Origin of the sequence: Chryseobacterium sp. KBW03 (assembly GCF_003852415.1) — a bacterium.
Taxonomy (GTDB): Bacteria; Bacteroidota; Bacteroidia; order Flavobacteriales; family Weeksellaceae; genus Chryseobacterium; species Chryseobacterium viscerum.
Map to the genome: position 1 here is coordinate 288358 of NZ_QAJO01000002.1, position 57671 is coordinate 346028.

Here is a 57671-nt window from a genome sequence, read left to right on the forward strand (position 1 = left end):
CATGGAAGCTTCGGGCATCATTCCTTCTGTATTGGTGAGAAGCTCTCCTTCTTTCAGTTTTCTGATATCAAAAGGTCCGAATATCTCGTTCGGTTCTGTAAAACGGGTTAATAAATATTCGAAATTTTTGCCGTCTTTTACTGTTTTTGCCAGCGTTCTTACAATTGCGGATTTTGCAGTCCCCGGAGGTCCGTACAAAAAGGCATTTTCTCTTGCCAAAAGGCAGATCCCCAACAGATCTACAACATCATTTTTACCTACAAAAGTATCCTTTACGTAGTTAAGAACTGTATTGAGTTGATTTATATTCTGATTCATTGATTTAAAAAATTAAAATTTCCACCACTTTATTTTGAGGCTTCTCCTCTTCTATACGTACTTCCCTTTCATTTCTTTTGCTGAATGAAAATGCCAGTCTCTGATAAGGATATTTGATTACCACATCACGGCATTTCAGGAATGTTTCTTTTGTTGGGTCAGATAAAAATTCAAATACTTTCTCATCCATTTTCATTGTTGTTTTCGGTTATCGTTTTTAGTTCCCGCCAGAATGCATCTTTGTGTATTCCGAATTCGGCTATTATTAGTTTATTGATAAACGGAATTTCCGCCAGTTTATAATCTCTTTTTTCAACAATTCTTTCCAGGTATAGTTTCCGGTAAGTTTTGTCTTTTAATTCTTCCTTCCAGTTCACATTTTTCAGATCAAGATCATACCCAATTCCCGAATAGTGAAACTGCATCAGAATATCTTCCAGCATGGCAATCAAAGGATCTTCAGAATCGACAGCGTTTAAAGCCACAATGACCTGCGGTAAAAACCTGAGTGATAAATCTGCGGATAAAATAGAAGAAATATCCCGGACTCCTTTAAATCCGGGAATAAGATTTTCAATATTTTTTTCAGTATTTTCTCTGATCAGATAAAGCTGTGCACTATGATAGAGAATTTTTGCAGCCCATACGGCTGTTTCTTTGTTACAAGTCAGTTGATCGGATAGAAACTCCAGTCTTTCTTTTTCAAATTCTGTTTCAAAATAATCTCCTGCTTCCAACTCTTCCTGAGGGGAAATTTTCTGTAAGCTTGAAAAAAGAGTAATACATTCTTCTTTACGAAGTAAAAAGATCGTGTCTAAAAACGGTGACTTGGTTTCCATGATCTAACAAAAATAAAATTATTTCGTTGAGAATAAAATTTTTGTGGAGAAGATTCATGTTAAATATGGAATTAAAGTGTTGGAAAACGCAAAGACGCAAAAGTTATAAGCATTATGATGCTTTAAAGTGCAAGAAAATCTAAGATTTTCAGCAAGGTTACCATTTAAAATTTAAACCTTATAGGTTTTAAAAACCTATAAGGTTTGAGATTGCGTATTCATTACTATAAAGATTGCTTCGTCGCCATGGCTTACTGTGATACGATTTCAATGATATTATTTTCCGGATCAAGAATTACGCTTTCGTAATAGCCGTCTCCTGTTGTACGAGGTTCTCCGGCAATGGTATATCCGTCTTTCCTCAATATCTCTGTAAGTTCATTTACTTTCTTTTTACTGTCTACTGAAAATGCAAGATGAATAATTCCATAGTGCTGGGATTCGTAAGAATTTTCGGTTTCTTTGATGTTTGATCTGGTCATTATTTCAAGACGGCACCCATTATCAAAACTTAGAAAGTAAGACTGAAAGTTTTTGACAGGATTGTGGTATTTTTCATTGGAAATAGCTCCGAAATATTTCTGATAAAATGCTCTGGATTTTTCAAGGTCTTTAACCCAAATGGCAATATGCTCAATTTTCATTTTTAATATTTTTAATATTTCACTTCTGCAAAAGTAGCCTGACTGTCTTCATGATACCTGCTCCACACTATTCTTTTATTGTTCTGTATTTACCAGATTTAATTTTTGATTTATACAAAAGACAGTACCTGAAATTTTATTTAAAACATTTATTAGTAATATCTTATATATTCTGTTGATCAGAGATGGCTTCATTGTTTCCATTTTCGTAATGACAGAAACAAACTAAAAGTTATTATCTTTGTGCCATTCAAAAAAACATTATGAGTATTCACATCAGTGCAAAAAAAGGAGAAATTGCTAAAGTAGTATTGCAGCCGGGGGATCCGCTTCGTGCACAGTATATTGCTGAGAATTATTTAGAAAATGCTAAACTGGTAAGCAAAACCAGAGGTATTCTTTATTATACAGGTCTTTATAAAGGAAAAGAGATCACAGTAGGTGCTAGTGGAATGGGCTTCCCAAGCATTGGGATCTATTCTTTTGAGTTGTTTACAGAGTATGAAGTAGATACGATCATCAGAATCGGGACTTGTGGTGCTTACAATACTGATCTTAAACTTTTTGATATTTTAAATATTGAAAAAGCTGCCAGCGAAAGTACTTACGCCAAATATGCATGGGGAATTGAAGAGGAAATTCTTCCTCATCAGGGGAATATCTTTACTACCATCAATGAAACGGCTAAAGATTTATCATTAAACGCTAAGGCAATCAACATCCACAGTAGTGATATTTTCTACAGAAAAGATCCTGCTACTCCTGAAATTGCTACAAAATACAACTGTCCTGCAGTAGAAATGGAAGCATTCGGTTTATTTGCGAATGCTCAGCATTTAGGAAAAAATGCGGCTACTATCCTTACGGTAACGGATATTATCCCAACACACGAAAAAATCTCTGCTGACGAAAGAGAAAAAGCTTTGAATCCAATGATGGAACTGGCTTTGGAATCGGCAATAAAGAGTTTGTAAGAGGCAAGACACAATTTTGTTTATAAAAAAAGAGCTTTACTTCATCAGTAGAGCTCTTTTTTATAGTCTGAAAAAATTTCTGGCCGTTTCTGTGGTCTCGTCCGCGACTTCGGAAATGCTGATCTTCTTCACATGGGCAACTGTTTGTGCTACATACGGTAAAAAGGAAGGTTCATTTCGCCTGTTCTGCATCCTGGACATATTTTTCGGAAGCATAAAAGGGGCGTCTGTTTCAATCATCATTCGGTCAAGAGGGACATATTTTATAACGTCTTCGAGATGCTTAAATCTTTTCTCATCGCTGATTGCTCCGGTAAATCCCAAATACAATCCTTTATCCAGATATGTCTTTGCTTCATCCAATGTTCCGGTAAAGCAGTGTACAACAGCTTCGGATAATTGGGAAAGGTATTCATCTGTGATTTCATTAAACCTTTTAAATGCTGATCTTTCATGAAGAAAAAGCGGCTTATTGACTTCTATAGCCAGTTCCAGCTGAGCTTTATAACATTTTTCCTGTATGGGTCTTGGAGAAAAATCCCGGTCGAAGTCCAGTCCGCACTCGCCTACTGAAATCACATGATCCTGTTTCAGCAATTTCCTGAGTTCACCGATACTTTCCCCGTTAAAAGATTTGGCATCATGAGGGTGAATTCCCGCTGTTGAAAATAAAATTTCCGGATATTCTTCTGCAATCTTAGCAGATTCTTTACTTCCCTTTACACTGGTTCCTGTGAGAATCATATGTTCTACCCCCTGGTCCAAAGCGCGGTTGATAATTTCGTCGTGTTCATTATAGAACTGTTTATTGGTCAGATTAATGCCAATATCAATGTATGTATTCATTTTGTTTTTTTATTATAATTTAATTATTGTTTTTAGTTTTAAAAATAGAAACAGGCCGGGTTTGAACCAGCGACTTTCCTCTGAGTGGAATGTTTTTCCAATTAAACTACTGTTTCCAATTTATGTTTCTGCTCTCAGGAGATTAAAGTATTCTGAAGCGGTTAAAGGTCGGATTTCTCCGGCTGGAGTCATTTTTTCCTTCAATTCACAGATTAATAGATCTCCCTGTCTTTTTAGATTTTTGATATGCGGAATAAGATTACTATGTATTCTGAAAGTAGATGCAATAGCTGTCAAAGCATCATCTTTATATTCCTGCTCTATCCACAGCCAATGTTCCTTTTTTGTGGAAGGGCAACAGCATTTCACCGCATAAGAATGTTGCATTCTATCTCCCCATACAAAAATTCCGAGCTTATTGTTTTCAACTTCGTGAACTTCATAACGGTTGACTTTCTTTACTAAGTTTTCGTTTCCGTTTTCATCATATTCCACGTAAGAAACTTCTATTTCCCTTTCATTGATCTTTTTAGCTTCCAATTTTTCCATCAGATTTCCTACTCCATAATAGCTGAAGCAGAAAAGTTTGAAATTTCTATCTGTGGTATTAAAGAATTCTTCATATTTCATCGGCTTCACTTCATCCCAAAGACTTTCAATTTTATCTAAGATCTGCGTAAAAAACGGAGTATCGAAATGTTCCCACTGTCTTTCATATTCACGGGTCTCAAAATTCTGAAAACTACTATGTCTTAATTTTAGGATCGCAACCAGTTTTCTCAAAGGATAGCTCTTTTCCTGAAGAACATAAGGGAAAAACATCCGGGAAACAATGAAATGATCTTTCGTAAGATAGATGTTATTATTTATTTTAAAATAAATATTCTTTGCCAGCTGTTCAAAACCATGATTTGTACCATACAAATAATTATTAATACATTTCATAACCGGAAACTGAAACCCCTGCAACCTTGAATCTCCCCATTGTCCGAGATACTCCAATGATTTAAAATTCACATTCCGGCTCTCCTGATACATAAGCTGAACTTTTCCGTTAATTTTTTGAAGATGTTCAAAACTATCGGTTTCATGGACAATCAGATCACCCACCTCAGCAATGTTAGGAGCAAACGCATTATAAGTATTGAAAACACCTTTCACATATTGAAGAGCATTCAGGTAGCACTTTTCAGAACCATTGTATTGGAAATTTCCATTGATATCAGTCAAAACCGGAAATACGGCTCCACTCCCGCCATTGAGCATAATATTTCCAGATTTCTCAAGTGCCAGGAAATTGACATAAGAACCATTTTCCAGATGAATACTTCCGCTGGTTTCCTGAAGTTCTGGAAATAAAATACTTGTATTTTCAAATTTCAGGTTACCGATCAGCTTTTTCAACGCCGGAAAATAATGGGTAAATTTGTGCCCGATCTGGTATTCACATCTGAATTTAAGAGAACCATGAATAAATTCCAGATTCGGGAATGATATATTTTCACCTACCACACTTATTTTACCGCGGATTTCCCGGTGAGGAATTACAATATTATTTCCAAGGATCTTAATATCAAAAATACCGTCTTTCAGAAGCACATCTGCCTGAAACTGGTAATTGATAGGAATAGCGTCTCTCGTTTTCAGCAATTTACCATTCTTAGCATTGACTGTAGCATTTTTCACAGAAATATAGCCCCCGATTATTTCCAGGTTTTTAAAAGCAGCATCAACGATGCACTTGAAATGACCGCTTACTTTTTTAAGCTGATCCAGCCGGGTATAGCAATGCATTTTAAAATGACCTTCCACCGTTTCAAGTTGTGGAATTTCACAATTATCTGCATCAATAGAAAGATTTCCATTGATATGTTTCAGTTCCGGAAAGCGGCAGCCTTCACCACGCAAAAGCAAGTTTCCTTTTATTTCGGTACCGTGAAACGTCATGTTTTTGGCATACACTTCTATCTGGGTATGGTCGTCAAAAACAGCCTCCGTCCAGTCTTCTTCGGAGAATATTTTATATCGTTTTGTAGTATCAGTCGTATGCATTTTCTATTATTTGTGTTATCGGGTTATATTCCTGCTGGATATACTTTACAAAGCAACCGCTTTCTATACGGAGCATTTTATGTTCATTATGGGTGATAAAAGCATCTTTTGCAATCAGAAATGTTTCTGTAGTTCCGTTTTTAGAATAGATGTAATAGTCTTCCGCTTTCAACATGTGCTGGTTGCTTGTTTTTTCAAGACAGTATTCTTTATAATCCTTTGTATGTTCTGCCAGATTTTCAATTCTGTTCAGGTAGGTTCTGTTTGTTTTTCTTTCTCTTACTGTTGAAAAGTATTTCGGGATATCCTGTTCTTTCGTCACCATTACATTTTCAAAAGATTCCTGTTTCCATTCCGTCGAAATCATTTCCGGTTCTTTGACCAATTCTGTTTTGGAAATTCTTGGTCTCGGCGTTCTTTCCATAGGTTTTCTTTCCTGCCACTGCATGGGTACGGGAACTTTTATTTCATCAATGATGTTTAAAAAAATCAATAAATCTTTAAGCATGGTATTATAATTTTAAATGAAAGCCAAAGAGACCGGGATCGAACCGGCAACCTATCCTCCGTGGATATGCTTTTCCAGATTAAGCTACTGCTCTGACTTTCTGATTAGGGAGATAAGCACGATTCGAACGTGCATCGATTCCGGGCAGGGAATCGTTTTTCCGTTAAACTATTATCTCCATTATTTACTTTGGGAGTACAGCAGGATTTGAACCTGCAGCTCGTCCGTGTTGAGGACGTATTCTTCTCCTTTTGAACAATGTACTCCTGTGAAACGGGCGGGAATTGAACCCGCAGCCTCTGACTTGGAAGGTCAGCGCTCTTCCTGTTGAGCTACCGTTTCAATGATTGGGAGATAAGCAGGAATCGAACCTGCAACTCATTTTAGCAAAATGTATTTTTCCATTTATTACTATTATCTCCGTCTGGATATTACCAGGTGTGAACTTTATAATTTTTCAATAAAACTCCACTGAAGTAATTTCCTTTTATTCCTTCTATCACAGGATGCAGAATTCTGGCTGCTCCATCCACTGAATCCAGTGGCGGAATGTATCCCATCTCAAACTGTTTTTTTCTCAAACTTTCTTTAGCTCCGGTAGAAATCCATCCCACATCTACCGCACTCATATAGATCTGATCATTTTCAAATTCTTTTGCAGAAGTGAGTGTCATCATATTCAGAGCGGCCTTTGTCATGTTGGTATGCGGGTGAAAAGCCGTTTTATTTTCATAACTGAAAATTCCTTCTGATGAGGTTACATTGATGATAAATTTTTCTTTAAACGCTGAGTTTTTCATCAATGGCTTCAGTTCTTTGATCAGGAAATAAGGCGCTATATGATTGATGAGGTTTACCTCTACCAGTTCATACATGGAAACCTCTTCCAAAGTAGAATTCCAGCTTGTTTTTTCTCTGTTATCCACAGGTTGTCCAAAACGGGTAAGTGCCACCTGGGTTTCTTCATTGTGTGCATATTCCAATTTCGCGGTTTCGTTGGAAATTTCTGTCTGGTTCGGGATCAGGGTCGGTATATTTTTAAATTCTATTAGTTTTTCCTTTTCGCGTTTTATTATCGGTAAATAGTATTCATCAGGATATTTTATTGTCTGAGCTGCATTATTGATCAGAATATCCAGCGTATCAAAATTGAATCTATAAAAGTTGATAAAATCCTGAATCGCCTTCAGATTTCTCAGATCCAAACCATATATCCAGAGTCTGTCTTTCCAGTTTTCATAATCTTCCTCCTGCTGCATCAATTCCATCGCCAGTGCCGGGAACCGGGTTGTCAAAACCAAATTAGCCCCGTTTCTCAACATCTTCAATGCTGCGGCAAAACCTACCTTCACTCTTCCTCCTGTCAGGATTACATTTCTTCCTGTAAGATCTGCCGTTTCAAAACGTTTCTCATAGTTTTCTGCAGCGCAGACCGGGCATAATCTGGAATAGAAAGAGTGTGCATACTGATAACTCTGGTTACAGCAATAGCAGTTTTTGGGAATCTGAAGTTTTGTAAGTTGTACTTCTTCTTTTTCATTATCATAATAAACAGAAACTCCCGCCAATGCTTTCTGCATCAATACAGAATTGGAATTTACAGCCAGGTCGTGAGACTTCATTTCTGAATAATTTTCATGACGGCTTTGTCTTTTGGCGCTTTTATGAATTTTCGTAATCAGTCCTGAAAATGTTTTGTTATCAGGATTCAGGAACGGCTCTTCCTTCAAGGCATCAAGAACCTTGAGACATATTTCCCATTCTTCGGTTGAAAACTTTTGGTGTGATGTATTCATAGCTTCTGTTTTATGTCTGCAAAACTAGAAGCATAGTACGCAATCTTTTTACGTAGTGAAAAAAATTAGAAAAGAGTGAATTTGTTAACAATAAATCGGGCTATTTCTGCATGATTTATGAGAAAATATAAATTCCCGCAGATTTCACAGATGGCACAGATGTTTGTATTTTATTTATTCGTTAATAAATTTTTCCAGAAAGCCGATCAGTTTTGTTCCTCCGTGGCTCCAGCGGATGCCGTGGCCTTCTTTTTCCCGGACTTCAAAAACCAGTTCGTGTTTGTAATGAAAGAAAACATTCCACCAGGTTTTATTGTCAATGATATCATGGATTTTTGCCATTACTTTTTCTTGTTTCTGCTGATTGTTTCCTTTGATTTCTCCCCAGAAATCATCATCCATTCTTCCAATATGCTTTTCCCAGGCTCTTTGTGCAATGGTAATTTCGCTATTGAAGGGTTTCTGGCAGGCATCAATCAGCATGGTTTTCAAAGGTGGGATGGCATTTTCATCACGGATGCTTGCAGAGGTCAATCTTTGTCCTAAGATGTTCAGCCAGTGTTCAAACGGAATTGTTTCCAGCAATTTTGTTTTAACCTCAGCCGAATCGTGGCTCTCAAGGATCAGAATAAATTTTTCAAAGCTTTCCTTCCTGTCAACTTGTATTTCTTCATTAAAATAAGGTAAATCCAGTTCTAAGGAATGGGTTTTAAATCTATCTATATTTTTTTCCAGATTTATCAGATGCTCTTCTGCTAAAACAGCTTTGTACTGGTCTTTCCATGTTTGAGAAAACAGAGGAATATAGGGTTCAAACAGGTTCATATTTTACATCATTTTAATCAGATTAACAGCAAGGTCTTCTTCTCTGATCAAATAGCCGATCAGATTAAACCATTCTTTACAGTGATCCAGAATCCAGGCATCTGAGGAAACAATGAGTTCCGAACTTTCTGCCAGGAATTTATCGGGATTGTATTGCAGGTCTGCTTCCCAGTTGAGCTGATGTTGTTCGGCAAATTCAAGGATAATCTGCTTGATTCTTCCGCTGTTGGAAACCGGTTTGTCAAAGATCCATACAAGTTTCTCAATTTGGTTTTTCTGATGAAAAGAAGCGACCAATTCCATAGCTCTTAAGGTTTGATTCACTCTTTTATACGTTCCATGAACTCCGGAAAGATCACGGATACAACCGTCCAATCCCTCAAAAACATAAGCTTTGGAAAGCAGACTTTCCAGCAGGATTAAAACATTAAAACCATCGAGATAAACTGTCTTTTCCTTTAAATCAGAGGCTTTCAAATGTTTCAATTGCCTGTTTTGAATCTGAATATCAGATGCGGATGCTCCCCGTAAAGCCTGTATCTGACGGGTTTTTAGTCTGTATCTGTTTCCTACAAGTTCTGAAGCCGCTTTTTCCGGGTATTCTCTAGTCAGCAAATACTGCATATCTTCAACAGCCAGCTTCAGTTTGCCGATCTGCTTCTCTGAACCAAACAGGGTATCATCGCCAGTGTTCTTTCCACGGTTTCTGTTATTCATACTCAAAAATAGAATTTTTGGGGAATTTTTATGGCAAGAAAAAAGTTTTTATCATGGAATGTTTAGAAACCACCCCGTCAAATCTTCGATTTGCCCCCCTCCAAACGAGGGGAATTGAGCACATTCAACAGTAATATTTGTTAATACTATTGATATTCTTATAGGAAATATCATTTCTTTCATTCTAATTTGGGATCTGTTATGTTTTCTACAACAAAAGAGATATTCTATACAACGTTTTGATATTTATTCGGAATAAGTTTGCAAAGACTTAAAAAATACCCTTATGAATACACTGAAAAAATTATGTTATCTGTCTGCAGCCGTGCTGTTATCAGCATCTTTTGTTTCATGTTCAAGTGATGACAATGAAATCATTATTGAACAGCAGACTCCCTCACAGGTACTGTCTTCTACTCCATGGGAAACTACCGGAGCTAAGGATAAAAATGGAAATAATATTGCTCTTACTGATGCCAGCGTAGCCGGATATGTGGGGTTTGCTTATTTTAAGGCAGACGGAAAGTTTGCCATTTACAACCTTACTGACGTATTGAGGTCAATGGGAACCTGGTCTGTGGATGCACAGGGAAAAACCAGAACGATTGCCGCATTGAACCCAGATGGGACCACTATTTTCACCCGTGATGTTGAAATTCTTGTTTTAAACAGAAATGAATTCACTTACAGAATACGTCCTAACTCCGGCGACCCGTCTATTTACTATGACATCATCCATACCAGAACGTCTCATGCAGAGCCGACAAATGGACAGCTTACATTAGCTTCTACTCCATGGGAAACCACGGGTGCTAAGGATAAAAGCGGAAATAATGTAGCTTTAAGTGATAGTAGCGTAGCCGGATATGTAGGCTATTCTTACTTTAAAGCTAACGGAACTTTTAAAATTTTCGGTTTAAATGATATTTTGAGATCTGAAGGGACATGGTCTATTTCTCCTGACGGGAAAAAGAGAACGCTTACCACGCCTACTTTTACACGTGTTGTAGATATTCTTACCCTGAACGAAACTACATTTACTTACAGAATTACTCCTGATGCTACCAATACGGCTGTATTTTACGATATCATTCATACAAAGGTCAACCATAAGGAACCTTAGTAGTGATTATTTTTTTGATATGAAGGAAAAACCTGCCCAGTGATGGGCAAGTTTTTATTTTTTTAAATTAAACGAATGAAGAATGTGCTAATTACAATTCATTAAATATATTCCTCCCACCATCTTTTCCAGGTTACCGTCCCCAGCTGGTCCAAATCTACCTTTTCGCCAATCATAGGAAGGGTAATGGGTATATTGTTTTCTTCTGCATTTTTTGAGGCAAGCTCTAAAGGTTCATACCAGATATGCTGTGCCAGTTTGAATTTCGAGTTGTGAACAGGAATGAAATTTTTGGCTTTCAGTTCTTTTATTTCTGAGATCAGCTGATCCGGCAGGGTGTGAATGTAAGGCCACATTTCGTTATATTGTCCGGTTTCCATTACAGCTAAATCAAACGGTCCGTATTTTTCTCCAATTTCTGTAAAATGATTTCCATATCCACTGTCTCCGCCCAGAAACAGATTTTTTGCAGGTGTTTTCAGCACAAAGGAAGTCCAGAGTGAGATATTACGGTTCAGTAATCTTCCGGAAAAGTGCCGTGCAGGAGTAAGTGTAATTCTGAAACCTTCTGCGATATCTATGCTTTCCCACCAGTTTTTTTCAATGATTTTGTCAAGATCCCAGCCCCAGTATTCAAAATGCTGACCAGTTCCTAACCCACAAATAACTTTTCCTGCTTTATCTTTTAAATCCTGAACAGTTTTATAATCCAGATGATCCCAATGATCATGTGAAATAAGCAGGAAGTCTATATCCGGCATGTGCTCCGGCTTGTAATAATCGGCTCCCTGGAAAGCTTTTATAGAACCTGGCATAGGGGAAGCATTTCCACTGAAAACAGGGTCTATCAGAAATCTCTTGCCATCCACCTGTATGAAATAGGAACTGTGCCCAAACCATACCAAAACATTTTCTTCAGGCGGAAGGTTCTTAAGGTCGGTCACCATAAACGGGAGAGCCGTGCGGGGTGATGTATTTTCTACTTTACACAGGGTTTGGAGAAGTACTTTGGTCATACTTTCTCCTTCTAATAAAGACGGTGTATTCAATATATTCTGAAATTTCCCATTGAGATAGTTGGGAAGCGTACTGAAATATTCTTTTCTTTTTTCATCGGGAAACTGCCCGAGCTGCTTTTTTAAATTTTTCATTCCCTTAATTTTTACATTCTGAGCCTTTCTTCTTCCAGGTCCAGCCTTGTTAAATAATGTCTTATATATTCTTCGTCAATATTCGGATTGCGTCTGTTTTCTTCACGAAGCCAAATTCTTTGCTGTTCGATGGTTTCAAAATAGATTTGTTTAGCTTCTTCAGACATCTCATGAGTAGAGTCTTCTTTATCTTCCTGCTCCCAGCGGTCCATCAGTTTGCTAAAATATTCATTTTCGCTTCTTCTTTCTTTATAATTTTCATCCAGATACCTGAAGGATACCCTGCGCATTTCTCTTCTCAGGAAATATTCAGATTCTTCTTCGGACATTCCTGCTCCGGAATCGGATAAATTGAGCTTTTTGATCAATGCAGGCAGTGTCAATCCCTGAATAATCAAAGTGGTAAGAATCACAATGAAGGTAATAAAAAGAATAAGATCACGGTGTGGAAAAGGCTGCCCATTTTCCATTACTATGGGAATGGACAACGCTGCTGCTAGTGAAACCACCCCCCGCATTCCTGTCCAGCCCATCAGTAATGGAGCTTTCATTCCCGGATCTCTATCTGCAACATTGATGAAATTTCGCATGATGAGTGTAACGAAAACCGCCCCAAAACCAGACAAAAACCGGACAATAACCAGTACGGCTGTTATCAATAATCCGTAGCCAACGGCATCGGATAAACTTATCCCTTCTTTTTTCAATCCCACCATAATTTCCGGCAGATCCAGCCCGATCAGTAAGAACACAATTCCATTGATCAGAAATACAAAGCTTTCCCATACATTGGAGCCTCTTAATCTGGATTGTGAAGTTTTGAAAATCTGATGTCTTCTAACGGAAAGAAACAATCCGCCGCTTACCACGGCCAATACCCCCGAAGAGTGGACTTCCTCAGCAGCAATATACATCACATAGGGAGCAACAAGACTGAGTATTGCATCCATATTGACATCGGTAGGGAATATTTTCCCAATTTCAAGGAAGATAAAAGCAAGTACAACTCCTATTCCCAATCCGCCGAATACCATCCATCCAAAACTTACCGCCGCATCCTGCCATATAAACTGTCCGGTAGCAACGGCAACCATTGCAAACCTGAAAATAATCAGTGAGGAAGCATCATTGAATAAACTTTCTCCTTCCAAAACCGTAGATACATTTTTGGGAACTTTCACAAATTTCAAAATCGCTCCGGCACTTACAGCATCCGGTGGAGATACAATTCCCCCCAGCACAAAACCTAGTGCCAGTGAAAATCCGGGAATATATGAATTGGCTACAAAAGCCACAGATATTGCCGTAAGGAAAACAACAATAAAGGCAAAACTGGTAATAATCCGCCTCAGTTTCCAAATTTCTTTCCAGGAGACAGCAAATGCAGCTTCATATAAAAGCGGAGGAAGGAAGATGATAAAAATAAGTTCCGGATCAATTTTCAACACCGGCAGTCCGGGGATAAAACTGATAAGAAGTCCGGCAATAACCAGTATGATTGGGTATGCTACTTTTAAACGGTTGGCCAGCATAATAGCACCAATAATTACCAGGACTAAACCTAAGTAATAAATAAAATTTTCCACCATTGTTTTTTTATTAATTTTTTAAACCAAGTCTTTATTTTTTGATAACAAAAGTTTAAAAGAAAAATAAGATTTTGAGATGTGAAAATCCAATTGATTTGGAATAAAATTTTAAATCCGGTCTATTTCAAATTTTATAAAAATAAATATGATCCTTAGAGATCATGCAACCAGCCAAAGCATAATGATTCCTAATACTAAACAACATAGTATCATTATAGCAAAAGTCTGTGCTAGTAATTTCCAATATTTCTTATGATCGAATGTAAAATCAACAGGATTGATATAGTAGACATCATAAACCAAAGGATCTATCCGCAAATCTGGTCTGAAATATACAATTCCCTGAATATACCTTCGCCTTAAGGCTTTTAAATTTCCAATAAAGGAACTGTAACCTGCATCCATTCCGTTAAAATCTACTTCTCTTACCAAACCATTGTCATTCACTTTCAATATATAGGTTTTGTGTCTTGGACTTACACTCACATCATATTCATCAGAAAAGGAATATTTTTTCAGGTTACTGTAAAGAATTTTATCTATTATTCCATTGGCCCTTTCGTAATGAATTCCCTGATCATCAACGACTACCTTTCGGACTACTCTTTTTCTGATTTTCTTCTGATATAGAATAAAACGGTATAAGCCAAAAGCAAGAGCCGGATAATACAGTATTGAAACTATAGTAAATAATACAATTTTATTACTGAATACAATGGGCAATCCTACTATCAAAAGAAACGCTGCCACCAATAAAAGTATCCCTGAAATTCTGGTCAGCCAGGTAATGAACCACCATGTTTTAGAAACTAACGGTAAAAAATCTTTTCTTACATCCTCTCGCATCTGTTCAAGATACAAAAAAAGTCAATAATATAAAAGAGCCACAGTGACACACCATGACTCTTTTTACTAAATTGAAAATAAGATATGATTGAATTGAAACTATGAGATCGTATATGTTTTTTCTGTAGTGGTATTGTAGGTATCAGAGATGATATTGTCTACAAACCTCCATTCTGCCACAGAACTGCCGGAAGTAAATTTTACATGCAGGTATCCTCTTTTATAGAGATTCGCATAATCAAGGTCATCAATCAGCAATGAGAATGCCTGAGCCAGTTCTATTGCTTTTGCAGGGTCTGAAGTTATTCCCAGATAGCCTTCCAACCCCGGAGAAGAAACGGAACTGCAAGCCAATTCGGTTCCGATGAATTTCCCCTGTGCATCGGTAAGTTTTCCTAACCATGCATTGTGGGTATCTCCAGCCAATACCACTACATTTTTTCCAGAAAGAACGGAATAAAGCTGTTCTCTTTCCATGAAATATCCATCCCACGCATCCAAATTATAGGGTAAAGTAGTTGTTATTCTGGCAATTTCCTGTGGAGTCAATGTAGGATCCTGCTGCTTGTATCTTGTTTTGATAATAATCAGTTGTGTGATTGTATTTTGAAGGGCCTGCATGGTAGCCGGCTGTGCGCTTCCGTGTTGTTTTATTTCTGCCAAAATCTGGTTCAAAAGCATCAGAAGTTCGGCAGGAACCATCATTTTAGTCATTAAAATCTGTTGTCCCAGCACTTTCCATTTTGCTGTATCGCCATTGATCTGAGAGCTCAACCATGACATCTGTTCGCTTCCTATCAGTTTTCTGCTGGTGCTTAAGAAATCTGTTTTAAACTGTACCTGATTAAAGTTTCCTGCATTATCCACATAATCGGAATATTCCATCTGCTTATCTCTTGCAATCACCCTTGTATCCATCATATAAAGGGATACGATATTTCCGAAGTTGAAACTTCTGTAAATTCTCATATCCTTCCCTGTTTTAAGGGGAATATATTCACTGTATGCCTGGAAAGCAGCCATCTTTCTGGCTTGAAAATCTCCTTCATTGGGCTGATGGTTTTCTGCTCCGGATTTATAGGTGTCATTGGCAAATTCATGATCGTCCCAAACACAAATGAACGGTTTTTTCTGATGCAGAAGCTGAAGATTTTTATCTCCCCGGTATTGTCTGTATCGTTCTCTGTAATCGCTGAGATTAAGAATTTCCTTTGCCGGCTGATGTGCTCTTCCTAATTGGTTGGTATAAGGATTTGTTCCGTATTGCCCGGGTGCATATTCATAGATATAGTCTCCAAGATGTACAACAACATCTGCTTCAGATTTTGCAATCGCTCCATATACATTAAAAAGTCCTGCGGGGAAGTTGGAGCAAGATACGACCGCCATTTTCACCTCGTTTACTGCATCTGATTTTGAAGGTAAAGTAAGGGTTTCCCCTGTTACACTCGCTTCTTTGGTTTTGTTATTATAGAATCTGTAGTAATATTTTGTATTGGAAGAGATATTCTGTACATCTACAGCTACCGTAAAATCATTCACTGCTGTGGCATTCGCCTGGCCTCTTCTTACGACTTCTGAAAAGTTGCTGTTCTTGCTTATTTCCCAGGTAATTTCAGCATCCATTCCTTTAGAATATCTTGTCCAGATAATGATTCCCGTTGCACTTGGATCAAAACTTGCCACTCCGGATTCAAAACCTCCATTTTTAAGATCATCGGGAGCATTTCCATTTTCTGTAAAATCATCGCTGCAGCTTTCAATTAAAGGTGCAATGAAAATTCCTCCGGCTGCCAATAGTGAATTTTTAAGAAATCTTCTTCTGTTGAATTGGTTATTGTTTTTCATCATTACTTTTTTTGCAAAGCAACGGGATATGAGGAAGAAGGGTGTTAACTGTGTTTTAAATATCCTTTATGGTTTTTTAAACAAATGTTTAATGTTGTGCATAGGAAATTTGAAGTGATAAAATATCTCCTTTTAAGAAAATAGAATGGAAGTTTGTTCAGATATTATAAAAAGATATTCTGCTTTTTATTACATTCACGACACTAATAATTATGATAAAATAATATGACTAGAAAGATCATTTTTTCGTTATTCATTCTGATAACCGGATACTTTTTCTATAAACCGATGGTAATATCCTTATCAACGATAAAAAATCCTGAAGCAATTAATTTTAAATTTGCTCAGACATTTAAATTAAAAGATATTCCAGGATTGGAAAGCTCTCAAAATATGGTTGTATATATTGTTTTAGACCATGAGGACAGAAAAAACACGAGTGCTACCATCTCAAAATGGAAAGTTTTAAAATCCAGTAATCTCTCTTTAGTAAATGATTTGATTAATTGTGAGTTTAAATACACCGGATCGGATGTTTCGACAGTGCAAAGTATGATCTATGTCTACTCAAATAATTCATTAGTTTTTGAGAGCGAAATTTCTCTGGATACCAATAATTTAGGACTTCAAAATAGAGCAACTGGCTGGGCAACTCCAGTTGATCAAAAACAATTTCTACATATTATAAATCGGTTTGATAGATATAACCTGCCGGTTTTAATTATTAATAATTAGTAATGTTCAATAGAATAAGCAATAAAATAAAAACCGCTCACATGATGTAAGCGGTTGATTTTCTGTGGTCCCACCTGGGCTCGAACCAGGGACCACCTGATTATGAGTCAGGTGCTCTAACCAACTGAGCTATAGGACCTCAAAACTTGGTTAAATTTTGTGTTTGCAAAAATAGCAAAATTTCTTTTACTACAAAATTTTTTATTGCTTTTCTTGGCAAAGTTCTACCAGCACACCGTTTGTAGATTTTGGGTGTAGGAAGACAACTAATTTGTTATCAGCACCTTCTTTCGGTTCTTCGGAGATAAACTGAAATCCTTCTTTTTTCAATCTTTTCACTTCTTCCAGGATATTTTCAACCCCAAATGCCAGATGATGGATGCCTTCGCCCTTTTTATCGATAAATTTTGAGATCGGGCTTTCAGGATTACTGGCTTCCAACAACTCAATTTTACTTTCTCCGGTTTCATAAAAAGACGTTACCACGCCTTCTCTTTGTACAGTTTCTTTTTTATAGGATTCTTTTCCTAATAACTTGGCAAAAAGTTCATCAGAACCATCTAAAGACTTTACAGCAATACCAATATGTTCTAGCTTCATAAATTCTAATAAATATAATTAAATCGTAAATTTGATACTGCAGTTGAATTTCAAAGTATCAATTCAAACAAAAGTACTAAATTTGCAGAAATTATGGAAAGTAACAGACAAAGAAAAGTAGCACAGATCATTCAGGAAGACTTCGCAGAACTTTTCCGCAAACAGGCTTCAGACAGCAAACAGAGCATATTGGTATCTGTTTCAGATGTAAAAGTAACTGCTGACTTAGGAATCGCTAAAATTTATTTAAGCATTTTCCCTCAGGAGTTCCGTAGCGCTGTGATGAAGGAGATTGAAGAAAACAAACCTCAATACAGAAACTTCATTGGCCAGAAAATGGCAAAACAGGTACGTATTATTCCACAGCTTAACTTTTATCTCGATACCGCTCTTGATGATGTTGAAAAACTGGAAAGAGAATTAAGAGGCGAAGGCGACAATCCTGTTTTATAGATCTTGAAGAATATTGCATTTTACATAGCATCCAGATACCTTTTGGCTAAAAAAGGCAGTACTGCCGTTACGTTCATTACGTGGCTGGCCGTAGGTGCCATGACGGTTGCTGTGGCTGCAATGTTCGTCATTATTTCCGTCTTTTCCGGATTGGAAGAACTGAATAAAGACCTTATTTCCAATCTCCATGCGGATCTGACTTTAAAAAGTTCTGCAGGGAAAACTATTAAAAATCTGGAACAGGTTAATTCTGTTTTAAAAAGCAATAAAGAAGTAAGCAGCTTCTCCCGTGTTATTGAAGAAAAAGTATACATCAGCTTCAATGGGAAAGGAGATATTGCCTATTTAAGAGGGGTAGATTCTGCTTATGTGAAAGTAAATCCAATCAATAAAGATGTTTTCTACGGAACATATCCCAGCTTCAAATATTCTAATGAAGTGTTGATGGAAAACAGCCTGGACAACAGACTTTCTATTCCTGTAGATTCCTCCAATCATTATGCAACGGTCTTTATGCCCAAACCGGGAACAGGGATCATCAATAAGGAAGAAGACATCTATAATAAAAGAGATATTTCGGTAACAGGTGTTTTCCCCGGAAAAGATCAACTGGATAATTACATCATCTCTCCTATTGAACTTACTGAAGAATTGTTAAGCCTTCCAAAAAAATCGGCTTACCAAATCGTTATTAAATTAAAAAATCCGGAGAATGCAGATGCTGTAAAACAAAACCTGCTTTCTTCTCTGGGAAAAAATATTGAGATCAAAACCAAGGAAGAAGAAAATGCTGCTTTCTGGAAAATGATCAACACTGAAAAGCTTTTTATCTACCTGATCTTTGCACTGGTTATTTTCATTACCACCTTCAATCTTGCAGGAGCGATCATCATCCTCCAGCTTGATAAAAAAGAACAGGCAAAATCATTGATATCACTTGGCTTCCCTTTAAGCCATTTAAGAATGACCTATTTCTATACCGGAATCCTTATTGTGGTTTCCGGAGTAATTACCGGAGTAATCCTGGGAACAGCACTTTGCTATTTTCAGCTTTATACAGAGTTCTTCAGAGCCAATGAAGTTCTTCCATTCCCGGTAAAAATTGTAGGAAAAAATTATCTTATCGTAGCACTTACAGCTTCCATCTTCGGAATCACTATTTCATGGTTCTTTTCAAAAATAAGTAGAGAATATCTTACTAAAAGCTAATATCGTAGAATTATATATTACATTAAATTAATATATCTCGTTTTCATTTTTTTGTACCTTTACGCCCCAATTTAAAAAAATGAAACGAATTCTATCTTTTTTTCTATTAAGCTTTGTATTTATAAATGGTCTGGCCCAGATCCCGGCCGGATATTATAATGCAGCTGCAGGCCTAAGCGCCGCTCCTCTTAAGACAGCCCTTAAGCAAATCATTACTACAGGACATGCTACAGGTATCACGTATAGTGATGTATGGGGTGCATATCAGACAACCGACCGTGATTATGACTATGATAACGATGGTACAATTCTGGATATTTATTCAGAAACACCAGTAGGACCAGATCAATATAATTTCGCATATGGTACAACTCAATGTGGGTCAAACGGTTACTCTAATGAAGGAGACTGCTACAACAGAGAACATGTTGTTCCTCAAAGTTTATTCAATGAGGCATTACCGATGAGATCAGATGTTCACTTTATAAGAGCTACTGATGGAAAGGTAAACAATGAAAGAGGTAATTTACCTTATGGAAAAGTAGGTACATATAATTTTCTGTCAAAAAACGGATCCAAAAGAGGAAACTCTGTATCACCAGGATATTCAGGTGTCGTATTTGAACCAATTGACGAGTTTAAAGGAGATATAGCGAGAATGATTTTTTATTTTGTAACAAGATATGAAAGTCAGCTTGCAGGATTCTCTACTGGTGATATGATCGCCAAAAACACTTACCCAAGTCTTCAGGATTGGGAATTAAGCCAACTTTTACTATGGCATGCGCAAGATCCTGTATCTGCATCAGAAATTAGAAGAAATAATGCTACCTATGCATTTCAGGGAAACAGAAATCCATATATTGACCATCCTGAATATGTAAATATGGTTTGGGGAACTCCAGTTCTTGATACACAAGCTCCAACGGTTCCTACCAATTTAATTGCAAACAATCCTACATCAAATTCAATTGCGGTAAGCTGGACAGCTTCAACTGATAACGTGGGAGTAGCTTCTTATGAAGTTTATGCAAATAGCGTTCTAAAAGCCACTGTTTCAGGAACAACAACTTCTACTGTTGTAACAGGATTATCTCCACTAACTCAGTATACATTCTATATCATTGCTAAAGATGCAGCAGGAAACTCTTCACCACAAAGTAATAACGCTGTAGAGACTACTCTTGACGGACCTGCCGGAGGAGGAAGCTGTGGAACTGAAGACTTCTCAAATATACCAACTTCTACAAACCCTGCTTATGCCACAAGAGTTTGGACCAATAATAGCATAACATGGACCGCAGTTGACTCAAGAGTTGACGAGACGATCAATGGTAAAGCAATTACATTAAGAATTGGAAACTTATCCAGTTCTGTTCTTACAGGAGGAATCCAGAATTTAACAGTAACAACTGCATTAAAGTATGGAAGCGGATCCGGTGTTCTAAATGTAGAAATAAACGGAAATCTAGTAGGTACCATTCCTTATAGTGGAACAGCTAATGCAACAACGACAACAACCATTCCTAATATCAATGTAAGCGGAAATGTAGTGATCAAAATTACAAATCCAATTACAAGTCAAAATGCGCAAAGAGTTGCCATAGATGACCTTAACTGGACATGTTTTAGTACTTTAGCAACTGATGAAACTAAAAAAGACAAATCTCAGTTCATGATCTACCCTAACCCGGTAAGAAATAATGAATTATTTGTAAAAGGAGAAAACCTTAACAAAGTTTCAAAAGCGGACATTTACGATCTTTCCGGAAAATTAATTGAAACAATCATTAATCCTTTCAAAAACACAAACAAAATCAACCTTAAAGGGTTAACGAAAGGAACTTATATCCTGAAAACAGATAACTTCTCTACTAAATTTATCGTAGATTAATTATTAAAAAATATTTCAAACCAAAGGCCGGATTTATCCGGTCTTTTTTTTATTTTTGATCTATGGATTCCAATAAAAAATTAGGATTGATAGGAAGAAATATTTCCTATTCTTTTTCTAAAAAATTCTTCGAAAATAAGTTTCAAAAGCTCATGCTGAAGAACTTCTCCTACGATATTTTTGATCTGAATGAAATCAATGAAGTGGAAAACCTTTTTTCTTCTCCGGAGCTCTTAGGATTCAATGTCACTATTCCTTATAAAGAAAAAATAATTGATTATCTTGATGAATTAAGTGATGAAGCAGAGAAAATAGGCGCTGTCAACTGCGTTCTTATTCAGAATGGCAAAAAAACAGGCTATAATACGGACGCTTTCGGCTTTGAAAAAACGCTTCTCTTACACAAAAAGCCTTCACAGGACAAAGCACTGATCCTAGGAAACGGAGGCGCAGCAAAGGCTGTAAAATATGCGCTAGACAAGCATAACATTCCTTCTGTAACGGTTTCCAGAAGTACAGAAATCAATTTTGAAAATCTTGATAAAGAAACTGTTGCTGAATACAAAATAATCATTCAATGTACACCTGTAGGTACTTTTCCAAATGTTAAAGACTGTCTGTCTTTCCCTTTTGATGGTCTTTCTCCGGAACACCTGGTGATCGATCTGATCTACAATCCCAATTACACCCAATTCATCATCAATGCCTCTGAAAAAGGAGCAAAAACAGTCAACGGGTATTATATGCTTGAACAGCAAGCAGAAAAAGCTTGGGAAATTTGGAATTTTCAAAAAAAATAACATAAATTAGTGCTTTAATTGGCCTTAAAGCTATATTTAAAGGATATTAACGCCACTCACATAAAAGATTTGCTATGACTACAGAAAACAATCTTTCTGAAAACGAAGAAAAGAAAAATCCTAACGAAGTATCTCAGGACACATCAGAAAACACAGTTTCTCATGATGCAATCCCACATGAAGATGAAGCAGAGCACCTGGAAGAACATGAAGAGGTAGAAATTTCCCTTACTGATGCTTTAAAGGAAATGGAAAAAATCATCAACACGCCTAATGCCGGTGAGAATTTTAAGAGATTCAACCAGCTGAAGGAAAGAGCAAGTCATTACATCCATGATGAAGTGGAGGATAAAAAGCATGAATACGCAGAGGCCGGAAATGCTCTTGAAAACTTCAGTTATGAGCACCCTTCTCAGACTAAATATTCCGCATTGGTTAATATTTTCAGAGAAAAGCATGACGACTTCCAGAAAGGACAGGAAGAAGAGCAAAAGAAAAACCTTGAGCACCGTCAAAGTATTATCGAGAGACTTAAAAATTTATATACCAGTTCTGAACCAGGAATTAATCTTTTTAAATCCATTCGTGAGATCAAAGAAGACTGGTCAAGAGCCGGACAGGTTGCAAAGTCTGAATTTAAAATCCTTAACAACAATTATTTCCACCACCTGAATCAATTTTATCAGATGCTGGATCTGAATAAAGAGTTTTTGGAGCAGGAATACAGCCATAACCTTGAAAAAAGAGAGCATATCATTGCCCGCGCCAAAGAACTGGAGAATGAACCCGTGATTCAGAAGGCTTTAAATGAGCTTCAATACCTTCATAAACTTTGGAAAGAAGAGGCTGAACCAGTTTCAGAAGAATTCCGTGAGAAAACATGGGAAGAATTCAAAGAAATTTCCAATAAAATTCACGAAAGAAAGTCTGAACTTTCCGCTTCGATTGAAAAAGAGCAGACTGTGAATCTTGAAAAGAAAAATGAGATCATTGCTGAAATAAAGAAACTTTCAGAACCATCAGAGACTCCCAATCACAATTATTGGCAGAATGCCATTAAAAGAGTTGAGGATCTTCGTTCAGAATTCTTAAAAACTGGAAGTGTTCCAAGAAAGCTTTCCAACCAAAACTGGAATGATTTTAAAACAACACTAAGAGGTTTCAATACAACGAAAAACAACTATTACAAATCGTTGAAAGGATCTCAGCAGGCTAATCTTGAAGAGAAGTTAAAATTGATCCAGACTGCACAGGATAATATGAATAACGAGGAATGGGATATCTCAGTTCCGTTATTCAAAAAACTACAGGAAGACTGGAAAAAGATCGGGCACGTTCCAAAGAGCATGACCAATAAAATCTGGGATGAATTCCGTGATGCATGTAACGCATTTTTCAACAATTACAGAGAGAAAAGTAATACTTCTACCGACAACTGGAAAGAGAATTATAAAAACAAAAAAAATCTTCTTGATGAATTGAAAATGGTTTCCAATGAAGAAGGCAGCATCGAAAAAATCGAGCAGATCAAAACTTCGTGGAATAATATCGGTAAAGTTCCGAGAGATAAAATTTCAATCAACTCTGAATTCAATAAGACTTTAAGAGAGAAATTGAAAATAAACAAAATCAATGAACTTGAACTGAAAGAAGAAGGTTTATCTGAAAACCAGCTTACTGACAAAGCAAGAAAGATCAAAAATCAAATCTCAGATCTTGAAGGAGAAATTGTAAAACTGGAAAACAACCTTTCTTTCTTCAACAAGCCATCAAGAGAAAACCCTCTTTTAAGAGATACTTACAATACTATTGATGAGAAGAAAGCTCATCTGGAAACATTAAAACAGAATCTCCACAGCATTATCAGCGGAGATTAATAGATAACAAAATAAATAAAGGCGGAGCAAAGCAATTTGTCTTCGCTTTTTCTTTTTATAGAATATGAACAACGACGAACTTTATATCAAAAGATGCATAGAACTGGCACAGAAAGCCCTTGGTAAGACCTACCCTAACCCTCTTGTAGGAAGTGTGATTGTACACAACGGGGAAATCATAGGTGAAGGATACCATCATAAAGCAGGAGAAAATCATGCTGAAATAAATGCGATCAATTCGGTTAAAAATAAAGAACTGATCCCGGAATCAACGATCTATGTATCTCTGGAGCCTTGTGCTCATTATGGAAAAACGCCACCCTGCGCTTTAAGAATCAAAGAATTAGGATTTAAAAAAGTTGTTATCGGAGCGATGGATTCCCATGATAAGGTCAATGGCAAGGGAAAGAAAATCATTCAGGACGCAGGAATTGAAGCTGCTTCAGGAATTCTGGAAAAAGAATGTATTGAACTTAATAAGAGATTTTTCACGTATCATGAAAAGAAAAGACCTTATATCATTTTAAAATGGGCAGAATCAGGTGATGGCTTTTTGGATAAAGATTTTAAACCTACTGCCATTTCCAATACACTGGTCAATCAGTTCGTTCATCAATTAAGAGCCGATGAACATGCAATTTTAGTAGGAACCCAAACTGCTTTACATGACAATCCGAGCCTCACAGTAAGAAATGCCGAAGGCGTAAATCCTGTCAGAATTCTGATTGACTTTGATTTAAAAGTTCCGGAAACCTTCAAAATTTACAATAACGAAGCACGAACGCTGGTTTTAAATTCTGTAAAAGAGAATACTGAAGGACATATTCAATTCATAAAAATCAGCAAGGATCATTTTCTTCCGGATCTCATGGAAGCTTTGTACAAAGAACAAATACAGTCTGTCATTATTGAAGGCGGCCGTTTTACCCTACAGCAGTTTATCAATACTAACCTTTGGGACGAAGCTATTGTCATTAAAAATAAAAGTCTGATACTGGAAAACGGAACAAAAGCCCCGGAATTCAATCATACAGCATCCAAAACCGAAGATTTCAGGGATAATACGATTTCTTTCTTTAGACAAAAATAAAACCTTTTTATCACCCTCAAATGAAATAATTTATTTACATTAGTTTTACAAAAAAATTACTATGAAAAATCTAAAGAAAGTTTCAAGACAGGAGTTGAAAAAAGTATCTGGAGGAAATGCTCCTCAATGCTGTTCTTATTATCCTCCTTCATTACAGCATTGCTGTGCAACTCCTTCCAGTATGAGCTGTCCACCAGCCTGGGTAGACGGAACATTCCCATGTTAGTATTATAAAATGGAACAAATTAACCAAATAAAAATATGATCATGAAAAATGTAAAAAAAGTATCCAGAGCTCATATGAAAACCATTCAGGGAGGTGTTTTTGTAACATGTACATTACCTAATGGGCAGCCTACAAGATGCAGAGATTACTGCCCTGCAGATTTTTGCGGTCCTACAAGCTATATGTGCCTGATTCCAATGGATCTGTGTGGAGATCAAATGTAAGAGTGCAATTTGACATTCAAAATACATAAGCCGTCAAGATTTGACGGCTTAATTTATGATCATGGTGCAGAATACTAAAGCATTTAATATTTTTGCATAAACAAAGCAGGAACTCCAATGACGTTTGAATACAAAACCATAGAAAAACCCATAGAAGATATTCTTTTAAAAGAAAAAGGAAGCAAGTTCATCGGATTTGCTTATCCTGTGAATAATGAAAAAGAGCTAAAGGCAGCTTTAGAAAAGGTCAGGGAAGAACATCCGAAAGCCACCCATCACTGCTACGCTTTCAGAATGGGATTAAATGGTGAAAACTATCGTGCTAATGATGACGGAGAACCTTCCGGAAGTGCAGGTCTGCCTATTTACAATCAGTTATTGGCGAATGAAATTACAAACGTTCTTGTAATTGTGGTCCGCTATTATGGAGGAACTAAACTTGGTGTTTCCGGGTTGGTAAAAGCCTATAAAGAGTCTGCAAAGATTACATTGGAAGAAGCTAATATTATGACCCGGGAACTGGAAACAGAAGTGGAGATTCAGTTTAATTTCAATCAACAGAATACGATCTTCACCCTGCTTTCAAAATTTGACGCTAAAGTTTTGAATTTTGATGCCAACGAGAACTGTATCCTCACGGCTTCGCTGAAACTGGCCCAAAAAGAAAACATCTCGGAAAAACTATCCGAGATGCAATATGTTTCATTTGAATTTAATGATTAATCCCTTCTTCCACCAAGAAGTAAAGATCCCCAGTAAAGAAGCTGTGCCAGAGAACCTAAGGCTGCTACAACATAAGTTCTTGCGGCCCATTTCAAACTGTCCTGTACCCCAACAAACTCTTCTGCAGTTACAGTTCCTGTATCTTTAAGCCATTTCATCGCTCTGTTACTAGCATCATATTCCACTGGTAACGTTACAAAAGCAAAAAGTGTTGTCATCGCAAACATCGCTACTCCAATTGCCAGAACAGTAGTATTTCCGTTTGGATTTTCAATAGTTCTTGACGCTGCCATTACCGCGATACCCGCTATAAGGACAAACTGCATGAGATTGGAACTTATATTAACGATAGGAACCAGTTTTGAACGTAAATTCAACATAGAATATCCTACGGAGTGCTGTACAGCATGTCCGCATTCATGAGCTGCTACGGCAGCTGCGGCGGCATTTCTCTGCATATAAACCCCTTCAGAGAGGTTTACTGTTTTATCTGCCGGATTATAGTGGTCCGTCAACTGCCCGGGAACAGATATTACCTGAACATCATTAATCCCGCTATCTCTCAACATTTTTTCCGCTACTTCTTTCCCCGAAAGTCCATTTCGAAGGTGTACATTGGAATAATATTCAAATTTCGATTTCAACCGGGATGAAACCCACCAGCTCACCAACATTGAAATACCAATAATGATATAATAACCCACCATTTTATTTAGATTTTGTGTTTAATTTTTATCCATAATCAAATAAAAACTGTGCCAAAGTATAAGATTTTATTATTTATATTTGTGACTAAATTACCATCAAAAGTTATGTCTAAGGTTTCAATTATTGAAGTAAAAACAGCTGATCAACTCAAGCAATTCGTAAAATTTCCGATGGATTTGTACAAAAACAACCCGTACTATGTCCCATCTTTTATAAAAGACGAAATGAAAATCTGGGATGCAAAAGAAAACCCTGCCTTACAGTATTCAGAATCTAAGCAGTTTCTGGCGACAAAAGACGGTAAAGTAGTGGGTAGAATTGCTGTAATCATTAATCATAAAGAAGAGAAAGAATTAGGGAACAAAAAAGTACGTTTTGGCTGGATAGATTTCATTGATGACGCTGAAGTTTCCAAAGCTTTAATTCAAACCGCTATAGATTATGCCAACGAGCACCATATTGAAATGATTGAAGGACCTATGGGCTTCACCAATCTTGACAAAGCAGGCATGCTGACAATGGGATTTGATAAACTGGCAACGATGATTGGAATCTACAATCACGCCTATTATCCTAAACACCTTGAAAACCTTGGCTTAACCAAAGAAAAAGAATGGGTAGAATATGAAATGAATTTCCCAAAAGTACTTCCAGAAAAAGTGGAGAAATTCAGTGGCCTGATTGCTCAGAAATACAAACTTAAAGTTCTTAAATTCAAGTCAAAAGAAGAAATTCTTCCTTATGTAGAACCTATGTTTAAGCTTTTAGATGAAACTTATAAACATCTTTCCACGTATACTCCCATTTCAGAAGAACAGATCAAAACATACAGGGAAAAATATTTCCCTTTTATCAATAAAAATTATGTAATCTGTGTGGTAGATGAAAATCAGCAGCTGGTTTCATTTGCCATTACGATGCCTTCATATTCCAAGGCTCTTCAGAAATCAAAAGGAAAATTATTTCCATTGGGATGGTGGCACTTTTTACAAGCCGGAAAAAAGAATGACCGTGCCAATTTCTATCTTATCGGAATTCATCCGGAATACCAGAGACGTGGCGTAACGGCTATTATTTTCAAGGAAATTTTCGTACGGTTTACCAGTATGGGAATTGATTTTGCTGAAACCAATCCTGAATTGGAAGAAAACAAAAGCGTACAGGTACTTTGGCAGGATTACAACCCTGTAAATCATAAACGAAGAAGAACATACTCTTTAATGGTAGGCAACCCAAAATAAGCCCTCCATACCTGCTTCATACGAGCTGATGTCTTAAGGAATCTAAACCTCAATACATCGCTCGTTATTTACAGTCAACCATTTTCCTCTGATTTTCGTAAATTCACAGTATGAAACCACAACTCATTATTTTCGCTGTTTTGATCGCCGGATTTATTTGTTATAACATCTTTTTTCAGTTAAAAGATGACAGAATGAATACCATCATCAATATTGCTTTTGCCAGTATTCTTTTTGGATACATCTCATTTATAGCCTATACCCTTTTGAAAAAGATGAAAAAATAGACTCAAAGTCTACAATAATCAACCTTTCAATACTCTTCAATACTTCTGTGAAAGGGAAACTAGTACTATTTTAAAAGTACATGACGGGGTTTATCTTTTAGGAGTGACTACAAAAAAAGGGGGAAAAACACATCATAAAAACAATCATAAAAAGCTAATTTTTATTGATTCTAAATTACCGATTTAACTCATTTTCACCCGACTTTTAAGCTGATAAATTTCATGCTTTCTTGTTTATTCGCTAAATTTGCAAATTGAGATAATAATGCAAAAATGAATTTACCTGAAAGTTATATTCCAATCCTTATCCAGGCTGGTGTAGCAGTAGGATTTGTAGCGGTTTCTTTGCTTGGGGCACATTTCTTGGGGCCACAACAGAAAAAAGGAGACTCTGTAAAAAACCAAAGCTGGGAATGCGGGATTCCTGTAGAAGGAAATGCTAGAACACCGTTTTCTATCAAATACTTCCTGACAGCGGTATTGTTCGTACTATTCGATATTGAAATCGTATTTTTTTATCCTTATGCGGTAAACTTCAGAGAATTCGGCATGGAAGGCTTCCTTGCCGTACTTACATTCGTTGCGATCTTCTTCGTAGCGTTTTTCTATGTTTGGAAACGCGGTGCGCTGGATTGGGATAAGTAGGATAATTAAAAATCAAAAATTATAAATTTTAGATCGGATTTTAAACATAGAAAATGATGTTTTAATCTACAATCTGAAATTTAAAATCTAAAATCTAAGAGATGTCAGATAAAAAACCAGTAATAAGAACAGATGCACCTGCTCCCGAAGGCTATGAAGGAGAAGGGTTTTTCGCAACAAAACTGAGCAGTGTAATCGGGATGGCTAGAAAGTTTTCACTTTGGCCATTGCCATTTGCAACCTCTTGTTGTGGTATCGAGTTTATGGCTACCCTGAACCCCACTTATGATGCTTCAAGATTTGGTATGGAAAGAAACTCTTTCTCTCCAAGACAAGCAGATATGCTGATGGTTTGTGGAACTATATCAAAGAAATTGGGACCAGTCCTGAAAGAAGTTTACACTCAGATGGCTGAGCCAAAATGGGTAGTCGCAGTTGGAGCTTGTGCTTCCAGCGGTGGTATTTTTGATACATATTCTGTACTTCAGGGAATTGATAAAATTATTCCGGTAGACGTGTATGTTCCTGGATGTCCTCCAAGGCCTGAGCAGATTATTGAAGGAGTAATGCAGGTACAGGCTCTTGCAGAGAGTGAAAGTATCAGAAGAAGAGACATGCCTGAATATCAGAAATTATTAGATTCTTACAACATAAGCAACTAAACGGAGATGACAAACGAATTTGTATTAGAAGCAATCACAAGAGAATTTCCGGAATCTGTCATTTCAAGCTCAGAACCTTATGGTATGCTAACGGTTGAAGTGAAGAAAGAAGATATTAAGAAAATCATTCATTATCTTAAAGATTCATCTTTGGAATTTAATTTCCTTACGGATATTTGTGGTATTCATTACCCTGAATTCCCGGATAAGGAAATTGGTGTTGTATACCATTTGCATAATATGATGGCCAATTTCAGATTACGTCTGAAAATCTTCATGTCCAGAGAAAATATAGAGGTAGATTCTCTTACAGAATTATATGCGGGAGCTAACTGGATGGAAAGAGAAACGTATGATTTCTATGGGATTAAATTTAAAGGACACCCGGATCTTAGACCAATTTTGAATATGGAAGATCTTGGATACCACCCAATGTTGAAAGAATATCGCCTTGAAGACGGTACCAGAACCGACAAGGACGATAATATGTTCGGAAGATAAAAAATAATGCAATAAGCCATAAGTAGTAAGCATTAAGCTTAAAGCCTATAGCCTATAGCCTAAAGCATTTAAATTATGAAAGATAACTCATTATCTAATATACTAAACCAGTACGAAAGTAAGGAACAGATTGACGGACAATTGTATACCCTCAATTTAGGTCCTACCCACCCTGCTACTCACGGGATTTTCCAAAACATCTTAACGATGGATGGAGAGAGAATCCTGCATGCTGAACAGACGGTAGGATATATCCACAGAGCATTTGAGAAAATTTCTGAAAGAAGAAACTATTCTCAGATCACTACCCTTACTGACCGTATGAATTACTGTTCTGCACCGATTAATAACCTGGGTTGGCACATGACAGTGGAAAAGCTGATCGGAGTTAAAGTTCCAAAACGTGTAGACTATATGCGCGTTATCCTTATGGAACTTGCCAGAATTGGTGATCACCTGATTTGTAACGGGGTAACCGGAATGGACTCAGGAGCCATTACAGGTCTTACTTATATGTTCATCGAAAGAGAACGTATTTATGATATGTATGAGCAGATTTGTGGAGCAAGGATGACAACCAATATGGGAAGAATCGGAGGATTTGAAAGAGATTTCACTCCTAAATTCCATGAGTTACTGAAAGATTTCTTAAAAACCTTCCCTGCAAGATTTAAAGAATTCGGTACCTTATTAGAAAGAAACAGAATTTTCATGGACAGAACCATCGGTACTGGAGCCATCTCTGCGGAAAGAGCTTTAAGCTACGGTTTCACAGGTCCAAACCTACGTGCAGCAGGAGTAGATTACGATGTAAGAGTTGCACAGCCTTATTCATCATACGAAGATTTCGACTTTATTATTCCTGTAGGAACTTCAGGAGACACTTACGACCGTTTCATGGTTCGTCAACAGGAAATCTGGGAATCCCTTAAAATCATCAACCAAGCATACGACAACCTTCCGGAAGGACCATTCCACGCGGATGTTCCTGATTTCTATTTACCTGAAAAGGCAGATGTTTACAGTAAAATGGAAGCATTGATCTACCACTTCAAAATTGTAATGGGAGAAACAGATGTACCAAAAGGAGAAGTTTACCATGCTGTAGAAGGTGGAAACGGAGAATTAGGATTCTATCTTGTGAGTGATGGAGGAAGAAGCCCTTACAGACTTCACTTCAGAAGACCATGCTTCATCTACTATCAGGCATACCCTGAAATGATTACAGGTTCTGTAATTTCAGATGCCATTGTAACGATGTGTAGTATGAATATTATTGCGGGAGAATTAGACGCATAAATGGAATTATAAATTTTGAATTATAAATTATAAATTGATTTTAGACCGTTATTCTTTTAGAATTTAAAATCTAAAATCTAAAATTTCAAAAATGAGCGAAACAATAGCTTTTAAACCGGAAAGTTTAGCACAGGTACATAAAATTATCGCAAGATATCCTGAAGGAAGACAAAAATCTGCTCTTCTTCCTGTACTTCACTTAGCACAGAAAGAATTCGGAGGTTGGTTAGATGTTCCTGTGATGGATTATGTTGCTGGACTATTAAGTATCCAGCCAATCGAAGTATATGAAGTGGCTACTTTCTATACGATGTTTAATATGAAGCCGGTGGGTAAATATGTTTTGGAAGTTTGCAGAACAGGACCTTGTATGGTTTGTGGAAGCGAAAAAATTCTGGACCATATCAGAACCAAACTGAATATTAAAGATGGAGAAACTACTGAAGACGGTATGTTCACATTAAAGCCTGCTGAATGTCTTGGAGCATGCGGATATGCACCAATGCTGCAGCTAGGAAAATTCTTTCATGAAAATTTAACGATAGAAAAAGTAGATGAAATCCTTGATCTTTGCAGACAGGGACAAGTTGCTTTAGACTAAAATAATTTTAAATCCCAAATTTTGAATTTCGGATTTAAGCTTAGTTAATTTTTTAAATAATTACAAAAAAGCTAGAAGCCAAAAGCCCATAGCTAAAAGCATAATAAACAATGAGTAAAAAACTTTTACTTAAAGACGCACATATAGAAGGTATTCGCTACTTTGAAACATACCGTAAACAGGGAGGTTACACTGCAGCTGAAAAAGCCTTGAAGATGACTCCTGACGAAATTCTTGAAGAAGTAAAAGCTTCAGGACTAAGAGGTCGTGGTGGAGCAGGATTCCCAACAGGGATGAAATGGAGCTTTTTGGCAAAACCAGAAGGTGTACCAAGACACTTGGTCGTAAATGCAGACGAATCTGAACCGGGAACCTTCAAAGACAGATATTTGATGGAATTTCTTCCTCATTTATTAATTGAAGGAATGCTTATCTCATCTTTTACTTTAGGTTCAAACGTTTCTTATATCTATATCCGTGGAGAATATTCATGGATTCCGGATATCTTAGAAGAAGCGATTGAAGAAGCTAAAGCAGCAGGATTTTTAGGTAAAAATATCTTAGGAACAGGTTACGATTTGGAAATCTATGTTCAGAGAGGTGGTGGAGCTTATATCTGTGGTGAAGAAACCGCATTGCTTGAATCCCTTGAAGGAAAAAGAGGAAACCCAAGATTGAAACCGCCATTCCCGGCTGTAAAAGGACTTTGGGAAAGACCAACAGTGGTAAACAACGTTGAGTCTATTGCGGCAATCGTTCCAATCATTGATATTACAGGTGCTGAATATGCAAAAATCGGGGTAGGAAGATCTACAGGTACGAAATTGATTTCTGCTTGTGGAAACATCAACAAACCGGGTGTATATGAAATCGATATGACCATTACTGTAGAAGAATTTATCTATTCTGATGAATATTGTGGCGGTATTAAAGACGGAAAAAAATTAAAGGCTTGTATTCCTGGAGGAAGTTCTGTTCCGATTGTTCCAGCTAATTTATTGTTGAGAACTGTGAACGGAGAGCCAAGATATATGAACTATGAATCATTGGCAGATGGTGGTTTTGCTACCGGAACGATGATGGGTTCAGGAGGTTTCATCGTTTTGGATGAAGATCAGTGTATCGTAGAGCACACCATGACATTGGCGAGATTTTATCACCATGAAAGTTGTGGACAGTGTACACCTTGCCGTGAAGGAACGGGATGGATGCACAAGATTTTGAAAAAAATCGAGAAAGGAGAAGGAAAAATGGAAGATATCGATCTACTTTGGGATATCCAGAGAAAAATCGAAGGAAACACCATTTGTCCATTGGGTGATGCAGCGGCTTGGCCAGTTGCAGCAGCAATTCGCCACTTCAGAGATGAATTTGAGTGGCATGTGAAAAACCCGGAGTTGTCTCAGACTCAAAATTATGGATTGGCACATTATGCAGATCCTATCCCAGCTGTTGAAAAAAATGCTTAGTTAAAATGAAGAAGTTATTAGTTGTTGGTTTAATGATGTCGAATTTTGTATTTGCACAAAATAAGAAAACAGATACTGCAAACTATAATAGATCCGTTGAAGAGGATTTATCATATGTAGCGAGTGAGAAACAGCAGATTAAAGCTGAAAAAAAGGAAAAGCCTAATCCATTAAGTAAGAAAGGTCAGGTTTTCGTTTTTTATGGCTGGAACAGAGCGGCTTATAGTAATTCTGACATCCACTTTACTGGAAACGGATACGATTTTCAATTGAATAATGTAACAGCACAGGACAGGCCTACAAAATTTGGAATCGTTTATTTTGATCCAAGTTGGTTTACTGTAACGCAGTATAATTTCAGAATAGGATATTTTATTAAAGATAATTTAGCACTTGTTTTAGGGATTGACCACATGAAATATGTGATGGATCAAAATCAAACTGTTAACTTTAAAGGACATATTTCAGATCCTGAATATGCAGGAATGGTACAAAACGGACAGGTAAACCTGGCAGATGAGAAGTTCCTTACTTTTGAACATACAGACGGATTAAATTATGAAAATTTAGGTCTTGAGAAATACAAAAATCTTATTCATAAGAAAAATATAGATTTGGTATGGTCTTACGGAGCCGGGATCGGGTTCATGTTTCCGAAAAGTAATGTAAAACTTTTTGGAAATGAAAGAAGTGACCGTTTTCATGTTGCAGGGATGGGAACCGATATCAGATCCAGTCTTAACTTAGTTTTCTGGAAAAACTGGATGCTTAGAGTAGAAGGAAAAGCTGGTTATATTAATATGTGGGATATTAAAACTACATTAAATAACAAACCTGATAAAGCCCGCCAGGATTTTGTTTTCGGACAAGTTCTAGGAGGAATTGGATATACATTTAATACTAAGAAATATAAATAACAAAGCCTATTGCTTAGCGCATAAAGCTTAAAGCATACGATATGAGCGAAGAAGTTAAAAAATTCAAAATAACGATAGACGGACAGACTACTGAAGTTTTGCCTGGTACTTCTATTTTGGAAGCTGCAAGACAAATCGGTGGTAAATCTGTACCTCCAGCTATGTGCTACTACAGCAAATTGGAGACCAGTGGAGGAAGATGTAGAACTTGTCTTGTAGAAGTTTCTAAAGGATCTGAAGCTGATCCGCGTCCTATGCCAAAATTAGTTGCCAGCTGCAGAACTAATGTAATGGACGGTATGGAGGTAAAAAACCTTAGTTCTGAGAAAGCTCAGGAAGGAAGAAAAGCCGTTACCGAGTTCTTATTGGTAAATCACCCATTGGACTGCCCTGTTTGTGATCAGGCTGGAGAATGTCATCTTCAGGATTTAGGTTATGAGCACGGAAATCTTCAGACAAGAACTGAATTTGAAAGAAATACTTACGAAGCTGATGATCTTGGACCGAACATCAAATTGAATATGAACCGTTGTATTCTTTGTGCAAGATGTGTATTGACAGCTAATCAACTTACAGAAACAAGAGAGCACGGTATTCTTTTCAGAGGAGACCACGCGGAAATTTCTACTTATTTAAATAAAGCTTTAGATAATGACTTCATCGGAAACGTTATTGACGTGTGTCCTGTAGGAGCATTAACAGACAGAACAGCACGTTTTACAAGCAGAGTTTGGTTCACAAAACCAATGAATGCTACATGTAAATGTGATAAGTGTTCTGGAAAAGCTGTAGTATGGATGAAAGGAGATGAAGTGGTAAGAGTAACTGCGAGAAAAGACCAGTGGGGTGAAGTAGAAGAATTCATCTGTGATACATGCCGTTTCGAAAGAAAAGAATTATCAGACTGGAACATCGAAGGTCCTAGACATATCGACAGACACTCTGTAATTTCATTGAACCACTATGAAAAGCCTAAAGATGAGCTAAGAGTTTTAGACAATCCGATGGCTAAAGAAATCAGTGAAAAAGACGAACAATAAATTTGAAAACTTGATAATTAGTTAATTTGAAAATGAGAGATTTTGAGAAATTGAAGACAATAACTTCTATCTTCCCGCTCCCATCTTCCAACATTTAACTTCTAACATCTATAAAAATAAAAATGGATTTACTTACATTTAAACTTATACTTGTACTAGCACTTTTCCTGCTATCGTTAACGATTGCAGCCTACTCTACCTGGGCAGAAAGAAAAGTTGCCTCTATCATGCAGGATAGAATTGGTCCTAACAGAGCTGGACCTTTCGGATTGCTGCAGCCTCTTGCTGATGGTGGAAAGTTTTTCTTTAAAGAAGACTTTACGCCGGCCAATGCAGAAAGATTCCTATTCGTATTAGGACCTGCTTTGGTAATGTTTATTTCATTGATTACAGGAGCTGTTATTCCTTGGGGTAAAAGTTTAAATATCGCAGGTACTTCTTTTGATCTTCAGGTTGCTAACATTGACGTTGGTGTACTTTTCATCATCGGAATGGCTTCCATCGGGGTTTACGGAATTATGATCGGAGGTTGGGCTTCGAACAACAAATATTCATTATTAGGTGCTATCCGTGCTTCTTCTCAGATGATTTCTTATGAATTGGCAATGGGATTAGCACTTCTTTCTATCATTATGATGACAGGAAGTTTAGATTTAAAAGAAATCACTGAAAGCCAGACTACTGGAAAATTATGGGGAGTAATTCCTTGGGTTTCCGGTATGAACTGGAATATTTTCTACCAGCCGATCGCTTTCCTTGTTTTCTTTGTAGCTGCTTTAGCAGAAACCAACAGACACCCGTTCGATTTACCTGAGTGTGAATCTGAATTGGTAACAGGATACTCTACAGAATACTCTTCCATGAAATTAGGTTTATATATGTTCGGGGAATACGTGAACATGTTTATCTCTAATGCTTTTATGGTGGTTCTTTTCTTCGGAGGATACAACTATCCTGGTATTGAATGGGTAACTCAGAACTGGGGCGAGAACGCTGCAGGGATCTTGAGTGTTGTAGCATTCTTAACGAAGACTGTAATCGGAATTTTGATCTTCATGTGGATCAGATGGACGCTTCCAAGATTCAGATACGATCAGTTAATGCATTTGGGATGGAAAACATTAATTCCAATGGCATTGGTAAACCTACTAATTACAGGAGCTGTAATTTTAGCATTTGCAAACTAAGAGATAAGAATATATTTTTAATGCTGGATACAAGTTCAGCCTAAAAAAATTAAATAAATGAAACTTACAAACAGATCAAAAGTTGTTTCCAATAAAGAAATGACCCTTGCTGAAAAAATCTACTTGCCTGCAATCTTTACAGGAATGGGGATTACATTTAAGCATGCTGTAAGAACCGTGATAAAGGGTGCTCCCGCAGTATATTCGTATCCGGAAGTACAGAAACCGAGAACTACCATCTGGAGAGGCCAGCACGTTCTGAAAAGAGACGAAGAAGGCAGAGAAAGATGTACAGCTTGCGGACTTTGTGCGGTAGCTTGTCCTGCAGAAGCCATTACGATGACTGCTGCTGAAAGAACTAAAGAGGAAAAAGGTCTTTACAGGGAAGAAAAGTACGCTTCAGTATATGAAATCAATATGCTAAGATGTATTTTCTGCGGAATGTGTGAAGAAGCTTGTCCTAAATCTGCGATCTATCTTACCGATAGATTGGTAGATGTAGAAACCAACAGAGGTTCTTTCATTTATGGAAAAGATAAATTAGTTGAAAAAATAAATGAAAGGATTGATATCACGACAAGACAATCCGAGAAACAAAAAAATGCGGTAAAATAATGGATCAGATTTTATTTTTCTTGGTGGCGTTTTTAGCAGTGGCAAGTGCGGTTTACTTCGTATTTGCAAGAAATCCTTTATATGCTATTCTGTCATTGATTGTTACGATGTTTTCAATTGCGGGAATGTACATTCTTTTGAATGCACAGTTCTTGGCAATTATCCAGATTATAGTGTACGCAGGTGCTATCATGGTACTTTTCCTTTACATCTTAATGATGCTTAACCTTAATAAAGGAGACGAAAGTAAGAAGAACAATACTTTAAAATTTGTTGGAGTTTTTACTGCAGGTATTCTTTTAGTAGGAGTATTAGGCGTTTTCAGAGGAGTAAAAGACAACCATATTGTGGTTGAAAATGTAGACAGAGGTGTTGGTCTTACGAAAAATCTGGGTAGACTTTTGTTTAATGAATATGTTTTACCGTTTGAGCTTGCTTCCATCCTAATTCTGGCAGGTATTGTAGGCGCGGTATTAATCGGTAAAAAAGATTTATAAAATTATGGGAGAAGTAAATACTTTTATACAAAGCGTCCCTTTGGAATACTTCATCATTCTTTCATCAGTATTGTTCTGTCTGGGAGTAATGGGAGTATTGCTTAGAAAAAATGCTATTGTGATTCTGGGCTGTGTAGAGCTTATGCTGAATTCTGTAAACCTTTTATTGGCAGCTTTTTCAGCGTACAAAGGCAACGGCGACGGACAACTTTTAGTTTTCTTCATTATGGTGGTAGCAGCTGCTGAAGTAGCGGTAGGTCTGGCAATTATTGCAATGCTATATAGAAACACCCGTTCTGTAGATGTAAGTATATTTAATAAATTAAGAGGATAGGAATGGAGAATCTAGTATATGCAATAGTACTCTTACCACTTTTAGGGTTTCTTATTAACGGTTTATTCGGGAAAAATCTTCCAAAAATATTGGTGGGATCTTTGGCTACAGCAATGGTTTTCGGATCTTTCTGTATCGCTGTAAGTCTTTTTATGAATTTCAATTCTGAAAGCCAGCCTGTAATCGTAAAAGCTTTTGAATGGTTTAGAGTAAATGGTATTCAAATCAATTTTGGATTCCAGATCGATCAGCTTTCTTTAATGATGGTGATGATCATTACGGGTATCGGTTCACTGATCCACTTATACTCTATCGGATATATGAGTCATGATAAAGGGTTCTACAAGTTCTTTACTTATTTGAATCTTTTCATCTTCTCTATGTTACTTTTAGTGATGGGAAGCAACTACCTTATCTTATTCATCGGATGGGAAGGGGTAGGTCTTTGTTCTTACCTGTTGATCGGATTCTGGTATACTAACGAAGAATACGGTAAAGCAGCAAGAAAAGCTTTCATCATGAACAGAATTGGTGACCTTGCTTTGTTGATCGGTATCTTTATGATTGCCTCTCAGACAAACGCTGTAGATTATCTTTCTGTAGCAGAAAATGCTTCAAAATTTGAATTAGACGGAACAGTGATCATCTTTATCACAGCGAGTTTATTCATCGGTGCTACCGGTAAATCTGCTCAGGTTCCTTTATATACATGGTTACCGGATGCGATGGCCGGACCAACTCCTGTATCAGCGTTGATCCACGCGGCAACGATGGTTACTGCAGGGATCTATTTGGTAGTAAGATCAAACTTCTTATTTACTTTAGCACCTACAGTACAGGGAGGAATTTTACTGATCGGGTTCTTGACTGCTGCTTTAGCAGGATTCTATGCACTTCGTCAGAACGACATCAAAAAAGTATTGGCATACTCTACAGTTTCACAACTTGGATTTATGTTCATTGCCTTAGGTCTTGGAGCATATACAACAGCCATGTTCCACGTAATGACACACGCATTCTTCAAGGCTTTATTATTCTTGGGTGCAGGTTCAGTAATCCACGCAATGAGCAACGAACAGGATATGCGTTTCATGGGAGGTCTTAAGAAATATATTCCTCTTACACACGCTACATTCCTGATCGGAACGTTAGCCATCTCAGGTTTCCCTTTATTATCAGGGATGATCTCTAAAGACGAAATTTTAGTAGCAGCTTTTGCAAAAAATCCAATCTATTGGGTCATATTATTTGTATTAGCAGCAATTACGGCAACATATATGTTCAGACTATACTACCTTACATTCCATGGAGAATTCAGAGGTACTGAAGAACAAAAGCACCACTTACACGAAAGTCCGTCAAATATGACATTACCATTGATCGTATTGGCTATTCTTTCTGTAATCGGAGGTTTTATCAACCTGCCACACTTCATCGGGCACGGGCATTATGCCAAACTGATGGAATGGTTAAAGCCTGTTCTTACGGAACAAAGCTACAGCCAGATGGAAGCCACTCTTTCCGGAGTACCTTTCAATACTGAAATGATCTTATTAGCAGCTACAGTGCTTATGTTCTTTACCGTATGGTTCATCGTTAGAAATACTTATGTAAGTAAGAAAAAGATGGCTATTGCAGAAGAGAACTACACCGGATGGGAAAAGCTTTCTGCTAAGAAATTATATATTGACGAACTTTACAACGCATTGATTGTAAAAACTGTTGAAGGATTAGGACGCGGAGGAAAAATGTTTGATAAGGGTATCTTAGACCGTTTTGTGAACTTTGTAGGTGATGGTGCTGAAGACAGCGGTAAAGCTATGAAGCGTGTACAGAACGGAAATGTAGAGACATATATCCTTATCATGTCTTTAGCGGTGGGAATTATATTAATTGTTAACTTTTTATTACAATAATAATGTCTTGTTTATTATTAACATTATTACTATTACCCCTAGTAGGTTCGGGATTAGTTTTTGCATGGAAGAGTAATTCCAGCAAATATTTGGCGCTTGGAATTGCATTGATACAAATGCTTGTAACATTCTATATACTTTCGGATTTTGATTTTACTCCGACAGTAGACAGTGTATTGCAGCACGAGATCAATTATCCATGGTCACAATTTATGAAGAGCTCTCTTCACTTCGGTATCGATGGAATGAGTATGCTTCTTTTATTATTGACCAATATTCTGGCTCCAATTATTATTTTATCTTCTTTCAATGAAAATGTAAACTACAGAAATACATTCTACGGATTGATTCTGTTGATGCAGTTCGGTCTTATAGGAGTGTTCACTTCTTTAGACGGATTGTTGTTCTACATTTTCTGGGAAGTAACATTGATTCCAATTTGGTTTATCGCCGGACTTTGGGGACAAGAAAATAAAAGGTTTGAATTCACTACGAAATTCTTCGTATATACATTCGTTGGATCTTTATTTATGTTAATCGGATTGATCTATGTGTACAACCACTCTGCATCATTCGCTTTAACGGATCTATACAATGCACAACTGAACGAAACACAACAGACTGTGGTATTCTGGTTTATCTTCTTTGCATTTGCAGTGAAATTACCGGTATTCCCTTTCCATACCTGGCAGCCTGATACCTATACCTACTCTCCTACTCAAGGATCGATGTTGTTATCCGGGATCATGCTTAAGATGGCAATCTATGGTGTAATGCGTTATTTACTGCCCATCACTCCTCTTCCGATTGCAGGAATTTCAGGACAGATCGTGATCATCCTTGCTATCGTAGGAATTGTTCACGGAGCTTTGATTGCTATTATCCAGACGGATATGAAGAGAATCATTGCCTATTCATCTTTCTCTCACGTAGGACTGATGGTAGCCGGGATCTTTGCTTCTGCAGTAGTTACTCTTAGAGGAACTTTCAATGTAGAAGGAGCAGAAGGAGCTTTGGTACAGACTTTCGCTCACGGGATCAACGTCGTAGGATTATTCTACTGTTGTGATATTTTATACAAGAGATTTAAATCAAGAGACATCAGACAAATGGGTGGTTTAGCTAAAGTAGCTCCTAAATTTGCTGTATTGTTCTTGATCATTATATTAGGTTCAATGGGAGTTCCATTAACTAATGGATTCATCGGGGAATTTATTCTATTAAAGTCAGTATATGATTTTAACGGAACAGCAGCAGTAATTGCTGGTCTTACGGTAATTCTTTGTGCAGTGTATTTATTGAGATTCTACGGAAAAGCAATGTTCGGAGAAGGAGATGCAGCCGTTTTAAGTACAGCAAAAGATTTATCCGGTGTAGAATTTTCTGTATTGGCAAGTTTAGCGGTTTTTGTGATTTTACTTGGTATTTTCCCACAACCGGTAATCGACATGGTGGGTAGTTCGGTGAAGTTTATCTACACAGCAATGGCTAATTAAGAATTTAAAGATTTAAAAATTAAAAAATTAAGAGATTAAGAAGCGTAAAAGAGGAGAGACAGGAGCCTATTGAACCTGAAACTTGCAACTTTAAATTTCTGATCTCACATCTCAAATCTATATTATGAGTGTTTTAATTATTGTTTTCCTAACGGCAGTTATTGCGTTATTTTCAGGAGTTTTCGAACAAGGAAAATTCGCAAGATACATTGGGATTTTAGGATTAATCATCGCATTGTACGTAAGTTTTATGCCTGAATGTGCGTTCTTCGACCATTACAAGCATATGTATGAGTACAGTGACAATACGGCGTTATTCACTAAAATTTCAATCGTAACAACATTATTATTATTCTTCCTGGGAGGTTTTGCATTCAGCAACCACAGAAGCCACCAGTCAGAATTATATGCATTGATGCTATTTGCATTATGTGGAGGGATTATCCTTTTCGGATACCAGAATCTGGTAACGATGTTCCTGGGTATTGAAATCCTTTCTATTCCATTATATGTAATGGCTGGAGCTAACAAAACTGATCTGAGATCAAACGAAGCTTCTATCAAATATTTCCTAATGGGTGCATTTGCAACAGGTTTCTTACTGTTCGGTATTGCGTTCATCTACGGAAGTGCTGGAAGTTTTGATCTGTATAAGATCCATGATTTCGGAGTAGCCAACTCAGGGAATGTAATGTTCATCTTAGGAGTATTACTGATCCTTTGTGCATTGGCATTCAAAGTAGCTTTAGCGCCTTTCCACATGTGGAGCCCTGATGTATATGCAGGTTCTCCATCATTGATCACCGCTTTCATGGCAAGTGTGGTAAAGATCTCTGGATTCTTTGCGCTCTTCAGATTGATGACTCTTGGTTTCGCCGGAGTTACTCATGAATGGATCAATGTTTTAGGAGTATTCTTAATCATTACTTTATTATTGGCAAACGTTATGGGTCTTGCTCAGACGAATGCAAAAAGAATGTTAGCTTACTCTTCAGTTTCTCACGCAGGATATATCGGATTGGTATTCTTCGGAATGACAAGCCTTTCTACGTATAACCTTGCCTTTTACTTATTTGCATATTCTTTATCTACAGTAGGAGTTTTCATGTGTCTGATCTGGGTAGAGAAATTAAAAAGAGAAACCTCTTTCGGAGCCTTCAAAGGATTGGCAAAAACTGAACCTTTATTAGCGACAGCATCAGCGATCTCTATGCTTTCAATGGCGGGAGTACCGTTAACAGCTGGGTTTATGGGGAAATTTGCTTTATTCTCCCAAGCGATGAACGGTGCTGCTTTCTTAGTATTGGTAGCCGTATTAGGTTCTGCCCTATCTATTGCTTACTATTTAAGACTGATCATTTCAATGTTCTTCTTTAAAGAATCTACATTCAAGTCATCAGAAAAAGTAACGCTTACTTACAACATTGTTGCGGTAGTTATCATTGCAGCAATTATCATTCTGGGAATCTTCCCTGACCTTTTTGCAAGAATGTTCGGATTGTAAGATCTGAATTTTAAGATAATAAAAAGCACAACTTTTCAGTTGTGCTTTTTTATTAAAAACAGGGGGCATATATGGATAAAAACAAAAGCTTATATTTGAAAAAACAAAACCAGGAAACTCTGCATATATTTAACTTTTGTCTCTGTTAAATTTGTGTACCACCCTCTTTTAATTGAATATGAAAAACATTTTTTACCTCATATTTTTTACGCTGTTATCAATCTCTTGCCAATCTCAAAATAGTAAAGATTATAATTTCGGGTTTGAATCAAGAACAGGAAATCATCTATTATCTGACGGCTGGTTCAGCTGGGGAAACAACAAGGTAAAAATAGAGACTTCCCTATATCACTCAGGGAAAAAATCGGTAAGTCTTCAATCTGATACGACTGACCATACAGGAGGAATGGCCTATATTCTGATCAACAGTTACCGAGGAAAAGAAGTAACACTCGAAGGCTATATCAAAACAGAAAATGTGGAAAACTCCGCAGGCTTGTTTATAACTTTTGAAGATCAACAGGAAATTCAAATTGAATCAAAAAACATCAAAACTGAAAACCTCAACGGAACTGCAGATTGGAAAAAATACACGGTCACCGCTATTATACCTGAAGCCTCCAATAAAATTATGATGGGTGGATTTCTTAAAGGAAAAGGTAAAGCCTTGTTTGCTCAATTCAAACTTTATATAGACGGAAAGAATATTGAAGAACTTTCACCTCAAGACTTATCCCAATCTCCCGATGAATTCTTTCTCGATTCTCAATTCAGAATTAATAGTCTCAATAAACAACAAATCGATAACCTATATCAGTTGGGGAAAACGTGGGGATATTTGAAGTATCACAGCCCGGAAAATTCAAAAGGAAATCTCAACTGGGATTATGAGCTATTCCGTTTTCTACCCAATATAAATTCTAAAAACTTTGACGCCTTATTATACAGCTGGAGCAGAGCTTTCAGTACCGGTATAAAAACAGATATCAAAGAAAATTATTATATTGATTGGGTTCCGAATGAAGGAAATCCGATATTTAAAAATGAAGAATCCTATCCGCGTATGAAATGGGACGATGACGGGATGAAACTTCTAGCATTATTCCGTTACTGGAATAGCATCAATTATTTCTTCCCTTATAAAGACATCATAGGAAAAAACTGGGATCTTGTTTTGAAAGATTACATTCCGAAAATAGTTCATACCGATGATGAACTCAATTACAAACTGGCATTGCTGGAACTTACTAAAGAGATCAATGACACGCATGCCGGCATTTACGATTTCGGAAGTGTTATTGATGAATTTTACGGCATCAATGAAGCCCCTTTGAAAACCCGATTTATTGGTGATCAGCTGGTCATCACAGACATCAGTAAACAAAATACAGCATCGGGATTTGCCGTTGGAGATATTATCACAGAGATCAACCACAAAAAAGTAAATGATCTTCTGGCTGAAAAAGCAAAATATATACCTGCTTCCAACAAAGCAGCACTTCTCAGAGATATCAGCAGTATCATTCTCAAAACAAATGAAAATGATATTGTCATAACCCTACAACAAAACAATGGAAAATTCTCAGATATCAGTTTACAAACAATTCCCGGTCAGGATCTAATCCTGGAAAAAAGTATTCCGACACACAAAGAACTGGATCATAATATCGGGTATATCTATCCTGCTGTCATCACAAAAGAGGAGATTCATACGGTGATGAAGCAATTCATGAATAAAAAAGGAATTATCATTGATCTCCGATGTTATCCTAAAGAGTTTTCAACCCTTATCCTTTCCGATTATTTTTTTCCTACCTCCAAAGAATTTGCTCAATTTAAAGCAACATCATTACAACATCCCGGAAAATTTGAGGTGAATGGAACTGCAAAAATTGGTAAAACAAACCGTAATTATTACAAAGGTAAAGTCGCTATTCTAGTGGATGAAACGACACAAAGCGCATCAGAATTCATTGTGATGGCCTTACGCACAGCTCCCCAATCTGTCGTGATAGGTTCTCAAACAGCAGGTGCAGACGGAGATGTTTCCAAAATACTTCTTCCTGCCGGAGTAAGCACTTCAATAAGTGGACTGGGAGTATATTACCCCAATGGAAAAGGGACCCAAAGAACAGGTATTTCTATTGATATTCAGGTCAAACAGACCTTAAAATCCATCCGAAATAATGAGGATCCACTAATTGAAAAAGCAGTAGAATTTATTAATCAATAATCCAGTAATCTGTCTTTCCAAAAAACAGCAAAGAATTACAAAATACATTGCTGTTTTTTTCAAAGTATCTGTAAATTATGTACAATAAAATAAAATTTCCACTCTACCCATATTCTGCTTTTTTCATAACTTTACTCTAAATTTCAGCTCTTGGCTAATCTCTACAAAAAAGACTCTCCTTTTCAGGTTTATATATCATTCAAAAAATATTTGGATGTTCTGGAGCATATCCGATATAACGATAGATTGGAATATAGAGTCAATTATGCAGAATCCCTTATCGAGAGTACGAAAAACTTTAAAGAGCTCAGAGAAGGATTCGAGGATACGGCTCTTCTCGAAAAACATGAAGACCTCATCCGATTGCTGCTTGCCGATCTTTTCCCAACCGGTCTTACCAAAAATGAGATCAAAGCGGCAAGTATTCCTCTTTCTAACATCACATTCAATTATACCGAAAGGTTTAAAGATATTCTTAAAGATGCCGGAAAAGACTTCGAAATAGAACTCAGAAATATTTCAGATAATGAATTTTATGTGTTCTGCTGTTGTCTGATTCTTCAGAGCTACTTCAAAAAAGATATTAAAAGTACGATTCCGTTTTATTATGATATCCCCAACAAACAGGGAATCATGAAACATTATAAGATTACAGTCAACTCAGACTTTACGGAAATCACTCCTACAGAAGATGCCAAGATCCCATCTGATGATATTTTGGAGATGCTTCTGGAAAACCTGGATGATTTTAAATTGTGGAAAAAATATTTCCCTTCCCAATCATGGATATTGAAAGGATTCACCATCATTTCACTGGTAGACTGCACCTCTGAAGTCGCACTTTCTGACCTGAAGTCAAGCATGATCGAGATTGATCCTGAAGATTTGAATCCTAATGAAAACCTGACTGAAATTTTCAAATCCTATTTTGATGTCCCGGAACTCAGCTTTGGGCTGATGACCTTCAACAAAAAAGAACAGAAGCTTGATAAACTTCCGATTTACGACAGTCTTCTTACCAATCATATTCTTGATTTCTGGATCAATACTTTTGATGAAGAGACCCGTAAGAGTACGTTTAATAATTTAAATCATAATTCAAAGCCGGTAGTTGTTTCCAATGTAAACAAACTCGATGAAAATGTAAAACAGCTTCCTTCCTTTAGTATTTTAAAGGACAATAACGTCAACAGCTTCATGGTAATTCCTATCATGAAAGATGGAGAGCTCCTTGCTATCATGGAATTTACCTCTCCTATTGCCGGAAGTTTCAACGGTTTAAAACTTAAAAAACTGGAATTTTTCACGGATATGGTTCTTTTCTCTCTGAACAGGTTCTACTTTGAGAAAAATTACCAGATAGAAGCCATTATCCAACGTGAATATACGACGATCCACGACAGTGTAGTCTGGAAGTTCAGAAATGAAGCTGAAAAATACTTCACGGCATCACTCGGAAAAAAAATATATACCTTAAAGCAGATTTCATTTAAAACCCTTACTCCGCTATTTGGTGTTTCAGATATTCGTTCTTCTTCGGAAAAGCGGTATAACCTGATGCTGCAGGATCTCAATCAGCAGATTGAATGGCTTAACGAGATTTTTCTACTCATCAATTCCGATTCGGAAAAATTCCTGCTGGCACTCGATATTTTTGAAAATGAGCTGAATAATGAGATCAAAGCTGATACAGAACAACGCTTCCAGAGATTATTAAGGGAAGAGATTCATCCTTTTCTACAGGGAAAGCTTGAAGTAAGGACTTCCAGAGAAATAAAGGCAAAGATTAAAGATTATTTTTCACATATTTTTGCCCCGACTGACCTGTTTTACAACCATAGAAAAAAACTGGACGACTCTATCACTTTGGTTAATAGAAAGCTTGCCGATATGCTGGATGAAAGCCAGGTAAAAGCGCAGGAAATTTTTCCGCATTACTATGAAAGATTTAAGTCTGATGGTGTGGAACATAACCTGTATATTGGTCCTACGATTGCTCCCGAGCTTCACTATAACTCAAAAGTTGTTCACAAACTGAGATATTGGCAGCTGAAGACCATCTGCAAAATGGAACTTGACTTCCAGTCTTTCAAAAAAGATCTTCCTATACAGCTGGATATTGCCTCACTGATCTTTGTATATAATGAAAAAATAGACATCCGTTTCAGAATGGATGAAAAACGCTTCGATGTAGACGGAGCCTACAATTCTTATTACGAGATCATCAAAAAGCGACTGGATAAAGCTCATGTCAAAGATTCTTCGGAACGCATCACCGCTCCCGGAAAAATTACCATCGTCTATTTTGGAATGGAAAATCAGAAGGAATACCTGGACTACATCTCTAAGCTCCAGAAAAAAGGCGTCTTACAGCATGATGTGGAGTTTCTGAAGGTAGAAGATCTTCAGGGAATTACGGGATTGCTGGCGCTGAGGGTATCTTTTACGCTTCCACAGGAATAGAAAAATCCGGAACATACATCCCGGATGATTATTTATCGTTTATCTTCAATAAAAATACTGATCTCAAACTCCTGTTGTACGGGATATTTATAAACTTTAGCAGAATGCCAGTTATTGAGTTCTTTTGATTGAAATAAACTTACAATTTCTTTCTTTGACACATCATCTGTATACCTTATAAAATCAATTTTTTCAATGTTATTTTGCTTTCCTATTGTTATGCGAAGTTTGTTTTCACCTTTTTGGGTATTTGCATGAATCTTAAATTTTTCAAATAAGATTTTGCGGAAATTATTTATTCCTCCCTTAAAACCAGCATTACTAGGTCCAAATAGTTCTATATCATCAATACAATTCCCACTTGTTTTCTTGCACTTTTCCAGGGATGCTACAGCTTCAGATTTTAATGAATCAATTATTTTTCTTTCTTCTGGTGTAGGTGGAAGTATTTTTATATTCTCTAATGTTGAAATAGAATGAACTAATGATTCTGATTTTACAGAATGTAATACATCATCATTTTTAATAGATCTTTTAGCACTTACAACTCCATTAATATCTTGGGAAGATATTTTGCATAGAAAAAGAATTGAGCAAAGCAAAAATAATTTATTCTTCATTAGCGATAGACTTTTATGTCTTTAATTATTTTACTTCCATAAAAATTCTTTTCTTCATTAGTAAATAACGCATTGTTTAATTCTTGGAAATATCTGGTATTAGATCTTAAAATAGGATCTTCCCATTCTATTGATAAAGTAATCACATTGTGAAAAGAAGCTTCTTTATCACAAAAATTAAAGTCTGTTGAAAAATTGTAATATTTAGTTCTAAAATTTGGGACAGGCCATACCGCCTTAGTCTGAATTTGTTTCATATCATTTAATAGCTTCGAAAAAGGTTTTCCTATGTAACTAGTTTTATTAATTTCAAATTGCTTTAAATAATTCAGTGTATCTAGTTGAGCAAAACTTTTAGCAAATAGACAAAGTGTTATTATTAATAATATTTTTTTCATTGGTGATTATATTAAGAATGATAACAGTAGAAACAAAATAACTTTTTCACCATAAAATTCATTGTAATAATTCTATAAGACTGTTCATTTTTTCTATTGCTTGGTAAAAATTAAATTCTCTGTTTCAGGCAAGTATACTGTAAGATCAGGATTTCCCGGACAATTTTGATCAGTTGTAACAGTACTGTCAGCTTGGTATGTCCAAGAAATTTGGGTATTATTTATTTTTTTCAAGTAAATATCTCCCCAGCCTACACCGCAATTAGTTCCACTGTAAACAAAAATTATTCTATTTTTTGTAGCTTGAGTCTTATAACTATATATATAAATTGGGATTATTTACATTTTGGGTATCTTGTAAGACTTGATTATTTTGATTTTTAGCAATATATTTTATTACTAAAGCATCACGATAAAATTTTTTCCCTCCTCTTTTTGTGGATCTATTTTCCTCTTTTGTTACAAATAAAATAATTTCATTTCCCTGATAAACAGCTTTATAATTTCCTACATACGGAGATAATTCGTTATCCAAATCTTTTACATACCCACCCGAAGGAATATTTTCCATCCAAGTATTTAATGGAAGAGGATTTTGCTGTGCTTTACCAAAAAAAAATGTGAAAAGAAAAAATAAATATTTCATAACAGATATTTGGAAAATAAAACCACAAATTGATTGTTTTATATCTATTGTTTAGTAAAAATTAAACTCTCAGTTATAGGTAAATATACTGTAAGATCAGGACTACCAGGACAATTTTGTTCAGTGGTAACAGTACTATTCGCTTTGTAGGCCCAAGAAATCTGTGTTGCACTAAGTTTTTTCAATAGTATTTTCCCCCAACCTACTCCACAGTTAGTACCACTATAAATGAAAACTACAGAATTTATGTTAGGTTTTGTACCAATGCTATAAATAAAATTATTAGATAATTCATCAGTAGGAAAATTAATAGTAGATGTATTTTGTAAAATGCTGCCTGATGAATTTTTAATTTTAAACTTTATTATGAGGGCATCCTTATAATAAGTTTTTCCAATATCTTTTTCTTCTCTATTTTCTTCTTTAGTAATATATAAAGTAATTTCATTCCCTTGAAAATTAGCTTTATAAATTCCTACGTACGGAGATAATTCGTTATCCAAATCTTTTACATAACCTCCTTGAGGTATATTTTCCATCAAAGTATTTAACGAAAGAGGATGCTGTTGACCTCTACACAAGACAGCAAAAAATAGTAAAAGAAAAAATAAATATTTCATAATAGGTGTTTGGAAATAAAACCATCAAGCTGATGGCTTTATTCTTATTGCTTAGTAAAAATTAAATTCTCCGTTTTAGGCAAGTATACAGTAAGGTCAGGATTTCCAGGACAATTCTGCTCAGTAATAACAGTACTATCAGCTTGGTATGTCCAAGAAATTTGGGTATTATTTATTTTTTTTAAGTAAATATCTCCCCAGCCTACCCCACAATTCGTGCCCGAATAATATAAAATAACTGTATTTTTTGTTGGGCGTGTTCTATAACTATTAATATAAATATTGGGATTATTTATATTTTTAGTATCCTGCAAGATTTGTCCTGCCGTATTCTTAACAATGTATTTTATGATTAATGCATCTCTATAAAATTGTTTACCCGGTCTAATAACTAATTTATTTTCTTGTTTAGTAATAAATAAATAAATTTCTGTTCCTTGATCATTTGCTTTATAGGTACCTTCATATTCATTTAATTCATTAGTTAAATCTTTAATATAAGAATCACTCGGAATATCCTCATAATCTGTATTCAATGGATATATCTGCTGTGCTTTGCAAGACACAATTAATAGAAATGAAAAAGTAGAAATAATTTTAAAATATAATGTTTTCATAATTGTAATTTTATATGTTTATGGACAAGGGATTGAAGCTATAGTTCCATCTGAATTTAAAGTTATCATATTTATCGTACCATTATCATCTATCCTCTGCAATATGATATTATCTTTGTTAATATTCATTTTATCTAAAGTTTCAAAAAGTAATTTTTCTACTCCTGTATGATTCAAAGATGCGCCATCATTATCTGAGTAGGGAGAGCTTGGTAATATTTCACAAAGCTTTTTCTCTTTTTCTCGATAATATTCTTTTAATACCCTCATATCATAGTTTGTACTCGAAATTGTTCCTGCATCTTGTATAGGACCATTATAACGTAAAATATAATGAAAGTATTTTATTCCATTTGGACATGAGGTACAGTTCTCAGAACCTATTACCCCTATAAAAACATCACTTACCGTAGAGCTGCTTCCTGACGTAATAATATTTGTAAAAAGAGATTGTATATCGGGTGGTGAGAATATGTTTATTCCCGCCCCAGGGTGAGAATGATAAAACCCAGCAAATTCCTGCATATCCCCCACATCCCAATGCTGTTTGCCTCCTTCTGTCATATCAGAAGTTGTGCCATCAGCTCTTATTTTGAAGCCAAATTCATTGCCATCAACTATTACTTTTTCTTTCAATTGCTCTATTTTATCTTTTACAGCAGGATTTGTAAGCATCATTTTTGTTTGTTTACAAGGAGGAGTTCTACGAGGTGGCAAATTAGGTATTGTAGGCGTACCATTATTATTTCCACCTGGTCCTCCAAAAGGTCCACCACCGCCACCAGTTCCATCATCTCCCAATGCTGTAGAAGCTGGGAGCACTTTACATCTATGAATAACTACAGTCACCATTTTTGAAGGCTGGTCTGCTTTACAAGGACCTCCTTGTGATTGGGAAGCTTCTCCATTGAAGTGTTGACCTTCACTACAGGAAGTAAAATAAGATTCTTCTATCCATTGACACGAAATATCAGATTTGTTTACTAATCCTCCCCCATTATAGGTCCCTGGGTTTAACTCTTCTACATTGAGTTTCCCTTTTGTATCAACAGAACCATCATTCATCAGGATTTGTTTTTCCTGTGATGTAAAATCATAAGTAATTAAGAGCTCTTTGTAAGTACCATCCGGAAGAATACTCAGAACAAGGTTTTCCAAAGGTGCATTTTCAGGTTCATTGTCCCTTGTGATATGAAAAGTATAACTGTGAACACTAGGGCCTCGTTCTATATAGATCACATCATCTGTATTCACAGAAACTCCGTTGCTGTATTTCACAGCTTTTCCTGAAGCATAAGCTTCGCGGGTTTTCAGTTTCTCATTGACTTTTTTTAGCTCAGGAATAAGGTTGATTTTGTGCTTGCTTTCTTCTAAAGAAATCCTTTTGTAAGTATATCGGAAAGCATTGTAGTCATTTTCCTGCTGGTCGGGGAAATAATCATTCCTGCAGGACCATAAAGTGGCAAATAAGGCTATCAATAAAGACAACCTGAAACTCATTTTTTTTCTCATGTGTTTTTTAATTTTTGTGCGGTTAAATATATAAATTTTTCACAAACGTAAGAATAAAATTTTAAGTAGGCAAATTTGCCTACTTAAAATTTATAGTAAACTACAACCTTTGCTATGTGAAAGATTCGGATCAAATAATACTGAAGAAAATTGGTGAGCGTCTCCAGCAGACACGTGTGCAAAAAAATCTTACACAAAAAGAACTTGCCTTTATGGTAGATGTAGAAATTTCACAGATTACAAGGATAGAAAGAGGGGTTATCAACACATCCATTCTTAGTCTTCTGAGAATTACTGATGTTCTTGAAATTTCAATAAGTGATTTTTTGAAAGATTTAGAAAAATCTTAATCTATAAAATAAGTATCCGGTTTCTTCAATTCTCCCTGAGGAATTGCTGCCTGTTCAAAAATAGAAAATTCTATAGTACGGCAGATGCTGTTCAGGGCAAGATCATTTTCCTCTTCACCAAAAGGTTCACCAATCTCCTGGATAATGGCATCGAGAGCAATAAAGGTATAGCTGATCAACAGAACGATCAAAGGCATCATCCATCCTAAAGAATCTACCAATCCAAAAGGAAGCCAGAAACAATACAGATATACGGTACGATGCAGCAAAACACTGTAAGCAAACGGTAACGGGGTATTGTAAATTCTCTCACATCCCCCGGAAATATTAGAAAACTGATTCAACTGATGATCCATAGAAGTCATCACAATGGTATCTATATTTCCTTTTTTATTCTGCTCGTTGAGCCAGTCGGCAATAAACCCCAGAATAATACTTGGAATAAACTTTTTATCCTTGACCTGCGCCAGTTGTTCCGGAGAAAGCAATCTCTCAAGATGCTCTGTACCGGTTTTATCTCTCAATTGAAAATTCAGCGACCAGGAAAACGCGGAGATCAGTTTAATGATTTTCTGTTTTTCTTCTTTGGCTTCGGGAGAAGAGTCGTTTACTAATGATAAAATCTGCCTTGTCAAAGACCGGGTTTCAATCACAAGTAATCCCCAAAGTTTTCGCCCTTCCCAGAAACGGTCATAACTCGCAGAATTACAGAACCCCATAAAAATGGCAAGTGCCAATCCTATCAACGTAAAAATGGTAGGGTTAAGATGTACTTTATAATCAAAGATTCTCCCTTTAAAAAAATAGATAGCCAAAGAAAACAGCGTGATCATAGTGAGCTGAACTACAATTTTCTTCAACACAGATCCTCTCCATATAAATAGCATTTTCAGCCAATTCGTCCTCTGTCTGACTATCATTTGTGTATATTTTATTTTAAATTAAAGACTAAGGAATGCGATCCCAAAAGACAGAACGGAAATAATAATCCCAGCCATAAAGATCTTATAGGTAATGGATAAAAGCTTGTATTTCCTGTCAAGAACTTTTCCCAGATAGTATAAATCTTTTACCATAGAATCATAAATATAATCTCTGTCTTTGATCAGGTCTTTCATCGCATTATGATAATCATCAAACAACATCTGCTGAAAGTTTCCGAAGAACAGCAGATTCACTTTTCTATTCGCAATATCCTCATTGGTAAACGTAGTTTTTGTCACATTGGGTTTTGTAGACAAGATCGCAAATATAATCGTCAGTACGCTTGATAACAGCAATATGAAGCTTGGAAGAATCAAATGTGAATTTTTAGGAGCATCCAACTTTGGAACCAATACAGAAAGACAAACCGAAATAATAATCGCATTTACTGATAAAAGGATATTGGCTTTACTATCTGCAATATCACTCAGTCTCGTATGATTGTTAAGCGTTACTCTGAATAAAGTATCTACACTTCTGTCTGATTTTTCCTTTTCCTTTTTTCCCTCTGAAACCTCCTTCTTACTCTCTTTTTTATCTTCTTCTTTTTCCAGCTTCTTTTCGATCTTTTTAATGTTCTTCTTTTTCAGGGGTTCCCAGTTTTCTTTGGCATAATCTGTATAAAAAGTATGCTTATTCTTCAGCATATCCAGATTGCCGGCATTCCATTCTTCATTGGAAAAACATCTTACATTGGTCAATTCCCATTCTTTTCTCAAAGCATCGGAAATATCACTGTAATCATGACCTGCAAAATGGCTGAAATCGGCATCTTTTACAATTTTTTCCAGTAAATTCTGAGGTTCATACTGTATTTTCGTAGCCAGAATCAGTTTTTCAACATCTGCAATATAGTTTTCCGGATAATTTTCCTGTTGTAAAAAGGCTTTCATAACCTCTACGCTCCTTTCCTCGTGGTTCAGAGCACATTCTATATACCCGGTATCATGAAACCATAATGCAACGAGTACCTTCTCCTGATCCTCTTCAGAGACAGGAGTATTTTTCATGATTTCCTCTGCCTTATTGACTGTATAGGCAGTATGGATAAAATTATGATAAAAATATACTGAAGATAACTTATCTTTGAATAAGATTTCAACATAATTTTTAGCTTTGTGTAGAATGCTCATTCCTGAATTTTTGTTAATGTAAATTTATGAATTTATCCTTTAAAACTCATCTAAAAAATACTTCTATTGTTCTTCGAACAGTAATGTCCGCAGGAGCCCTTTATTCCTGTGCTACCTATAACGTGCAAAAGGGCAAAAACTTATTTGAAGTAAAAGATTCTGAAATAAAATCTGAAAATGATTTTAAAGTTTTTCTGATTGGTGATGCTGGGAATGCAGATGAACCTCAGGCACAAAAGACTCTGAATTTACTAAAAAGTAAGCTGGACTCTGCCGACAGCAACTCTATGCTGATCTTTCTGGGAGATAATATCTATCCTAACGGGATGCCCAAAGAAACAGATAAAGAGTATGCTTCAGCTAAAGAAAAACTGGAAAATCAGCTTGCCATCACTAAAAACTTCAAAGGAAAAACATTAGTAATTCCCGGAAATCACGACTGGTACAACGGACTGGAAGGATTGAATACCCAGGAAGGGCTGGTAAAAAAATATCTGGACGATAAAAAGGCATTCCTCCCTAAAAACGGATGCCCAATTGACGATATCAACCTATCCAAAGACATCAAACTCATTGCCATTGATTCCGAATGGGTGATTGCCAACTGGGACAATTATCCGGGAATCAACAAAAACTGTAATATTAAAACCCGCGAGGATTTCTTTACCGAGTTTAAAGATCTTATCATTAAAAATCAGGGTAAAAAGATCATTGTAGCTTTACACCATCCTATTATCAGCAGTGGAACGCATGCAGGCTTTAATTCTGCAAAATCTCATCTTTTCCCTTTAAAAAGTAAGGTTCCTGTTCCAGTAGTTGCAAGTGTCATCAATATAGTAAGGAGTTCCTCGGGAGCGAGTCCTGAAGATATTAATAACCAACATTATGCAGATCTGGCTAACAGACTGAAAAGTATCGTTCAGGATAAAGAAAATATTATTTTCGTTTCCGGGCATGATCATAATCTTCAATATCACGAAGACGGAAACTTCAGACAAATCATCAGTGGTGCAGGTTCTAAAACAGATCCTTCTACCATTGTTGAAAAAACTGACTTCTCTTACGGGGGAAGCGGTTTTGCAGTTCTAAATTTCAGAAAAGACGAAAGTACAGATGTTGAGTATTTTTCAACAAAAGAGGCACAGCTTAAAAAACTGACTCATATTTCAGTCATTTCCAAACCGGATGCATTTGTCAATAATTTTCCAAATTCTTTTCCGGCGACCTTCTCTTCAACCATTTACCCGGTACAGCTTACCGAAAAAAGGAAGTTTTACCGCTGGCTTTGGGGAGATCATTACAGAAGGTATTATGGAATTCCAATTGAAGCTCCAACAGCCAATCTTTCAGAATTGAACGGAGGATATATTCCTTTCAGAGAAGGAGGAGGAAACCAGTCCAACAGTTTACGATTAAAGTCAGCAGACGGACAGGAGTTTGTGATGCGTGGCGTGAAAAAAAGTGCTATCCGTTTCCTTAATAATATGGCTTTCCAAAAAAGTACATTAGGAGAAGAGCTTGCAGATACTTTCCCTGAAAAATTCCTGCTTGATTTTTATACGACCAACCATCCTTTTACTCCGTTTACTATTGGGAATATGTCAGAAAAACTGAATATTCTGCACAGTAATCCCAAATTATATTATATCCCAAAACAGCATGCTTTGGGGAGATATAATGAGAACTATGGAGATGAAATGTACATGATTGAAGAACGTTTTTCTTCTGATCCGAAAACATTGGCCTATCTCGACAATGCAAAAGACATCGTTTCCACAGATGATGTATTGAAAAACCTCAACAAAAGCAATAAATATTCTGTTGACAGAGAATCTTATATCAGAGCAAGATTATTTGATATGCTTATCGGTGACTGGGACAGACACTCAGATCAGTGGAAATGGGCAGAATATGAAGTGGGCGACAAAGTTGTCTATAAACCGATTCCTAAAGACAGGGATCAGGCCTTCAGTAGATATGACGGGGCTGCATTTAAAGTGATTATGAATGTTCCGGCCATCCGCCATATGAAAACCTTTACAGAAGACATCAGCAGTGTAAAATGGCTGGCTATGGAACCCTATCCTATGGATTTGGTTTTCTTAAAAGGAGCTGACCAGCAAGAATGGGAAACACAGGCAAAATATATTCAGGAGCATCTTACCGATGCGGATATTGATGATGCTTTCCATAATCTTCCGAAAGAAGTACAGGATGATACCATCGCTGAAATCCAGCGAAAACTGAAAATAAGAAAAACAAAACTCCAGAGTTATGCCACTCAGTATTATGATGTATTGCAGAAAAAAGTTCCTCTGGCAGGCACTGTAAATCCGGATAAATTTGTCATCACCAAAAACGGACATTCTGTTCTTGTACAGCAATACAAACTGGGTAAGAATAAAGATAAGAATGAGCTTGTTTTTGAAAAGACCTATCACGATTCAAAAACAAAAGAACTGTGGATCTACGGGCTGGAAGATGATGATATCTATGAAGTAAACGGAACAGGAAGTCCTAAAATGACGATCAGACTGATCGGTGGATATAATCATGATACGTATACTATTGGTGACGGAAGAAAAGTAAAGATTTATGATTTTAAATCTCAGAAGAATACTTACAATGCCAGCAATGCAACCAAAAACATTACTGACGACTACGACATCAACAGCTATAATTATAAGCATCCGAAATACAATTCATTTGCCGGTTATCCAAATTTAGACTACAACCCTGATGATGGTGTTATTGTAGGAGTTTTGGCTAATTATACCGTTAATAATTTTATCCGCGATCCTTTTACTCAAAGACACAGCTTAAAAGCCAATTTTTATACGGCTACAGCAGGATTCAGTCTTACATATAAAGGAGTATTCAAAAAAGCAATCTCAGGATGGGATATCAATCTGGATGCATTTTATACGACGCCAAGATTTTCTCAAAACTTCTTTGGACTTTCCAATGAAAGTGAGTACGACAAAGAAGATACGGAAAGAGAATACAACAGAGCCAGAATTTCTAAGTTCAACTTTGCTCCTTCCATCTCTCAGAAGAGCTGGATGAATCTCAGTCATCAGTTTCAATTGACTTTTGAGGATAATAAAGTACAGAGAAAAGCCGACCGTTTCATCAACCAGTCACCGGACGTAAGACCGGGGGTATTTAACAGCCAGCAGTTTGTAGGAGCTAATTATACTTTTGGCTATAAAAATGCTGATAATGTAGCCTTCCCTACCCTTGGGCTGGAATTCATGGTTAATGCCGAC

Annotated in this window: 57 protein-coding genes and 6 tRNA genes (2 of these 63 only partly in view); 33 read left to right on the forward strand and 30 right to left on the reverse strand. The window is 36.5% G+C overall.

Annotated features, from left to right (window positions below; genetic code table 11):
- From DBR39_RS03355 to DBR39_RS03370, 4 genes are all read right to left on the reverse strand, one after another.
- Positions 1-318, reverse strand: partial view of an AAA family ATPase gene (locus DBR39_RS03355; protein WP_103234728.1) — the 5' portion only. 816 nt of this gene lie to the left of the window's left edge; only the first 318 of its 1134 coding nucleotides appear in the window; its start codon is at positions 316-318; its stop codon lies off the left edge, out of view.
- Between the two features lie 4 nt (positions 319-322).
- On the reverse strand, positions 323-508 hold the full coding sequence (locus DBR39_RS03360; protein WP_124530842.1) for a hypothetical protein: 186 nt from the start codon (positions 506-508) through the stop codon (positions 323-325).
- Positions 501-1157 carry a hypothetical protein gene (locus tag DBR39_RS03365; RefSeq protein WP_124530843.1) on the reverse strand — a complete coding sequence of 219 codons (657 nt, stop codon included), beginning with the start codon at positions 1155-1157 and terminating at the stop codon, positions 501-503. Before DBR39_RS03365 ends, DBR39_RS03360 begins: the two co-directional genes overlap by 8 nt.
- A 251-nt stretch (positions 1158-1408) precedes the next feature.
- The gene (locus DBR39_RS03370) at positions 1409-1801 is read right to left on the reverse strand and encodes a VOC family protein (RefSeq protein ID WP_124530844.1); all 393 of its coding nucleotides are present in this window, start codon (positions 1799-1801) and stop codon (positions 1409-1411) included.
- 263 nt (positions 1802-2064) lie between these two features.
- Between DBR39_RS03370 and deoD the strand changes: the two genes are divergently transcribed.
- Positions 2065-2775: a purine-nucleoside phosphorylase gene (gene deoD, locus DBR39_RS03375; RefSeq protein WP_103231396.1), complete on the forward strand. Its 711-nt coding sequence runs from the start codon at positions 2065-2067 to the stop codon at positions 2773-2775.
- A 60-nt stretch (positions 2776-2835) separates the two neighbouring features.
- On the opposite strand, the gene DBR39_RS03380 is transcribed toward deoD, so the two are convergent.
- From DBR39_RS03380 to DBR39_RS03415, 11 genes are all read right to left on the reverse strand, one after another.
- The gene (locus tag DBR39_RS03380) at positions 2836-3621 is read right to left on the reverse strand and encodes a TatD family hydrolase (protein WP_124530845.1); all 786 of its coding nucleotides are present in this window, start codon (positions 3619-3621) and stop codon (positions 2836-2838) included.
- A 46-nt stretch (positions 3622-3667) separates the two neighbouring features.
- Positions 3668-3737 (reverse strand) — tRNA-OTHER (locus DBR39_RS03385).
- Positions 3738-3741: 4 nt separating this feature from the next.
- A complete protein-coding gene (locus tag DBR39_RS03390) occupies positions 3742-5673 on the reverse strand; it encodes a hypothetical protein (protein ID WP_124530846.1) in 1932 nt (643 codons plus the stop codon).
- Positions 5660-6181 (reverse strand): hypothetical protein, encoded by a 522-nt coding sequence (locus DBR39_RS03395; protein ID WP_124530847.1) that lies wholly within the window; start codon positions 6179-6181, stop codon positions 5660-5662. Before DBR39_RS03395 ends, DBR39_RS03390 begins: the two co-directional genes overlap by 14 nt.
- 23 nt (positions 6182-6204) lie before the next feature.
- A tRNA-Pro gene (locus DBR39_RS24140) sits at positions 6205-6276 on the reverse strand.
- Positions 6277-6289: 13 nt separating this feature from the next.
- Positions 6290-6359, reverse strand: a tRNA-OTHER gene (locus DBR39_RS24145).
- A 14-nt stretch (positions 6360-6373) separates the two neighbouring features.
- Positions 6374-6447 (reverse strand) — tRNA-Val (locus tag DBR39_RS24150).
- A 3-nt stretch (positions 6448-6450) separates the two neighbouring features.
- A tRNA-Gly gene (locus DBR39_RS03400) sits at positions 6451-6523 on the reverse strand.
- 89 nt (positions 6524-6612) lie between these two features.
- On the reverse strand, positions 6613-7977 hold the full coding sequence (locus DBR39_RS03405; protein WP_124530848.1) for an SDR family oxidoreductase: 1365 nt from the start codon (positions 7975-7977) through the stop codon (positions 6613-6615).
- Positions 7978-8151: 174 nt separating this feature from the next.
- Positions 8152-8802, reverse strand: a complete 651-nt coding sequence (locus tag DBR39_RS03410; RefSeq protein ID WP_124530849.1) for a hypothetical protein — start codon at positions 8800-8802, stop codon at positions 8152-8154.
- A 3-nt stretch (positions 8803-8805) separates the two neighbouring features.
- Positions 8806-9519 carry a DUF434 domain-containing protein gene (locus tag DBR39_RS03415; RefSeq protein WP_185147126.1) on the reverse strand — a complete coding sequence of 238 codons (714 nt, stop codon included), beginning with the start codon at positions 9517-9519 and terminating at the stop codon, positions 8806-8808.
- A 286-nt stretch (positions 9520-9805) separates the two neighbouring features.
- On the opposite strand from DBR39_RS03415, the gene DBR39_RS24155 reads away from it, so the two are divergent.
- On the forward strand, positions 9806-10642 hold the full coding sequence (locus tag DBR39_RS24155; RefSeq protein ID WP_185147127.1) for a DUF4822 domain-containing protein: 837 nt from the start codon (positions 9806-9808) through the stop codon (positions 10640-10642).
- 101 nt (positions 10643-10743) lie between these two features.
- Here DBR39_RS24155 and DBR39_RS03425 read toward each other — a convergent pair whose 3' ends face one another.
- From DBR39_RS03425 to DBR39_RS03440, 4 genes are all read right to left on the reverse strand, one after another.
- Complete coding sequence (locus DBR39_RS03425) at positions 10744-11793, reverse strand: MBL fold metallo-hydrolase (RefSeq protein ID WP_124530851.1); 1050 nt, start codon at positions 11791-11793, stop codon at positions 10744-10746.
- Between the two features lie 11 nt (positions 11794-11804).
- The gene (locus DBR39_RS03430) at positions 11805-13382 is read right to left on the reverse strand and encodes a Na+/H+ antiporter (protein ID WP_124530852.1); all 1578 of its coding nucleotides are present in this window, start codon (positions 13380-13382) and stop codon (positions 11805-11807) included.
- Positions 13383-13541: 159 nt separating this feature from the next.
- Positions 13542-14228: a hypothetical protein gene (locus tag DBR39_RS03435; RefSeq protein ID WP_124530853.1), complete on the reverse strand. Its 687-nt coding sequence runs from the start codon at positions 14226-14228 to the stop codon at positions 13542-13544.
- Between the two features lie 99 nt (positions 14229-14327).
- On the reverse strand, positions 14328-16079 hold the full coding sequence (locus DBR39_RS03440) for an alkaline phosphatase D family protein (protein WP_124530854.1): 1752 nt from the start codon (positions 16077-16079) through the stop codon (positions 14328-14330).
- Between the two features lie 222 nt (positions 16080-16301).
- Between DBR39_RS03440 and DBR39_RS03445 the strand changes: the two genes are divergently transcribed.
- Positions 16302-16811: a hypothetical protein gene (locus DBR39_RS03445; protein ID WP_124530855.1), complete on the forward strand. Its 510-nt coding sequence runs from the start codon at positions 16302-16304 to the stop codon at positions 16809-16811.
- A gap of 65 nt (positions 16812-16876) precedes the next feature.
- Here DBR39_RS03445 and DBR39_RS03450 read toward each other — a convergent pair.
- Both DBR39_RS03450 and mce read right to left on the reverse strand, forming a co-directional pair.
- Positions 16877-16950 (reverse strand) — tRNA-Ile (locus tag DBR39_RS03450).
- Between the two features lie 62 nt (positions 16951-17012).
- Positions 17013-17411: a methylmalonyl-CoA epimerase gene (gene mce / locus DBR39_RS03455; protein ID WP_124530856.1), complete on the reverse strand. Its 399-nt coding sequence runs from the start codon at positions 17409-17411 to the stop codon at positions 17013-17015.
- Positions 17412-17504: 93 nt separating this feature from the next.
- Here mce and rbfA point away from each other — a divergent pair, with 93 nt between their 5' ends.
- From rbfA to DBR39_RS03495, 9 genes are all read left to right on the forward strand, one after another.
- Positions 17505-17864, forward strand: coding sequence for a 30S ribosome-binding factor RbfA (gene rbfA / locus DBR39_RS03460; RefSeq protein ID WP_103234718.1), 360 nt, complete (start codon positions 17505-17507; stop codon positions 17862-17864).
- Positions 17865-17867: 3 nt separating this feature from the next.
- Positions 17868-19073 (forward strand): ABC transporter permease, encoded by a 1206-nt coding sequence (locus tag DBR39_RS03465; RefSeq protein WP_124530857.1) that lies wholly within the window; start codon positions 17868-17870, stop codon positions 19071-19073.
- Between the two features lie 79 nt (positions 19074-19152).
- On the forward strand, positions 19153-20967 hold the full coding sequence (locus DBR39_RS03470; protein WP_124530858.1) for an endonuclease: 1815 nt from the start codon (positions 19153-19155) through the stop codon (positions 20965-20967).
- A 62-nt stretch (positions 20968-21029) separates the two neighbouring features.
- Positions 21030-21767: a shikimate dehydrogenase family protein gene (locus DBR39_RS03475; RefSeq protein WP_124530859.1), complete on the forward strand. Its 738-nt coding sequence runs from the start codon at positions 21030-21032 to the stop codon at positions 21765-21767.
- Positions 21768-21841: 74 nt separating this feature from the next.
- On the forward strand, positions 21842-23644 hold the full coding sequence (locus DBR39_RS03480) for a DUF349 domain-containing protein (RefSeq protein ID WP_124530860.1): 1803 nt from the start codon (positions 21842-21844) through the stop codon (positions 23642-23644).
- A gap of 64 nt (positions 23645-23708) precedes the next feature.
- Entirely contained in the window at positions 23709-24734 is a 1026-nt protein-coding gene (gene ribD, locus DBR39_RS03485; protein WP_124530861.1) for a bifunctional diaminohydroxyphosphoribosylaminopyrimidine deaminase/5-amino-6-(5-phosphoribosylamino)uracil reductase RibD, read from the forward strand.
- A 61-nt stretch (positions 24735-24795) separates the two neighbouring features.
- Positions 24796-24960, forward strand: a complete 165-nt coding sequence (locus DBR39_RS24160) for a bacteriocin-like protein (RefSeq protein ID WP_153816330.1) — start codon at positions 24796-24798, stop codon at positions 24958-24960.
- Between the two features lie 41 nt (positions 24961-25001).
- Positions 25002-25184: a bacteriocin-like protein gene (locus tag DBR39_RS03490; protein WP_124530862.1), complete on the forward strand. Its 183-nt coding sequence runs from the start codon at positions 25002-25004 to the stop codon at positions 25182-25184.
- A 117-nt stretch (positions 25185-25301) separates the two neighbouring features.
- Positions 25302-25907 carry an IMPACT family protein gene (locus tag DBR39_RS03495; RefSeq protein WP_103234086.1) on the forward strand — a complete coding sequence of 202 codons (606 nt, stop codon included), beginning with the start codon at positions 25302-25304 and terminating at the stop codon, positions 25905-25907.
- On the opposite strand, the gene DBR39_RS03500 is transcribed toward DBR39_RS03495, so the two are convergent.
- Positions 25904-26614: a zinc metallopeptidase gene (locus DBR39_RS03500; protein WP_185147128.1), complete on the reverse strand. Its 711-nt coding sequence runs from the start codon at positions 26612-26614 to the stop codon at positions 25904-25906. The genes DBR39_RS03495 and DBR39_RS03500 overlap by 4 nt on opposite strands.
- A gap of 105 nt (positions 26615-26719) precedes the next feature.
- Here DBR39_RS03500 and DBR39_RS03505 point away from each other — a divergent pair, with 105 nt between their 5' ends.
- The 19 genes from DBR39_RS03505 to DBR39_RS03590 all read left to right on the forward strand — a co-directional run bounded on the left by DBR39_RS03505 (position 26720) and on the right by DBR39_RS03590 (position 47522).
- On the forward strand, positions 26720-27856 hold the full coding sequence (locus DBR39_RS03505) for a GNAT family N-acetyltransferase (RefSeq protein ID WP_124530863.1): 1137 nt from the start codon (positions 26720-26722) through the stop codon (positions 27854-27856).
- 110 nt (positions 27857-27966) lie between these two features.
- The gene (locus DBR39_RS24165; protein ID WP_185147129.1) at positions 27967-28143 is read left to right on the forward strand and encodes a hypothetical protein; all 177 of its coding nucleotides are present in this window, start codon (positions 27967-27969) and stop codon (positions 28141-28143) included.
- 273 nt (positions 28144-28416) lie between these two features.
- Entirely contained in the window at positions 28417-28788 is a 372-nt protein-coding gene (locus DBR39_RS03510) for an NADH-quinone oxidoreductase subunit A (protein ID WP_103234088.1), read from the forward strand.
- Between the two features lie 101 nt (positions 28789-28889).
- Complete coding sequence (locus DBR39_RS03515; RefSeq protein WP_002983540.1) at positions 28890-29450, forward strand: NADH-quinone oxidoreductase subunit B; 561 nt, start codon at positions 28890-28892, stop codon at positions 29448-29450.
- A 6-nt stretch (positions 29451-29456) separates the two neighbouring features.
- The gene (locus DBR39_RS03520) at positions 29457-29951 is read left to right on the forward strand and encodes an NADH-quinone oxidoreductase subunit C (protein WP_124530864.1); all 495 of its coding nucleotides are present in this window, start codon (positions 29457-29459) and stop codon (positions 29949-29951) included.
- 75 nt (positions 29952-30026) lie between these two features.
- The gene (gene nuoD / locus DBR39_RS03525; RefSeq protein WP_103234090.1) at positions 30027-31250 is read left to right on the forward strand and encodes an NADH dehydrogenase (quinone) subunit D; all 1224 of its coding nucleotides are present in this window, start codon (positions 30027-30029) and stop codon (positions 31248-31250) included.
- Positions 31251-31341: 91 nt separating this feature from the next.
- The gene (gene nuoE / locus DBR39_RS03530; protein ID WP_034693429.1) at positions 31342-31851 is read left to right on the forward strand and encodes a complex I 24 kDa subunit family protein; all 510 of its coding nucleotides are present in this window, start codon (positions 31342-31344) and stop codon (positions 31849-31851) included.
- 110 nt (positions 31852-31961) lie between these two features.
- Complete coding sequence (nuoF, locus tag DBR39_RS03535) at positions 31962-33320, forward strand: NADH-quinone oxidoreductase subunit NuoF (protein WP_103234091.1); 1359 nt, start codon at positions 31962-31964, stop codon at positions 33318-33320.
- Positions 33321-33325: 5 nt separating this feature from the next.
- On the forward strand, positions 33326-34237 hold the full coding sequence (locus DBR39_RS03540; protein WP_124530865.1) for a hypothetical protein: 912 nt from the start codon (positions 33326-33328) through the stop codon (positions 34235-34237).
- Between the two features lie 41 nt (positions 34238-34278).
- Positions 34279-35277, forward strand: coding sequence for a 2Fe-2S iron-sulfur cluster-binding protein (locus tag DBR39_RS03545; RefSeq protein ID WP_124530866.1), 999 nt, complete (start codon positions 34279-34281; stop codon positions 35275-35277).
- A 122-nt stretch (positions 35278-35399) separates the two neighbouring features.
- Positions 35400-36464, forward strand: coding sequence for an NADH-quinone oxidoreductase subunit NuoH (gene nuoH, locus DBR39_RS03550; protein ID WP_124530867.1), 1065 nt, complete (start codon positions 35400-35402; stop codon positions 36462-36464).
- A gap of 57 nt (positions 36465-36521) precedes the next feature.
- Positions 36522-37079 (forward strand): NuoI/complex I 23 kDa subunit family protein, encoded by a 558-nt coding sequence (locus DBR39_RS03555; protein WP_040996950.1) that lies wholly within the window; start codon positions 36522-36524, stop codon positions 37077-37079.
- On the forward strand, positions 37079-37576 hold the full coding sequence (locus tag DBR39_RS03560; RefSeq protein ID WP_124530868.1) for an NADH-quinone oxidoreductase subunit J: 498 nt from the start codon (positions 37079-37081) through the stop codon (positions 37574-37576). Before DBR39_RS03555 ends, DBR39_RS03560 begins: the two co-directional genes overlap by 1 nt.
- A 4-nt stretch (positions 37577-37580) precedes the next feature.
- Positions 37581-37910 (forward strand): NADH-quinone oxidoreductase subunit NuoK, encoded by a 330-nt coding sequence (gene nuoK, locus DBR39_RS03565; RefSeq protein WP_089696983.1) that lies wholly within the window; start codon positions 37581-37583, stop codon positions 37908-37910.
- Positions 37911-37912: 2 nt separating this feature from the next.
- Complete coding sequence (nuoL, locus tag DBR39_RS03570; RefSeq protein ID WP_124530869.1) at positions 37913-39826, forward strand: NADH-quinone oxidoreductase subunit L; 1914 nt, start codon at positions 37913-37915, stop codon at positions 39824-39826.
- Positions 39827-39828: 2 nt separating this feature from the next.
- Positions 39829-41322, forward strand: a complete 1494-nt coding sequence (locus DBR39_RS03575; protein WP_124530870.1) for a NuoM family protein — start codon at positions 39829-39831, stop codon at positions 41320-41322.
- A 124-nt stretch (positions 41323-41446) separates the two neighbouring features.
- Positions 41447-42826, forward strand: coding sequence for an NADH-quinone oxidoreductase subunit N (locus DBR39_RS03580; RefSeq protein ID WP_109738746.1), 1380 nt, complete (start codon positions 41447-41449; stop codon positions 42824-42826).
- Between the two features lie 178 nt (positions 42827-43004).
- On the forward strand, positions 43005-45059 hold the full coding sequence (locus DBR39_RS03585) for a S41 family peptidase (protein ID WP_124530871.1): 2055 nt from the start codon (positions 43005-43007) through the stop codon (positions 45057-45059).
- Positions 45060-45209: 150 nt separating this feature from the next.
- Positions 45210-47522 (forward strand): GAF domain-containing protein, encoded by a 2313-nt coding sequence (locus tag DBR39_RS03590; protein ID WP_124530872.1) that lies wholly within the window; start codon positions 45210-45212, stop codon positions 47520-47522.
- Between the two features lie 32 nt (positions 47523-47554).
- Here the strand turns inward: DBR39_RS03590 and DBR39_RS03595 are convergent, their stop codons facing one another.
- The 6 genes from DBR39_RS03595 to DBR39_RS03620 all read right to left on the reverse strand — a co-directional run bounded on the left by DBR39_RS03595 (position 47555) and on the right by DBR39_RS03620 (position 51935).
- A complete protein-coding gene (locus tag DBR39_RS03595; RefSeq protein ID WP_124530873.1) occupies positions 47555-48142 on the reverse strand; it encodes a hypothetical protein in 588 nt (195 codons plus the stop codon).
- Complete coding sequence (locus tag DBR39_RS03600; RefSeq protein WP_124530874.1) at positions 48142-48540, reverse strand: hypothetical protein; 399 nt, start codon at positions 48538-48540, stop codon at positions 48142-48144. The genes DBR39_RS03595 and DBR39_RS03600 overlap by 1 nt, the downstream gene beginning before the upstream one ends.
- A gap of 316 nt (positions 48541-48856) precedes the next feature.
- Positions 48857-49186, reverse strand: coding sequence for a hypothetical protein (locus DBR39_RS03605; protein ID WP_124530875.1), 330 nt, complete (start codon positions 49184-49186; stop codon positions 48857-48859).
- 44 nt (positions 49187-49230) lie between these two features.
- Positions 49231-49806 carry a DUF6705 family protein gene (locus DBR39_RS03610; RefSeq protein WP_124530876.1) on the reverse strand — a complete coding sequence of 192 codons (576 nt, stop codon included), beginning with the start codon at positions 49804-49806 and terminating at the stop codon, positions 49231-49233.
- Positions 49807-49850: 44 nt separating this feature from the next.
- Complete coding sequence (locus DBR39_RS03615) at positions 49851-50423, reverse strand: DUF6705 family protein (RefSeq protein ID WP_124530877.1); 573 nt, start codon at positions 50421-50423, stop codon at positions 49851-49853.
- An 18-nt stretch (positions 50424-50441) separates the two neighbouring features.
- The gene (locus DBR39_RS03620; protein ID WP_124530878.1) at positions 50442-51935 is read right to left on the reverse strand and encodes a hypothetical protein; all 1494 of its coding nucleotides are present in this window, start codon (positions 51933-51935) and stop codon (positions 50442-50444) included.
- Positions 51936-52051: 116 nt separating this feature from the next.
- Here DBR39_RS03620 and DBR39_RS03625 point away from each other — a divergent pair, with 116 nt between their 5' ends.
- Positions 52052-52285, forward strand: coding sequence for a helix-turn-helix domain-containing protein (locus DBR39_RS03625; RefSeq protein WP_185147130.1), 234 nt, complete (start codon positions 52052-52054; stop codon positions 52283-52285).
- Here the strand turns inward: DBR39_RS03625 and DBR39_RS03630 are convergent.
- Entirely contained in the window at positions 52282-53205 is a 924-nt protein-coding gene (locus DBR39_RS03630) for a bestrophin family protein (protein WP_124530880.1), read from the reverse strand. The genes DBR39_RS03625 and DBR39_RS03630 overlap by 4 nt on opposite strands.
- 21 nt (positions 53206-53226) lie before the next feature.
- Positions 53227-54402, reverse strand: a complete 1176-nt coding sequence (locus tag DBR39_RS03635) for a Pycsar system effector family protein (protein WP_124530881.1) — start codon at positions 54400-54402, stop codon at positions 53227-53229.
- A gap of 26 nt (positions 54403-54428) precedes the next feature.
- Here DBR39_RS03635 and DBR39_RS03640 point away from each other — a divergent pair, with 26 nt between their 5' ends.
- A protein-coding gene (locus tag DBR39_RS03640; RefSeq protein ID WP_124530882.1) for a metallophosphoesterase crosses the window boundary here: on the forward strand, positions 54429-57671 show its 5' portion. 474 nt of this gene lie beyond the right edge of the window; 3243 of the gene's 3717 nt are visible here — the first part of the coding sequence; it begins with the start codon at positions 54429-54431; the stop codon falls past the right edge of the window.

What these genes read in the sequence shown, in the direction of transcription:
- DBR39_RS03360 (WP_124530842.1), bottom strand. Translation starts at nt 508, where the DNA reads ATGGATGAGAAAGTATTTGAATTTTTATCTGACCCAACAAAAGAAACA.
- DBR39_RS03365 (WP_124530843.1), bottom strand. Translation starts at nt 1,157, where the DNA reads ATGGAAACCAAGTCACCGTTTTTAGACACGATCTTTTTACTTCGTAAA.
- DBR39_RS03370 (WP_124530844.1), bottom strand. Translation starts at nt 1,801, where the DNA reads ATGAAAATTGAGCATATTGCCATTTGGGTTAAAGACCTTGAAAAATCC.
- deoD (WP_103231396.1), top strand. Translation starts at nt 2,065, where the DNA reads ATGAGTATTCACATCAGTGCAAAAAAAGGAGAAATTGCTAAAGTAGTA.
- DBR39_RS03380 (WP_124530845.1), bottom strand. Translation starts at nt 3,621, where the DNA reads ATGAATACATACATTGATATTGGCATTAATCTGACCAATAAACAGTTC.
- DBR39_RS03390 (WP_124530846.1), bottom strand. Translation starts at nt 5,673, where the DNA reads ATGCATACGACTGATACTACAAAACGATATAAAATATTCTCCGAAGAA.
- DBR39_RS03395 (WP_124530847.1), bottom strand. Translation starts at nt 6,181, where the DNA reads ATGCTTAAAGATTTATTGATTTTTTTAAACATCATTGATGAAATAAAA.
- DBR39_RS03405 (WP_124530848.1), bottom strand. Translation starts at nt 7,977, where the DNA reads ATGAATACATCACACCAAAAGTTTTCAACCGAAGAATGGGAAATATGT.
- DBR39_RS03410 (WP_124530849.1), bottom strand. Translation starts at nt 8,802, where the DNA reads ATGAACCTGTTTGAACCCTATATTCCTCTGTTTTCTCAAACATGGAAA.
- DBR39_RS03415 (WP_185147126.1), bottom strand. Translation starts at nt 9,519, where the DNA reads ATGAATAACAGAAACCGTGGAAAGAACACTGGCGATGATACCCTGTTT.
- DBR39_RS24155 (WP_185147127.1), top strand. Translation starts at nt 9,806, where the DNA reads ATGAATACACTGAAAAAATTATGTTATCTGTCTGCAGCCGTGCTGTTA.
- DBR39_RS03425 (WP_124530851.1), bottom strand. Translation starts at nt 11,793, where the DNA reads ATGAAAAATTTAAAAAAGCAGCTCGGGCAGTTTCCCGATGAAAAAAGA.
- DBR39_RS03430 (WP_124530852.1), bottom strand. Translation starts at nt 13,382, where the DNA reads ATGGTGGAAAATTTTATTTATTACTTAGGTTTAGTCCTGGTAATTATT.
- DBR39_RS03435 (WP_124530853.1), bottom strand. Translation starts at nt 14,228, where the DNA reads ATGCGAGAGGATGTAAGAAAAGATTTTTTACCGTTAGTTTCTAAAACA.
- DBR39_RS03440 (WP_124530854.1), bottom strand. Translation starts at nt 16,079, where the DNA reads ATGATGAAAAACAATAACCAATTCAACAGAAGAAGATTTCTTAAAAAT.
- DBR39_RS03445 (WP_124530855.1), top strand. Translation starts at nt 16,302, where the DNA reads ATGACTAGAAAGATCATTTTTTCGTTATTCATTCTGATAACCGGATAC.
- mce (WP_124530856.1), bottom strand. Translation starts at nt 17,411, where the DNA reads ATGAAGCTAGAACATATTGGTATTGCTGTAAAGTCTTTAGATGGTTCT.
- rbfA (WP_103234718.1), top strand. Translation starts at nt 17,505, where the DNA reads ATGGAAAGTAACAGACAAAGAAAAGTAGCACAGATCATTCAGGAAGAC.
- DBR39_RS03470 (WP_124530858.1), top strand. Translation starts at nt 19,153, where the DNA reads ATGAAACGAATTCTATCTTTTTTTCTATTAAGCTTTGTATTTATAAAT.
- DBR39_RS03475 (WP_124530859.1), top strand. Translation starts at nt 21,030, where the DNA reads ATGGATTCCAATAAAAAATTAGGATTGATAGGAAGAAATATTTCCTAT.
- DBR39_RS03480 (WP_124530860.1), top strand. Translation starts at nt 21,842, where the DNA reads ATGACTACAGAAAACAATCTTTCTGAAAACGAAGAAAAGAAAAATCCT.
- ribD (WP_124530861.1), top strand. Translation starts at nt 23,709, where the DNA reads ATGAACAACGACGAACTTTATATCAAAAGATGCATAGAACTGGCACAG.
- DBR39_RS24160 (WP_153816330.1), top strand. Translation starts at nt 24,796, where the DNA reads ATGAAAAATCTAAAGAAAGTTTCAAGACAGGAGTTGAAAAAAGTATCT.
- DBR39_RS03490 (WP_124530862.1), top strand. Translation starts at nt 25,002, where the DNA reads ATGAAAAATGTAAAAAAAGTATCCAGAGCTCATATGAAAACCATTCAG.
- DBR39_RS03495 (WP_103234086.1), top strand. Translation starts at nt 25,302, where the DNA reads ATGACGTTTGAATACAAAACCATAGAAAAACCCATAGAAGATATTCTT.
- DBR39_RS03500 (WP_185147128.1), bottom strand. Translation starts at nt 26,614, where the DNA reads ATGGTGGGTTATTATATCATTATTGGTATTTCAATGTTGGTGAGCTGG.
- DBR39_RS03505 (WP_124530863.1), top strand. Translation starts at nt 26,720, where the DNA reads ATGTCTAAGGTTTCAATTATTGAAGTAAAAACAGCTGATCAACTCAAG.
- DBR39_RS24165 (WP_185147129.1), top strand. Translation starts at nt 27,967, where the DNA reads ATGAAACCACAACTCATTATTTTCGCTGTTTTGATCGCCGGATTTATT.
- DBR39_RS03510 (WP_103234088.1), top strand. Translation starts at nt 28,417, where the DNA reads ATGAATTTACCTGAAAGTTATATTCCAATCCTTATCCAGGCTGGTGTA.
- DBR39_RS03515 (WP_002983540.1), top strand. Translation starts at nt 28,890, where the DNA reads ATGTCAGATAAAAAACCAGTAATAAGAACAGATGCACCTGCTCCCGAA.
- DBR39_RS03520 (WP_124530864.1), top strand. Translation starts at nt 29,457, where the DNA reads ATGACAAACGAATTTGTATTAGAAGCAATCACAAGAGAATTTCCGGAA.
- nuoD (WP_103234090.1), top strand. Translation starts at nt 30,027, where the DNA reads ATGAAAGATAACTCATTATCTAATATACTAAACCAGTACGAAAGTAAG.
- nuoE (WP_034693429.1), top strand. Translation starts at nt 31,342, where the DNA reads ATGAGCGAAACAATAGCTTTTAAACCGGAAAGTTTAGCACAGGTACAT.
- nuoF (WP_103234091.1), top strand. Translation starts at nt 31,962, where the DNA reads ATGAGTAAAAAACTTTTACTTAAAGACGCACATATAGAAGGTATTCGC.
- DBR39_RS03540 (WP_124530865.1), top strand. Translation starts at nt 33,326, where the DNA reads ATGAAGAAGTTATTAGTTGTTGGTTTAATGATGTCGAATTTTGTATTT.
- DBR39_RS03545 (WP_124530866.1), top strand. Translation starts at nt 34,279, where the DNA reads ATGAGCGAAGAAGTTAAAAAATTCAAAATAACGATAGACGGACAGACT.
- nuoH (WP_124530867.1), top strand. Translation starts at nt 35,400, where the DNA reads ATGGATTTACTTACATTTAAACTTATACTTGTACTAGCACTTTTCCTG.
- DBR39_RS03555 (WP_040996950.1), top strand. Translation starts at nt 36,522, where the DNA reads ATGAAACTTACAAACAGATCAAAAGTTGTTTCCAATAAAGAAATGACC.
- DBR39_RS03560 (WP_124530868.1), top strand. Translation starts at nt 37,079, where the DNA reads ATGGATCAGATTTTATTTTTCTTGGTGGCGTTTTTAGCAGTGGCAAGT.
- nuoK (WP_089696983.1), top strand. Translation starts at nt 37,581, where the DNA reads ATGGGAGAAGTAAATACTTTTATACAAAGCGTCCCTTTGGAATACTTC.
- nuoL (WP_124530869.1), top strand. Translation starts at nt 37,913, where the DNA reads ATGGAGAATCTAGTATATGCAATAGTACTCTTACCACTTTTAGGGTTT.
- DBR39_RS03575 (WP_124530870.1), top strand. Translation starts at nt 39,829, where the DNA reads ATGTCTTGTTTATTATTAACATTATTACTATTACCCCTAGTAGGTTCG.
- DBR39_RS03580 (WP_109738746.1), top strand. Translation starts at nt 41,447, where the DNA reads ATGAGTGTTTTAATTATTGTTTTCCTAACGGCAGTTATTGCGTTATTT.
- DBR39_RS03585 (WP_124530871.1), top strand. Translation starts at nt 43,005, where the DNA reads ATGAAAAACATTTTTTACCTCATATTTTTTACGCTGTTATCAATCTCT.
- DBR39_RS03595 (WP_124530873.1), bottom strand. Translation starts at nt 48,142, where the DNA reads ATGAAGAATAAATTATTTTTGCTTTGCTCAATTCTTTTTCTATGCAAA.
- DBR39_RS03600 (WP_124530874.1), bottom strand. Translation starts at nt 48,540, where the DNA reads ATGAAAAAAATATTATTAATAATAACACTTTGTCTATTTGCTAAAAGT.
- DBR39_RS03605 (WP_124530875.1), bottom strand. Translation starts at nt 49,186, where the DNA reads ATGAAATATTTATTTTTTCTTTTCACATTTTTTTTTGGTAAAGCACAG.
- DBR39_RS03610 (WP_124530876.1), bottom strand. Translation starts at nt 49,806, where the DNA reads ATGAAATATTTATTTTTTCTTTTACTATTTTTTGCTGTCTTGTGTAGA.
- DBR39_RS03615 (WP_124530877.1), bottom strand. Translation starts at nt 50,423, where the DNA reads ATGAAAACATTATATTTTAAAATTATTTCTACTTTTTCATTTCTATTA.
- DBR39_RS03620 (WP_124530878.1), bottom strand. Translation starts at nt 51,935, where the DNA reads ATGAGAAAAAAAATGAGTTTCAGGTTGTCTTTATTGATAGCCTTATTT.
- DBR39_RS03630 (WP_124530880.1), bottom strand. Translation starts at nt 53,205, where the DNA reads ATGATAGTCAGACAGAGGACGAATTGGCTGAAAATGCTATTTATATGG.
- DBR39_RS03635 (WP_124530881.1), bottom strand. Translation starts at nt 54,402, where the DNA reads ATGAGCATTCTACACAAAGCTAAAAATTATGTTGAAATCTTATTCAAA.